Source organism: Arthrobacter sp. HS15c (genome assembly GCF_040812005.1).
Taxonomy (GTDB): Bacteria; Actinomycetota; Actinomycetes; order Actinomycetales; family Micrococcaceae; genus Arthrobacter.
Genome location: NZ_JBFOHM010000009.1, coordinates 230,090 through 286,169 on the forward strand (window position 1 = coordinate 230,090; position 56,080 = coordinate 286,169).

Here is a 56,080-nt window from a genome sequence, read left to right on the forward strand (position 1 = left end):
GCGCAAACCCAGCAGCCGTACCGCCCGGACGCGATTGCGATGCTGGCCGACGCCGCCGGGTACAGTGACGCCGAGCGCTGGTGGGAGGACGCCGTCGAGCACCGGAACACTGACCCCGTCGACCGGTTCGCGGCGCTCACCGAAGCCATTGCGGAGATCCGCGCGGCCGACGACAGGCCCGGCGGCCATCCCGACGTGATGGAGAACAACCGGCGGGAGGCCTCGATGCGGCGCCTGATCCGGGCCGCCATGCGCGAGGGGCACGCTCGGATCGCCGTGGTGTGCGGCGCCTACCACGCCCCGGCGCTGCTGCCCGCCGGTTTTCCGCCGGCGTCTGCCGACAACAAGGTGCTCGCCGGCCTGCCCAAGGCCAAGGTCGCCGTCACGTGGGTACCGTGGACCTCGAACCGGCTCAGCCGGCACAGCGGGTACGGGGCCGGCGTCACGGCGCCCGGCTGGTACCAGCATCTCTTCACCCACTGGATGGCGCAGGATCCGGGCACGGAGGTGTCCACCACCTGGCTGGTCCGGGTAGCCCACGCCCTGCGCCGGGAAAACCTCGATGCGTCAACGGCCTCCGTCGTCGAGGCAAGCCGGATGGCGAACGCCCTGGCCGCCGTCCGCGGGCGGCCCAGCCCCGGACTGGCAGAACTGGACGACGCCGCGCAGGCGGTGCTGTGCGACGGTTCACCCCTGCCGCTGGCGCTGGTGCACCGCGAACTCACGGTCGGACTCGAACTGGGGACCGTGCCGGAGTCCGCACCGACCCTCCCCCTGGCGGCCGACCTCGCCGCCACCCAGCGAAGGCTCCGCTGGAAACCAAGCGCCATGGAGGAAGTCCTCACCCTCGACCTGCGCAAGGCCAACCAACTGGCCCGCTCGGTCCTGCTCCACCGGCTGGCGCTGCTTGGCATCGAGTGGGGCGTCCAGACCGAAACAGGCCGGACCACAGGCACCTTCAAGGAGGTGTGGACACTCCAGTGGCAGCCGGAACTGGCCATAGCAGTGGTGGAAGCCAGCCGCTACGGCACCACGGTCGCCTCGGCCGCCGCAGCCTACGTCTCCGAACGCGCCCAGGACGCCCGCAGCCTGACGGAGCTCAGCAACCTGCTCGCCGGCTGCCTGCTCGCCGACCTGCCGGACGGCATTGGCGGCGTTGTGCAGGTACTTGCCGAGCGCACCGCCCTGCAGCAGGACGCCGCGCCGCTGCTGGAAACCGTTGCACCGCTTGCCCGGACCTGCCGGTACGGCAACGTGCGCGGCGTTGACGTCACCGGGGTGCGGAAGATCCTGGACACAACGGTGGTCCGCGCCTCTGTGGGACTGCCAACGGCGTGCGCCGGGCTTGACGACGAGGCCGCAGACGCCATGCGGCGCGCCGTCGACTCCGCCCAGCAAGGACTGTCCCTGCTGCCCGACCTGCCGCTGGACGACTGGCACCGCGCGCTCGCCGCCGTCGCAGGTTCGGACCGGATCCACGGAGCAGTGGCGGGGCGCGCCACCAGGTTGCTCCTGGACGCGGGCCTGGTGGACGGGAACGACGCCGCGGCCAGGCTCAGCCGCCGGCTCTCAGCCGCCACTCCGGCGCGGGAAGCCGCGGCATGGCTGGACGGACTCCTCTCCGGCGACGCAACGCTGCTCATCTACGACCGGCGCCTGCTGCAGATCGTTGACGACTGGGTCGCCGGCGTGGACGGCGAAGTCTTCGACGACGTGCTGCCGCTCCTTCGCAGGACATTTTCGGCGTTCAGCCGGCCGGAGCGGCGGGAAATCGGCGAGCAGGTGAGCCGCATGGGCGGCATCGTCCAGACAGCCGGCGAGGCAACACTGGACCTGGCGGCCGCGGGCCCCGCCGTCCGGGCCATGGCCCGGTACCTCGGATGGGAGGCGATCGCGTGACGGAAACGGACCTTGATGGCGACAACCGCCGCGGACGGCTGGGCCGCTGGCGCCTGGTGCTCGGCGGGCAGGATGCCGACGGCATCATCACGGTGGACGGCCACAGCGTGGAGCTCTCCGCCGATGACGCGCGCCGCGACCAGGCGCTGGAGGACCTGTACGGGGCGGAGAAGAACGGCCGCGGCGGCCTCGGCGCGTCCAGTCCACGGGTTGCCCGCTGGCTCGGCGACATCCGCGGCTATTTCCCGTCCACCGTGGTGCAGGTGATGCAGGCGGATGCCATGGACCGGCTCGGGCTGCGCCAGTTGCTGCTCGAGCCGGAGATGCTGCGCACTGTACAGCCCGACGTCGGCCTCGTCAGCACGCTGGTGGGCCTCGGCCGGGTGATCCCCGAACATTCACGCGAGACGGCCAGGGCTGTCATCCGCCAGGTCACCAACGAGCTGGAGGACCGCCTGCGGGCACGGACAGTCCAGGCAGTGTCGGGAGCGTTGAACCGGGCGGCCCGGACGCGAAGGCCCCGGCACCGGGACATTGACTGGAACAGGACCATTGCCGCCAACCTCAGGCACTACCAGCCCGAATACCGGACGATCGTGCCGGAGCGGCTGGTGGGCCACGCCCGGCGCAGCACCGAGATCCAGCGGGAGATCATCCTGTGCATCGACCAGTCGGGTTCCATGGCCGAATCCGTGGTGTATTCCAGCGTGTTCGGGGCGGTGCTCAGCTCGCTTCGGTCGGTGCGCACCCGCCTGGTGGTCTTCGACACCGAGGTCGTGGACCTGACCGACGAGCTGGACGATCCCGTCGACGTGCTGTTTGGCGTGCAGCTCGGCGGCGGCACGGACATCAACCGTGCCCTGGCGTATTGCCAGGACCAGATCACCCAGCCAACCGAAACCATCCTGGTTTTGATCAGCGACCTCTACGAGGGCGGGATTGCGGAGGAAATGCTGCGGCGGGCGGCCACCATCGTGGGGTCAGGAACCACCATGATCGCGCTCCTGGCGCTGAGTGACAGCGGCCATCCGTCGTTCGATTCGAACCACGCTGCGGCCCTTGCAGGGATCGGCGTCCCGGCGTTCGCCTGCACGCCGGACCTGTTTCCGGACCTGATGGCGGCGGCCATTGAACGCCGGGACGTGGGCGAATGGGCAGCTTCGCAGGACATTCCCACGAGCCACGAAGCGTAGCGGGAGACCTGTCACCCTGCCCACGGAAGGGCCGGCTGTACGGCGCTCTGGCACACGGCGCTGAACAGGACGAGAATGGCCTCGTGGTCACAACTCGCCGTGGCGGGGACGGCGAAACGATGAACGCTGCCGCCCGAAAAATCCAGCGCATCTACCTCACCTTGACGTTGGGCAATACCCTCGCGGCTTCCTTCATCTGGGGGGTCAACACGCTGTTCCTGCTGGACGCCGGCCTGAGCAACTTCGAGGCCTTCGCCGCCAACGCCTTCTTCACAGTCGGTATGGTGCTGTTCGAGGTACCCACCGGCGTGGTGGCCGACGGTTGGGGCCGCCGGGCATCGTTCCTGCTCGGGACCGTGACCCTCGCCGTTTCAACCTACTTTTACTATGTACTCTGGCAAGTTTCCGCCCCGTTCTGGGCCTGGGCAGTGGTGTCGGTCCTGCTCGGCCTGGGCTTTACGTTCTTTTCGGGTGCGGTCGAGGCCTGGCTGGTGGATGCGTTGCGGTTCTCAGGCTACGACGGCGGCCTGGAGGCAGTGTTCGGGCGCGGGCTGATGGTGTCGGGGGTGGCCATGTTCATCGGCTCGTCGGCCGGTGGTGTGATCGCCCAGGCCACCAACCTGGGCGTACCGTTCCTGCTGCGGGTGGGCGTCCTGCTTGCGATGTTCGGAGTGGCTTTTGGACTCATGCGCGATGTCGGGTTTACCCCGGAACGCTCCACGCATCCCCTCCGGGCGACCCGGGCCGTTCTTACTGCATCCATCGAAGGCGGCCTGAAGAATCCCCCCGTGCGATACGTGATGCTGGCCGCGCCGTTCAGCGCCGGCGTCGGAATCTACGTCTTTTACGCCCTCCAGCCTTACCTTTTGGAGCTATTCGGCGACCCTCATGCGTACTCCGTGGCGGGGCTGGCAGCGGCAATCGTCGCCGTCGCGCAGGTGATTGGCGGCTGGCTCGCCCCCTATGCCCGCGGGTTGTTCCGCAAGCGCACGTCGTTGCTGATCGTCAGTGGCATCGTGGGCGCCTTGATTCTCTTCGCGCTCGGGTTTACTAAGGTATTCTGGCTGGCCCTGGTCCTGCTGACGATGTGGGCCCTGATCGGCTCGGCAGCAGCACCGGTACGGCAGGCCTACGTCAACGACATGATCCCGTCGAAGCAGCGGGCCACAGTCCTAAGCTTCGATTCACTCATGGGATCAAGCGGCGGTGTGGTGGTGCAGCCGCTGCTCGGCCGGGGAGCCGATCTGTACGGCTACCCGGCGTCATTGGCCATCGGCGGCGTCATCGAGATGCTGGCCATTCCGTTCCTGCTGGCCAGCCGGAGGCAGGCAGCTGTGGCCGATGAAGCCAACGCCTCACCTAAGCCATCGGCCGGGCAAACCAGTCCCTAGCCGCCGCAGTACTTGTCGAAACGTTCGCGGCCCATGCGGCCCAGCCTCTCGACCGTGTGCCAGCTGACCACGGCAAGGACCAGCGTCAGCAGGATCGCGGACACAGCCACGAGCGGCGGCAGGTCGGCAGTCGATCCGTGGTTGAGCCAAAGAATGACCGGATAGTTCCAGAGGTACGCCGCGTAGGAAACCGTGCCCAGCAGCTGCAATGGCCGCGTCCATTGCGGCATCCTGCCTGACCGGGAGGCGGCCAGCACCACCAGGACAGCGGCCGCAGCCATGGCCAGCGGGCCGCCAATGAAGAAGAAGGCGGGAGTCTCGTTGGCTTTGGGAAAGAACATCAGCGAGGCCAGGACCGCAGCGGCACCCAACAGGGCAGCGCGCCTCATCCTGGGGCCGGAGAACCAGCTAAACATCCGGACCCGGTACAGGCGCAGGGCCGAACCAATGATCAGCGCCAGTCCCCACGTGGTCGGCAGTGCATAAACCAGCGAATGGAGGTGCGGGGCAAGGATCAGCATCGCGAGGACGCTCGCCGTCATCAGTGACACGACGACGGCGGCAGACCAGCCAACCAGCCGTCCCTGCCGGTTCTTCCGCAGGGCGAGCACCAGCAATGCTGGCCAGATCAGGTAGAACTGCTCTTCCACCGCCAGCGTCCAGAGCGGCCCGATGGCCATGCTGACATCGAACGGCAGCGGCAGGTCTTTCAGGTAGCCGAAACCGGCAAGGAGCGTATAGCCGATGATTCCCTTGGACCGGTCCCCGAGGACGTCAGCGGCCAGCTCCACGATGGCGTAGACGCCCAGGAACGCGATGAGGGCCGGCAGCAGGCGGAAGGCCCGGTGCGCGTAAAAGCGGCCGTAGCGGACTTTGCGGTGCCGCTCGATGTCCCTCATCAGCACACCTGTGATCAGGTAGCCGCTCAGCACAAAGAACACAATCACCCCGACGATGCCGGCGCCCTGGAAGACTCCGGGCCAGGAATGCCCCAGGAGAACGGCGCCAACGGCGGCCCCGCGGAGGACATCCAGGCCGTCCAGCCTTTGGCGCACGGTAGTCTGCCGGGCGGCCGTCTCCACGGTTCCACCAATGAGCAACGTCACATAACCTCCGGGGCTTTCGTCTGGACGGTTCCAGCCGCGGCTGAATCTGGGCAAGAACCGGCCCTCGTCTGTTGACATGAATCTGATGGCAGGCGCCAGGCCCGCAACTTTCCAGTCTTCCGGACTTTTCTGGACGAAACCTGAGCGCCCGACCCCGCAAGGCACTCAGGTGTGGCCGGAAAAGCGGAGGAATGGTGGAGAAACACAGAAGGGCCCGTTCACAGGAACGGGCCCTTCTGCAGTGGTAAGTCAGCCGCGTATGCTACCGGCGAGGTTGCGGGCTATGTCCCCGCAGGCTGGTCGTACTTCTGGCCTTCCGGCTTGGACGGCAGGATCGTCAGGACCAGCACAGCCAACGCGCCCAGGAAGGGCACCAGCAGGAGGAGAGCCAAAAGGCCGCTGAAGCCGGCGTCGTGCAGGCGACGAACAAGGAGCGCCAGGGACGGAACGAGAGTGGCAAGGGCCCAGAGGACGGCCAGAATGCTCCCGGCGCCCAGGGCTGGCGCGCTGTCCAGGCTCGCGGGCGTCGTCGCGGACGTGATGATGTTCAGGACAATGCTCACGGCAAAGGAAACAAGGGCCCACCACCAGAATTCACTCCGGCTGGCGCGCCCCGAGAACGTGGCGTACTTCTTGAAGAACCGCTTGACGGCTGCCGGCAACGGCGCACCGTAGTACGGTGCCCAAAGCGGCGGCTCGCCGCCCTGCAAGGTCTGCTGCGGCGTCTGTTGCTGCGGGTATTGCGGATAGCTCATGGTGATTCCCCCGAAAATTTTGAGTGATGAGACGTGCCCATCGTATGGCCCCTTGGGGGTATTTAGCCTTTCAATGGACAAAATTTACTTCGATTGACGCCCGTTCCGCTGTGAACGTTACTGCGACTCCCTCCCACCCGGGCTGATTCATGGGGTTCCTGACGCTTCGGTGGACCGGCTAAATTTGAAGCGATGATTCACATTGCCCACGATGACCCCTCGCGCCCCGATGTCGACCAACTCCTGAGCGAGCACCTGGCAGACATGTTTGCCACCTCGCCCGCCGGAAGCGTGCACGCACTGGACCACGCAGCACTGTCCGGACCGTTGATCACGTTCTGGACGGCACGGGAGGACGGCGAACTCCTGGGATGCGGGGCGCTCAAACTCCTCGATTCCCCGCACAGCACGGCCAAGCACGGTGAAATCAAGTCCATGCGCACCACGGCAAGTGCGCGCGGGCGCGGCGTCGCCACCCTCGTGCTCACACACATCCTGGACGAAGCCCGGAGCCGGAACTACGGGCGCATCTTCCTCGAGACAGGAACCGAGGAGTATTTCGCCCCCGCACGGCGGCTCTACACCCGCAACGGCTTCACCGAGTGCCCGCCATTTGCAGGCTACGCGCTGGATCCGAACAGCGTTTTTATGGAACTCCGCCTCTGAGCCAGGCCACCCTTTGTCCTACATGACCCCTCGCCGGGCACGCTTTACGGATTCACGCCCGGGCGTCAGGCGAGGAGCGGGACGCGGAAAACCTGGCCGGGAAAGATCAGGTTCGGGTTGCTGATCCTGTCCCGGTTGGCCTGGAAAATATCGTCGGCCGTGGTGTTTTGGCCCTGCTCCCGGGCGATTTTGGTCAGGTTGTCGCCGCTGACCACTTCGTGGAGCCTAAAACCCTCCAGCCCGGTGAAGACGGTGACCGGGACGACGTTCAGGTCGGGCCCCGGCGGGTGCATCCCGGAGGGATCGTCACCGAATACCTGAAGCATCAGGTGGGCGGCCCGGGCAGAAAAACCGCCGAGCGAGACCTGGTGTCCGAAGTCGCGGATCACCCCCATGCTGCCCGCACCCTGGATGTTGCCGGCCGCGACGACGTGCCCGGCGGTGTCAAGCACACGCCAGAGGACCGTCGCTTCGAACCCGGTCCCGAACCCGGCGATCGTGAACTCCCGGCCCACGACGTCGTTCGCTTTGGGCTGGCGTATTTCGATGAGTCGCGGCGCCACAGCATGCCTCCCGGTAGATGGTCGTTCCGCCTTGAACCTACGGATCAGCCGTTACCGCGGCGTTATTGGCAGCTGAGGCGCCGGAATCCGTCGCAGGTTCCGCCCGCCGTCGGCCATGGCCGGCCGGCCTGCCTTACTTCGCTGCGGGGATGACGGGCGGCACGAAGTCGAACGTCATTCCCAGCAGCCAGACCAGCAGCAGCACCACGGGCAGGTGGAACACGAACTGCAGGAAGGTGAAGCCGACGAGGTCCCGGGCCCGGAGCCGCAGCACCGCGAGCAGGGGCAGCATAAAGAACGGGTTGATCAGGTTGGGCAGCGCCTCGGCGATGTTGTAGATCTGCACGGTCCAGCCGAGGTTCATCTGCACATCGGTGGCCGACTGCATCACGTAGGGCGCCTCCACAAGCCACTTGCCGCCGCCGGACGGGACGAGCAGTCCCAGCACGGCGGTGTAGAGCGCAATCACGACCGCGAACGCGCCGTTGCCGCCGATGTCCGAGAAGAACCCGGCAAGGTGCGCCGAAATGGTCATTCCGTCGTGGCCGGTGGCCTTGGTCAGGATCGCCGCCATCGCCGCGTACAGGGGGAACTGGACCAGGATCCCGGCGGTGGCCGGCACAGCCTTGGTGACGGCCTGCAGGAAGTTCCGGGGCGTCCCGTGCAGCACCAGGCCCAGGATCAGGAAGACCAGCAGGTAGCCGTTGAGGCTGCTCACTACGGTCAGGAACGGCTTGGTCAGGAACTGGGAGACCAGCCAGCCCAGTGTCAGGATGCCGGCGAGGATCGGCAGGATCATGCTGTATTCGAGCCACTCGCCCGGGCGGGACCGGGGCGCCGGTTCGCTGGGTTCGTCGTCGAGGTCGACGCCGAGATCCTCCGCTGTGCGGATCGCACCACCCTGGGGCGCGGAGAAGTGAGCGATCACGGTGGTGAGGGCCATCAGGATAACGAGCGTGAGCAGCGACTGCAACGTGAAGATGGTTGTGCCGAAGTCCAGGATGCCGGTGATCTTCAGCAGGGCCGGCGGCAGCGAGGCCGCGGTGGCCTGCAGTTGCGCGGCGGAGGAGGACAGGCCCAGCGCCCAGACGGCCCCGAGGCCCATGAACGCGGCCGCACCGAGCGCCCGGTAGTCCACGGTGAGGTCCTTGCGGCGCGCAATGGCCCGTGCCAGCAGGCCGCCGAAGATGAGGCTGAGGCCCCAGTTGAGGAAGGACACGGACATCGACATCATCGCCACGAAGCTGACCGCCATGCGGGCGGTGGACGGGACGAGGGCCAGCCGGTTGATGAGTTTGGCTACCGGCGGGGAGGTCGCCACGACGTAACCGGTGAGTACCACCATGGCCATCTGCAGGGTAAACGCCGTCAGGTCCCAAAAGCCGTTCCCGAAGGAATCGGCAATCGACTGGGGTGTTGCACCGATGGCAAGGGCGGCAAGGGCGATGATGACCACGCCGGCGAGGGCGAAGATGTAGGCATCCGGGAACCACTTCTCGGTCCAGGCCGCCATCCGTTGGGCAATTCGGGCGAGACCTCGTTCTTCGGTTCCGCTTCTCGTCAGGACTGTGTCTGCCAAGGGACTGCCTCTCCATTGAGTACGATCTTGTACCCGACGGACTCTAGTCCTGATCTTCACCCAGCCCGGTATGTCGGGACCGGAAGCCCGTGCGCCCCGGACCTTCGGCCCTGGGGTCAGGCATCAACGAACACCTCCACGGCAACGACGTGCACTTCCGACATTCCCTGCGCCGGACCGGGCCGTTCCAGCAGCACCGGCTGGGTGTGGGTGGACGCCCATTCCCGCGCGTCGGGCCCCAGTACGTCATCGATCCACACCACCGCGTCCCAGTCCGCTTCGCCCGCGAGTTCCATTCGCCTTAGCCACCGGCGCACCGAACGGAGTTTCGGCGTCGGCTCATCGCTGTCACCGGCCCGCAGCGTCAACGTCACGCGCAATGGTGCCACGTCCAGTTCCAGCTGCGACTCCAGGCTGGCCGTCTGGTCCGCCGGCCACGTGGACACCCACGCAATCCGGCCGCACTGTGCCAGCCTTCGGACGAGGGAAACTTTGGCTTCCGGCAGCCACAACCCGGCCCGGTCCCCGGCGCCACCCGGTCGGACCACCGGGTTGAGCACGCCATCGATGTCCAGGAGGATAATCGGCCTCAGGGCAGGCACCATGGCCTATAGCCGCGCGTCAGGCCATTGGCTGGGGTCGTAGCCATGCAGGCCAGGCACGCGGCGCGGCTCGGGCGCCTTGTCAGAAGGCTCCTTTTGATCCTTCCCGCCGCTGCTTGCGGCCTTGCCCGGATCGGCCGTTGCCTTCGCTTCAGCCCTCCGGCGCGCATGCTCACTGCGTTTACTGTCAGCCATTTGATACTCCGACCACTGAAGGTGGGGGTCCATCTGCCTGAACCACTAAGCCAAACCTAGTCTCCGGAATTCCGGCTGACACGCCTTATCTGCTCAAGATCCGGGCAATTTTGGCTACGCCTGTGTGGTCCCGGTCCGGCAGCTAGCCGGCAGGCGCCACGACGTCCTCCAGCACGGACCTGTCGAAGAAACGGACCTCGCCCGTCGCCTCGAAGAACACCGGCACAACTGATGTGCTCGGGTCCTTGGACGTTTCATAGATGTCAGGCGGGCTCCCGTGCTTCCGGGCAATTGTTCCAACCAGCTCGGTACCGCGAACCCGGACGGTTCGATATTTGTAGCTCACGTTGACCCCTTCGTCGATTAGGTCAAACCCTACTCCTGGGACGGGTGCGGCCGGCCGAACCCATACTGTGCAAGGCTTGATGCATGGATCTGGAGGTTTCGACGGCGCTCACCATACCCGCGTCGGAACTTGGCTGGCGGTTTTCACGGTCGTCCGGACCGGGCGGGCAACACGTCAACACCTCGGACAGTCGCGTCGAGCTCTTCTGGGATGTCGGCGGCTCGGCGGCGCTTTCAGACGGTCAACGGCTGATGCTCCTCACGCGCCTGGAACGGCGCCTCATCGCGGGGGTTGTCACCGTGACCGCCTCCGAGCAGCGCTCGCAGCTGCGCAATCGCGAGATCGCACTGGCCAAGCTCGCCGACCTCGTGGCAGAGGGTCTTGCTCCTGAGGCTCCCCGCCGCCGGGCGACCAAACCCACCCGGGGCTCGAACCGCCGGCGCCTCGCCGCCAAGCAGCAGCGCGCCGTGACGAAACAGCAAAGAAAACGGCCTTCCGCCGAGTAGCTCGCCCGGCGGTGCCATGCTTGTGTATCAGGTCGCTTCGGACTGCAGGTTCTGGGCGACGACGGCCAGGGTGCGGGCGAGTTCCTCGGTCGGGCTGAACTCCACCAGCTCCGTGCCGGGAGCAAGCTCATCAGTATGGCCGGGAGCCGTGTAGTAGGCCTCGCCCGCTTCGACGACCTCATCTCCGGCGGGCGTGTGCATGATCAGCCGGCCCCGGACGACGTATCCCCAGTGGTGGCTCTGGCACAGGTCATCCGGCAAGCCCTGATAGAACGGGGTGAAATCGCCTCCCTCTTCGAATTTTTCGAAGGCAATGGTGTAGCCGTCTGCCTCCCGGTAGCGGCCCTCATAGCCGGTCATGCGCTCCACCCTCGCGGTTTCGTCATCTTTTGAAAGCTTTGCCATCGTCGTATTCCTTCCTTGTCTCCGCGCCGGTCATTCCGGCGCTGCATTTTCCGCCGCTGCGACAAGCCGCCGCAGACCTGCCCTGCTTGCCCGCGTCCACTCGCGCACGGCGAGCGACCGCAAAACGGGAGTTCCGAACATCACCAACAGGCCGGGCAGCGCGGTCGCGCGGACCAGGCGGCAGGTGTAGGAGATGTCGCTCTGGCTTCCGTCCGCCCGTATGTCGTAGCGGTGTACCAGGAGCCAGTCAGCCGGTGTCCCGTCCCTCTTGGATTCCAGTGCGGATTCAGTGACCCGCTCGAACGTCGAGGGCCGAACCGCTTCGGTGACCACGGAGGAATCCCGCATCCGGCAGATGGCGTCCTCGGCCGTGGACGTGAACTCCGTCCCAGCCGTGGCCTGCCCCTGCGGGGCTTCCATGGATAAAAGCGTTGACGCCTCGGCACCTCCCCAGACGGGATGGCGGGGCAAGTCAGCGAGGACATCGAAAAGCAGAGTGGCCGGGGCGGTGCTGTGTTCGCGTACCGTCACGGTAACCTCGCGCTTCAGGACATTGGCTGCTGTTCGTTGCTGCCGCATTTCGCACCTCCTGCTATGTCTTGCGGACACTCCAAGCATGCGTCGCGGGCCAAGCGAAAGGATGGGGGGCATCCCCCATTTGTGGCCCTAATCCCGGAGGGAGCTGCGCAGGGCGAAGGCGGCGGCTTCGCCACGGCTGCGCAGCTGCAACTTGGCCAGGATGCTGCTCACATGGTGTTCCGCCGTCTTGGCGCTGATGAAAAGGCGGTCAGCGATTTCGGCGTTCGTCATTGCCTCGGCAAGCAGCGCCAGGACTTCGCGTTCCCGCCGCGACAGCAGGCCCAGGGTCTTCGGTCCGGTGCCGGCGGGGCCACCCAGGGACCGGAGGAGCGCCGCGGCTTTGTCGGCGAGGCCGCCGGCGCCCGCTTCGTCGAACGCGGCCAAGGCCACCCGGGCCTCGTGGACTGCCACCTCAGGATCCGAATCACGCAAGGCGTCAGCCAGTGCGAGCCGTGCCTTAGCGGCTTCCAGCGGCATGTTGAGCCCGCCGAACATTCCAATCGCTGCGTCGAGCCGCTCCTGCGCGGATGCGGCTTGGCCGACGGCGGCTGCGACGCGACCTGCCGTCAGGTGTGATGACGCAATGGCGCGGGGCCAGCGGGTGGCGGCCGCAACGTCGTCCAGGCGCTCTGCTGTTGCCAGGGCCTGGGCTGGGACGCCTTGTTCCAGCTCGACCTCGGCAAGCAGTGCGAGCAGCGGAACCGCCAGCAGTCCGTCACCGACCTGATGGATCCTGCGGTGCAGCAGCGCCGCGGACACGGCTGTGTCGCCGGCTGCCAGGCGGACCGCGGCGGACGCCCGCAGCGCATCGGGGCGGTCTTCGAAGCCTGAAAGCAGCCGGCCAGCCTCCTCCACGCGGCCTTGGAGCAGCCGCAGCTCCGCGAGCTTTGCTGCCGGGTGCACGCAGCGGGCACGGTGGCCGCCCTGTTCCAGCTCGCGGAGCGTCTTGATCAGCCAGCCCTCAGCACTGGCGATGTCGCCGGAGGCGAGGAGGATCTCTGCGCAGCACGTGCCGCAGAATTCCAGGAGTGCCGGATGCCCCGAGCTCTGCATAAAGCGCAGGAGGATCTTGTTCCACTGGCCCAGGCGGGAGGTGTCGCAGGCCTCTTCGCTGGCTCGGGTAACCATGCAGCAAATGTCTCCGAAAACCATTTGGTCGCGTAGTTCCCCGGCGGTGACCACCACCATGGCCTCATCGACCAGAGCCATGCCTTCCGGCACGTCGCCGGCGGCTATAGTCCCCAAACCCAGGAGTGCCAAGGCGGTTGCCTCAAGATCCGGATCGCCGCAGTTGCGCGCAGCTGCCAGCGCGGTCCGGGCGTCGCCGCGTGCCGTTGCCGGGTCAGCACGCAGCAGCCCGCGCGTCACGGCCAGCCAGCCGCCGTCGACCCCGTCAGGGAAGCGGGATGCGAGGCCTTCCGCACGGGAAAGCCAGCCACGGCTGACTGACTCGTTTCCCAGCGACTCGGCGTACTCGCGCGCAAGCCACAGTGCCGAGCGGCAGGCCCGCGCTTCCTGGCTTGCCCGGCGAAAGCCTGTATAGGCTGCTGTGCGTTCCGCAATCGCCTGGTCCACGTCCCGAAGCCACCACATGGCGGTTGCCAGGCCGTCGTGGGCCATGGGATGGTCATGGATTGCGAGCACGGAATCGAACGCATCCGCCGCCGCTGCCCAGTCGGCAGCAGCAAGGAGGCGTTCCCCTTCCGCAAGGCCTGCGGAAACCGCGGCGTCGACCATGAATCCATTCTGCTCCCGCGGTCGCCGCCCTCCTAGCGAGCGTGGCAGATTCCTGGGAGGCGGCCGGTCCGTCCAATATCGGCTTCACCACCTTGTCGAAACCCCACAAAATCCCGCGTCCAACAGGGAACTACCGTCGGTTCGGAAGAAAGATCCGCAGCTACGCACCCCAAGGACTATCGATGACGATGCAGCCAGACCTCCAGGCCGGACCCGGCACCATTCTCGAAACCGCCCGCTACCAGGTCCTGGATCAGGGCATCGGCCTGTCCGAAAGCCAGCTCCTGGAAATCCTCCGGCTGCCGGTCAGCGACCTGCCCGCAGCCCTGCAGCTCGCCCACGAAGTCCGGCTCAAACACTGCGGCGAGGACGTCGAGGTGGAGGGCATCATTTCCATCAAGACCGGCGGCTGCCCCGAAGACTGCCATTTCTGCAGCCAGTCAGGCCTGTTCGACTCGCCCGTCCGCGGCGTCTGGCTGGACATCCCCGAGCTGGTCAAAGCCGCGAAGGAGACCGCCGCCACGGGAGCAACCGAGTTCTGCATCGTAGCCGCCGTCCGCGGCCCCGACATCAAACTGATGAACCAGATCAAGTTCGCGATTGACCGCATCAACGAAGCAGTGGACATCAACATCGCCTGCTCCCTGGGGATGCTGACCCAGCGCCAGGTGGACCAGCTCGCGGAGTGGGGTGTGCACCGCTACAACCACAACCTCGAAACAGCCCGCAGCTACTTCCCCGAGGTCGTCACCACGCACAGCTACGAAGAACGCCTCGACACCTGCAACATGGTCAAAGCCGCGGGCATGGAACTGTGCTGTGGCGCCCTGATCGGCATGGGCGAATCCCTGGAACAGCGCGCAGAACTGGCAGCCCAGCTCGCCGCCCTGGAACCGCACGAAGTCCCGCTGAACTTCCTCAACCCCCGCCCCGGCACGCCGCTGGAAAACCAGGGCATCATGGACGGCAAGGACGCCCTCCGCGCCATCGCCGCGTTCCGTCTCGCCATGCCACGCACCGTGCTGCGTTACGCGGGCGGCCGGGAACTGACCCTCGGCGACCTCGGCACCCGCGAAGGCCTGATGGGCGGCATTAACGCCGTCATCGTCGGCAACTACCTCACCACCCTGGGCCGGCCGGCCACCGCGGACCTGAACCTCCTGGTCGAACTGAACATGCCCATCAAGGAACTCCAGAAGACACTATGAACGGGGTTTCGACAAGCTCAAGCACCGGTGCTACAGCAGGCTCAGCCATCAGTGCTGCCGCGGGCTCAACTACCGCTCAGTTCTGCGGGCACTGCGGTGAGCCGTCCGACGGCGGCACCAGCCCGGCGTCGGACGCTCACCGCCGTTGCGCCGAGCGCCTCGCGATGGAGCCGCCGCGCTACTGCGCCGCCTGCCACCGGCGGATGAAAGTCCAGGTGACACCGCTGGGCTGGTCGGCGGAATGCTCCCGCCACGGGGTGTTGGCACCATGAGCGGCGGGGCGCAGCCTGGCCTGATTGAGCGGGACCGCGCGCGGTTGTGGCACCCGTACGCGCCGGCGTCCCCGGACCTTCCGTTGTGGGAGGTTGAGGCGGCCGATTGCGTGCGGCTGCGGCTTCTGGACGAGGACGGCACCCGCCACGAGGTGGTGGATGCGATGTCCTCGTGGTGGTCGGTGATCCACGGCTACCGCAATCCGGTGCTGGACGCCGCCGCTCATCGGCAGCTGGAAAACTTCAGCCATGTGATGTTCGGCGGGCTCACGCACGCCCCGGCGGTGGAACTTGCCGAGCGGCTGATGGACATGGCCCCATCGGCGCCCGCGCGGCCGGGTTTGGAGCGGGTGTTCCTGGCGGATTCGGGTTCGGTGGCCGTTGAGGTGGCGCTGAAGCTGGCGGTGCAGTTCCAGACCGCGTCCGGGCACCCGAGGAGACAGCAGTTCCTGAGCATCCGCGGCGGGTACCACGGCGACACGTTCGCGGCGATGGGCGTCTGCGATCCCGTGGACGGGATGCACTCAGCGTTTCCGGGCCTGCTGGCCGGCAATGTCTTTGCGCCGCGTCCCCCGGCGGCGTCGTCAGCCACGCCCGAATCCATGCAGGCATGGGCAGCCGGCCTCGAGGACATCGCGGCTGCGCATTCCGGGGAACTCGCCGCGATCATCGTCGAGCCCGTCCTGCAGGGTGCCGGCGGGATGCACGCCTACCCGGGCGAATGCCTGACAGTGATGCGGCAGGTGGCCGACCGGCACGGCCTGCTGCTCATCTTTGATGAGATCGCCACCGGGTTTGGGCGGACCGGCGAGCTGTTTGCGGCCGATCATGCCGGCGTCGTGCCCGACATCATGTGCGTGGGCAAGGCCCTGACCGGCGGATACCTGACCCTCGCCGCCATGCTCTGCACCGGTGAGATTGCGGCGACAGTTTCCGGCGGCGCGGCCGGGGCGCTGCTGCATGGCCCCACGTTCATGGGCAACCCGCTGGCATGTGCGGTAGCGAACGCCAGCCTCGGCATCATCGCCGGCGGCGGCTGGCGGACCGACGTCGCCCGGATCGGCGCCGGCCTCGATTCAGGGCTCTCGCCCGCACTGGACCTGGAAGCCGTCCGGGATGTCCGCACCATCGGCGCCGTCGGAGTCATTGAGCTGCACCACGCCGTGGATGTCACGGCCGTGACCGCCGCGGCGATCCGGCACGGTGTCTGGGTCCGGCCGTTCCGGAACCTCGTCTACACCATGCCCCCGTACATCAGCACCGCGGCGGACATTGAGCAGATCACCGCGGGCATGACCGCGGCCATCGCCGAAGTCCACGGTCGCGTCCCGGCACTGGCCGGGGGCGCCGAACGGGCCGGGGGTGCGGCATGAGCACCTCCATGACCCAGTGGCTCGAACGGCAGGCCGCCGTCCGCGACCGCCGTGGCCTGGTCCGCCGCCCGCTCCCCCGTGACGCGGACGAACGGTTCATCGACCTGGCCAGCAACGATTACCTGGGCCTCGCGGCGGACCCGCGGGTTGCCGCGGCAGCCGCGGCAGCGGCCTGGCGGTGGGGCGCAGGTGCCACGTCCTCGCGCCTGGTGGCCGGAACCACCCGGCTGCATCTGGAACTTGAGCAGGAACTTGCCGCCCTGGCCGGGATGGAAACGGCTCTCGTGTTCTCTTCCGGCTATCTGGCCAACATCGGCGTGATCACGGCGCTCGGCGGACCCGGGACCCTGATTGTCGCTGACGAACACTGCCACGCCTCGATGATCGACGGTTTCCGCCTCAGCCGGTCCCGCACCGAATCGTTCACCCACAACAGCGTGGCGGACGCCGGCCGGATGCTGGCTGACCGGGCGGAACCGCGGGCGCTGATCGCCGTCGAATCCCTCTACAGCGTGCTGGGCGACGAAGCCCCGCTCGCCGGGCTGCTGGCCCTGGCCGTGGAGCACGACGCCGTACTGCTGATCGACGAGGCGCACAGCCTGGGAGTCAACGGCACCGGGACCTGCCAAGGCCGCGGCTCGGCGGCCGGGACAGCCCTGGCCGCGCACCCGAACGTGGTCGTGACCGCGACGTTGTCCAAGGCACTGGGCAGCCAGGGCGGCGCGGTCCTGGGCTCTGGCCTCCTGCGGGAACACCTCGTCAACCGGGCGCGCGGCTTCATCTTCGACACCGGACTGGCGCCTGCCTCCGCCGCGGCCGCCCTCGCCGCGGTGCGGATCATCCGGGATGAGCCCTGGCGGGCGGAAGCCGTCCGAACCAACGCTGCGGCGCTGGCCGCCGGGCTCGCCCCGGCGTTGGGGGCCCGCGGCGCCGACGTCGACCGGGCCGCCGTCGACGGTCCCGCGGTCGAGCAAACGGCGGGGGCCGTGTTGTCCGTCGCCATGCCATCGGCCGAATCAGCCTTAGCGGCCGCCGGTGCCGCGCGCGCGGCCGGCGTCCGGGTCGGATGCTTCCGCCCACCGTCGGTTCCGGACGGGATCTCACGGCTGCGGCTCACCGCCCGCGCCACCCTGACCCCTGCGGAAATTGAGGAGAGCTGCGCAGTGCTGCGCGGCATTTTGGAGGAACGTCCATGAACTTGCCCGGCATCATCCTGGTCACCGGAACGGACACCGGCGTCGGAAAAACCATCACGACGGCGGCCCTCGCCGCCGTCCTGTGGGGTACGGGGCGCAGCGTGGCGGTGTACAAACCGTGCCAGTCGGGAGCCGCCGACGGCGACTCCGATACGGCCGAAATTATGCGGCTCGCCGGCACCGTGGCGGCAGAAAACGGAGTCGTCCTGGCGCAGCCCCTGGCACCAGTCGCCGCTGCCGCCGTCGACCGAAAGCAGCTGCCCGCGCTCGCAGCGCACGCCGGGCGGGTCCGCGAACTCGCGGCGACGCACGACCACGTCCTGGTTGAGGGCGCCGGCGGCCTGCTGGTGGAACTGGATTCCGACGGCGGCACCCTGGCGGACCTCGGATGCATCCTGGCGGCGGCCTTTGTGCTCGTCGCCCGTCCGGGGCTCGGGACCCTGAACCACACCGCACTGACCCTCGAAGCACTGGCTGCGCGGGAACTTCACGTCCTGGGGCTGGTGCTCGGCAGCTGGCCCGCTAGCCCCGAACACGTGCACCACAGCAACCGCCAGGTGCTGGGGTCGTTGCGGGTGCCTTTTCTCGGCGCCCTCCCGGAGCACGCGGCGGAACTTTCCCCAGCCGATTTCCGTGCCGGCGCAGCTGCCTGGCTGAACGGCCTGCCCGCATGAACCCGGCGATGACGGCCGCGGCCCCTCTGGCGGAAACTTCTGGACAGGCGCGGTGCCCGTACCTGGTGGTACGTGACCCGGACACGGTCCGTGACGTGCTGCACCGGCCCGCCGACTTCAGCCCGGCGAATGCCCTCGTTGCGGTGACCACGCTGGCTGGGCCCGCCCTGCGCGTACTGCAGCGGGTGGGCTTTGCGCTGCCGCCCGTGCTGGCGAGCAACGACACTGACTCGCACGCCGGGATCCGCAAGGTCGTGGCGGGGTTCTTCACCCCCGCCACAGTGGCAGCCATGGAACCTCGGATCCGGGAACTGGCACAGGAAGCGGCGCGGAACGCCGCGGACCGCCTTGATGCTTCGGGCCAGGTGGACCTGGTGCAGGCGGTCGCGGCGTTTCCGCCGGCGGTCGTGATGCTCGAGCTCCTGGGGCTGCCCGTTCGGGACCTTCCTGACCTTAAGCGGTGGGGCCTTGACTCCATGGAGCTGTTCTGGGGCTGGCCCGACGAGGACCGGCAGCTCGAACTGGCGCACAGCGCCGCCGATTTCTACGTCTGGCTGCGGAAGCTCGTAGCGGAAGCTGTGGCGGCTCCGGGGCGCAACCTGTTCAAATCCCTGGCCGGACACGGCCTCTCCACGCCGGAACTGTGTTCGCTGGGTTACTTCCTGCTGATCGCCGGCCAGGAAACCACCACCCAGCTGATCAGCACCACCCTCTTCCGTCTCCTTGAGGGTTCCGCGCCTGTCACCTGGACTGACGCTGATACTGAAGGCGGCTCCAGGGCCATGGTCCGGCACGTGCTCGCCACCGAATCATCGGTCCCCACCTGGCGGCGGGTGGCCGCCCACGAGACGAAGCTCGGTGACGGCCTGATCCCAGCCGGCACCGAAATCCTTCTGGAACTGAGCGGCAACCGCATCACCGCACCGGCCCCGGCCATGGCTGCGCAGGCTGCCCGGCCGGGCCAAACCAGAGGACCTGGCCTGGTGTTTGGGTCGGGCATCCACCGCTGCCTCGGGGCCAAGCTCGCAGAGCTGGAGGCCGCCATAGTTGTCCAGGAAGCCGCCCTTGCCCTGCCGGAAGTGCTACTGCAGAACTACCGGCCAGACTGGATCAGGCTGCTGTCATTCCAGGCGCCCCGGACCGTCACAGTAGAAAGCCGGGAGTGAGCCAAGCGGGCTGATGCCGGAGATCGGCTCCGCGGAATAGCTCAGGCAGGGCCGCTGCCGGGCGGACCGTTGAGCAGTGTGGGCACGTACTCGAGCAGCTGGAGCCGCCCGTCGAAGGTCCTGCTGTCCACCATCTCGAGTGCGACGTCCGGATAGCCGTCGTAAATCCGCTCCTTCCCGGTGCGGCCCGTGATCACAGGGAAGACCACCAGCCGGAACCTGTCCACGAGGCCAGCAGTCAGCAGTGACCGGCAGAGGCTAAGGCTGCCGAGCGTGCTCAGGGTTCCGCTCCCCGTCCGTTTCATCTCCGCCACGGCTTTCACCGCGTCACCCGTGACCAGAGTCGAGTTCGGCCATGTCAGGGGCGCCTGCAGGGTAGACGAGAAGACCACCTTTGGGACGGCGGCCAGGCCGGAAAGGCTGGCCCCCTCATTCTCCGTGAAGCCTGAGCCTTCAGCCGCGGCTTCCTCCGACATGCCGGACATCAGCCGGTAGGTGTTCGCCCCGAGAAGAAAGGTGTAGTTCTTTTCCCCCTCCTGCCCGAGCCACGCCAGGTATTCCGGGCCCTCCAGGCCCCACCAGCCAGGCCATCCCTCGGCTGAGGCATACCCGTCCAGGGAAATGATCAGGTCCACCATCAGGGTTGCTGATGAGGCCGCTGCTGTTGTATCGCCCATGACCGTCTCCTCGATGTGACTGATGACAGTGTCTGCTTTGCGCCAGTCCAGCGGCCGCTGGGCACGGGACCTCCGCGCGGGGCCATGCTAGCCCCGTGGCGCCCGGACCTTCAAGGGGGCCGTGGTTGGTCGTGGGAAAAGCGCGGCCTGGGCCTCCCCCTTTGGTGGCGGTCAATGAGACCATACAGGGATGGCACCCATACAGCGCATCCGCCCCCAGGGGCTTGTCTCGAGCCCGGCCTTCAGCCACGTCGCCATCGTTCCGCCCGGCGCGACCACCATCTATGTCGGCGGCCAGAACGCCGTCGACGGCGACGGTGCACTTATCGGAGAGGGCGACGTGGCGGTGCAGTCTGCACGCGCCCTCGAGAACGCAAGGACAGCCCTCGCCGCGGCCGGCGCCACCCTCGCCGACGTCGTGCACTGGACAGTGCTCTTCGTCGACGGCGCAGACCTCGCCGCGGGCTACGGGGCGATCGCGGTCGAACTCGCATCCGACGAACCGGCACTGGTCACCGCGGCGCGTGTGGCCGGGCTGGGAGTGCCCGGCGCGCTCGTCGAGATCAGCGCAGTAGCCGCCGTGCTGCAGTGAGAGCCGCGTAGTGCCCCGACTATCGACTGCGCTGACGCTCGACGCTGCCAGCCGGATCACGGCCAGCCCTGTTCGAGACTCCCGAGCGCCGGGGGCTATGGTGCCTTGGGTGGGATTTCCTGGATGACCCAGCGGTTGCCGTCCGGATCGCTGAGGTAAGCGAAGGCAAACCCGCCCATGTCCTGGGCTTCGCTGATGGGGGCTCCCCGGCCAAGGAGTTCGGTACGCGCCTCCGGCATGTCCGGCACCACCAATTGCAGTCCTTCGAGGCTTCCCGGAACCATGGACGTCATGCCGGTCCCGATCACAATGGAGCAGGATGAGCCCGGCGGGGTCAGCTGGACGACGCGCATGCCGGGGATGTGTTCGACGTCGTGATCGAGCACGAAGCCGAGTTTGTCGGTGTAGAAGGCTTTGGCCCGGTCCACGTCGGAGACGGGCACCTGGACAACCTCGAGGCGTAGTTTCATGCCGCCACCCTAATGCATCTCAGAAGGTTTTGGATCCGGAACCCACTGGCGGCGCCGAGGGATTCCGGGGCCTTCGCCTAGGCATGGGTCGGCGGCTGAGCTGTACTGCCGTCACGTTCCTCGGCTTCTTCCCAAGGGGTCCGGTTCAGCCCTTACCTACCGCCCGGTATGCGCTGGGGCTCACCCCATGCATCCGGCGGAACTGGCGGGAGAAATAGAACTGATCATCCAGTCCGATCTCGCGTCCTACCTGGGCTATCGTCAGATCGGTCGTATCGAGCAGGAGTCTCGCCCGCGCCATCTTCAGGGCAGTGTGGTGGGCCAGCACTCCCCCGCCGGTGGCTTCCCGGAAGAGCTTGCTCAGCTGCGACGATGAGACGCCGACGACGGCAGCCAGGTCAGGCAACCGGACGGCACCATCCACCCGGTCCTCAAGGAACTTCATGGCCTGCTGCACGGGCGTTCCCTGTTCAGGGAGGCGGCGGTCGACGGCCAGCGTGGTGAGCAGCTTCCAGGCCATCCCTGCCGTGGCTACCAGGCGCGCGGGCGACTGGTCCTGTTCCAGGGCAGTAATGATCTCGTCCAGCATGGCCGTCAGCCGGTCCACCGCCACCAGCGGAATGATGGGCCGGTCCGGGCGCACTCCCGATTCTTCGACGAGTTCGGCGGCATCGGAACCGAGGACATGGCACCACCAGATCGTCCATGGGTCAGCAGCGGAGGCACCGTAGGAATGGGGTTCCCCCGTGCCGCCGGGGAGTACGACGGCGGTGGCCTTCCCGACGTCGAACCGGGAACCGCCGGTTTCAACCCACCCCTTCCCCGCGACGCAGAGGATGATGATGGTTTCCTTCGCGCCCTGGGGGCGGTGCCGACCGTGCGCCTCAGCGACGGGAAAGAAGCCTGCGTCGGTGACCACCAGGTGCCGCGTGATCGGACGGAGAAGCGCCTCCCTGACCAGCGGGCGCGGCACTACCACCAAGCGCTGGTTCTGGAATCCCGTTGCCCGCTCCAAGTGCGCTCCCTCCGACACGAAATGTCCATACTATGGCACCGGGAGCGTACGTCAGGAGGGCATTTCGTCCCAACTGGTCCACTGCAGCACTTCCACCGTGTCCAAGGAGGACAGGTCGCCCGCAACAGCGTCGCGCCGGCGCTGGGCCTCGGCGGGCATTCCAACTTCTGCTGACTTCGGGAGGGGAAGGATCTGGAGCCGGATGTCCGAGCAAGGGTGCATCCCGGCGTCGTTGGTTGAAATCACCCAGGAAGAACCGTCCCAGAACCGGTCAGCAACCACTTTGCCGTCGATGATCAGCCTGGCGACGTCTCCGGCCCAGGTGACCTCCAGTTCCGTGTGTTCTTCTCCGGTCAGGGATGCCGCCGTCAGGTCCAGCCGGTAGACCTCTGCCAGTTCGTTGATGACAGCGTCAGTGGGCGCTGCTGCCCGGCCGGCCAGCGAGCCGAAGGAAGCCGGGACCGCCTGGGCGGAACGGATCCGTTCCGCAGGGACGTGCTGCCGGCGCATCGGGGGTTCCGTGGTTTCTGTGGTCACGTCCTGGAACTGGTTTGAATGCGTGGAATAGCGGCGGGCGTGCGGCGACCCCTGCGACCTGCCGGCCAGGCCTCCAGTGGCGCCAACCCAGAGCGGATCGGCAGACAGGACCAGTTCCCGTCCCTGCGGCGTTTCCAGGACCCACGCCTGATCCGCCACAGGGCAGGGCAAAACAAGGATGGCCAACGAGCCGTGTTGGGACGTGGCCAACAGTGTGACTGGCGGCGCGGTGTTGGTTACTGTGTCGACGGCGTAGACGTTTCCACCCAATGCGGCGGCAGGCCCGTCCAGCGTGGTTCCTTCCGGCAGGCAAAGCTGCGTTTGAATCCCGGCTTCAGCGGCGAGGACCAGGGTGGGTGTGGATTCGGGGCCCAGGATGGTCAGGGGTGATGCCGTAGCCCACTGCAGGCGTACGCCGGCAATCTCGAGGTTGAAGGGCCAGCGTGCGATCGTCCCGGCGGGAATGGCGAGCGGTGTCGGGGGAAAGCTCACTGACCGTTCGCCGAGGGACAGCCTGAACCGGGCTGCGGCGTAGTCCGGCAGAGGGACGTGGGGCTGGTGCCAGGTGACGAACAGGAATCCGGAGTGGCCATCGGACCGCATGGCCCAGCGTAGCGTCTGTGCATCGTCGACTCCGGTGGGGAGGTTGTCCGGAAGGGTCGAAGGCATGGGGGCGAGGCGTTCCCCGAAAGCGGCGAGGAAGGCGTGCTGTTTGCGCAGTTCGCCGAAGCTCGGTGCCAGCCTGCCTGAGGCGCCGATGGGGGCATGGAAGTCGTAGTCGAAAACCGGGAGGTCGTTCGGGTAACCCGTAGCCTGGGATTCCTGCAGTCCGCCCGGAGGATTCGTTCCACCGGCGAACATGTAATAGCCCTGCCACCCGGAGCCGCTGCCGATCTTGTTGTTGGCAACGGCGGCAACGTCTTTGCCCTTCGGCCAGGGCCGCCTCTGATACGCCGTTGCCATGCCTCCGGTCAGCTCACAGGTGGCCGGAGGGTAGAGGGTGGACGCGGACCGGGGCGGTGCGGCTTCGCTTCCGGCCAGGTGTTCGCGGAGGTCCGCGCCGATGCCGGGGTCATCCCACTGGTGGCTGAAGAAGTAGTGCTGCCGGAAGGTCGGGTCCCAAGGGTCCGCTGCGTCCACCCAGAAGCCGTCTCCGTAGCCGCCGAAGACTGGCATCACGTCGTCCTCGGGGATGTCGGCGCCGCCCCAGGCCGTTGCGGTCCAGATGGGAGCGATTAGTCCTGCTGCCCGGGCAATCCTCTTGAGTTCCGTAATATGTCCGGGCTGGTCGTAGAGTTCATTTTCCAGCTGGATGCCAATGACATTGCTGTCCGGACCGGTCAGGCCCCTCAGTTCCGCGCCGATGTGGCTGAACCAGCGTTCCACCAATGCCAGGTAAGCCGGGTCGTTGGTCCGGTGTTCGACGGCAGCAGCCTGCACCCAGTCGGGGAAGCCGCCGTTGCGGACCTCGCCGTGGGCCCAGGGCCCGATCCGCAGGACCACGTCCAGGCCGATGGAAGCGCAGAGCCTGACAAAGGCGGCCACGTCCAGGTTGCCGTCGAAGCGGGCCTCACCCTCGGTTTGTTCGTGGTGGATCCAGAACACGTAGCAGGCAACGACGGTGATCCCGCCGGCCTTCATCAGCCGCAGCCTCTCGTCCCAGCGGGTCCGCGGCAGGCGGCTGTAATGGATTTCCCCTGAGACCGGCAACGCGGGCAGGCCGGCGCATTCGATGTAGTGGTTGGTCAGCCGCCATATGTTGTGAGGGTCCAGGCCGTTGCTCATCGCCGGGGACTGCAGGCCCAGCTCGTGGGGCCGGTGCATGGCGGAGAGCAGCTCAAGGGTCTTTTGTTCAGAAGGCATGCGGATTTCTTTCAGCTGGTGGGGGCAGTGAGGATGCGGCTGTTCATGCGGCGTTGCCACACTTCGTCGGCCCACATGGGGTGATGGGGAGCTGCGTTCGAACACAGAACCATGCCCCAGACACCGTGGTCCAGAGCGGTCCGGATGCCGCGTTCGGCGAGGTCGCGCCCGATCGGGCCTTCCTCGAATGTGCCGTTGAGCGGGGTGTAGCCGATCCACCCTTCGCCCACGACTGCCGGGACATTCTTCCACCGGGCCCACGCCGCAATGGCGATGACGCGCGAGTCGATTTCCCGCCGCATGACTTCGCGGTACGGCCCGTACTCGTTGCAGAGCCAGGTGTCCCAGGCATCCGTGTCGATCAAGTCGTAGCCGTAGAACATCTGGTCGGTCACCACGGTGGCACGGTACTTCCAGTCCGCCAGGCGCCCGTAGTCGGCGACGGACGGGGCGCCGGGCCGCAGCAGGGCCCGAAGTGCCGGGTTGGGGAAGTCGTCGGTACCCTCGGACCGGATGTCGATCCGTTTCTGCAGCGCGTCAAGCACGCCGTAGCTGTAGGCGTGGAACTGTGCCGCACCCAGTCCGTCCGGAAGGGTGTGCATGGCCAGGTGCGGGGGTTTGCCGTAGCTGGCCGTGACCAGCAGGTCCGGGTGGAGTCCCCGCAGGCGGTGAAGTTGTTCGCTGCCGCCGTCCGCGAGCGCCGGCAGGATGGAAAAGTCCACCTCGTTGTGCAGTTCAACGAGGGCAATCCGTTCACGGTGTCCGGCAGCTGTGAGCGCTCCGATGAGGCGGTCCCAGGAATCTGCCAGGAGCCGGAACCGCTCATGGAGCGGGACGGCGTCGATGGCGTCGAACCATCGCGGCGAACCGGCGAAGACCGTCGATTGCTGGTATTCCCAGCTGGCCAGGATGACGACGAGCCCGTGCCGGGCCGCGGAGTCGAAGAGTTCCAGGAGGCGCTCATGCAGGTTGAGCCGGTAACCGCCGGGAGCGTTGTACCAGCGGGTGCCCCTGCCGTAGATACCGCCGTCCGCGGCTTTCCCCAGCCCTTCGATGTCCAGGTCCGTGGACAGGCCATCCAGGCCGAGGTTGCCGAAAAGGAGCAACGGGGCGGCGCAGATCCGGATCGTGTTGTAACCCAGTTCAGCGGCTTTGGCACAGGCAGCGTCCAGATCGGCATACGGGCCGCCGTTCTCGGCCCGGGTATACCAGGAGAAGTCCCAGAGCGTGATGGTCAGCCGGGCCGGCAGATGCGACGGCGGCGTGCCCGTCAGGGAGACGGTGTCGGCGTCGATGGTCCCGGAACCGAGGTATCTCGCTGGTTCTGTCACCGGGTTGCCTCATCTTTCTGGTGTGCGCGGCCCTGTAACGCTCGGCCCTGCGCGGCCAGTGCGCGCAGGGCCTTCGCCGTTTCGATGCGGGCCGCGGCAGTATCAGTGTCGAAAAGCAGCAGCGCAGGCAGGGACGTTGCAAAGTAGTCCGGAGCTGAAGGACCGGACACCAGGGCATCAGCCCGGGCTTCCAGGCTTCCCCAGATGCGTTCAGCTTCCGACTTCCTGCCGAGGCGTGTGTAGGCGATGCCTTTCCAGTACGCGGCTGGCCCGGCTGGCGGAGTGTGGACCGCCAGTGCGTTCCCTTCCCGGCACGCCAGGTGCCAAGCCTCCGCAGCCCCTGCTGCGTCCCCTGCCAGTTCGAGGGCATCTCCGAGGGCGACCAACCGTTCGGCCATGCTGTGGGCCGGGTGGCGCCCCTCGCCCAGGTTTGCGGGAGCTTCAATGCCGTCGCGCAACAAGGCGGCTGCCGCCGTCGGGTCCTGCTCCATGACTGTGCGCGCGCAGAGGACGGCCGCCCGGTCATAGGCCTCCAGCGCCAGTCCTTCGCCGCCTTCGAAGGGCTGGAAGTTGCGTGTGGACATCATCTGAACAGCCTCCTCGGGCCGCCCGGCGTCGGTGAGCAGGTTGACGTAGAGCAGCGCCAGGTCATCGCGGTCCAGGACGGAGCCGTCGTGGCGCTCAATCGCAGCCATCCGCTCCTGGACCGGCAGTCCGCGGAGACCGGCCAGGATGGCGCGTTCGAAAACCAGCCGGGCGTCATCCGGGCTGAACTCGAGGGCACGCTGGAAGTAGGAGTCCGCCGTCGAAGCATCGCCTCCGGTGTTGACCGTGGCGATGGCAGCGTTCCGCCACACCACGGGATCCTCTGAACCATGCGCGATGGAGGTTTCCAGATGGACGAGGGCGTCCCCGGTTCGGCCCGCGCCAAGCAGCCAGCACCCCAGCAGCCCATGCGCCACCTTGTCCTTGGGGTCTGCCTCAAGGACGCGGCGGAGGGCGTCGTAGTCGTCCAGCCCGTAGGGGAACGCATAGGTGGGGTCGCTGCGCCGCGCTGCGGACCTTTCCCGGGACGCAGCCGCAGGTTCCAGCAGTTCCTCCAGCCAGCTGGCACGCAGGTAGTGGCGTAGGGGCTCTGGATTGCCGAATACCTTGTGGGCTGACTCGGCTGAATGTTCCGTGAGGTCCAGCGCGAGCTGCCACTGGCCGGAGCTGGCAATCCAGCAGGCCACCGTGAGTGAGGTCTTCGGGTCCGCCGCGATCAACGAACCGTCAAGAGCCAACGCCACGGGATCCAGCGGATCAAGAGAGAGGATGCTCCGCAGAAGCGCGGCGGCTTCGTCCTGGCGCCCCAGCCTGCCGAGGGCCAGGACGAGCAGGTGCTTCGCGGCGGGGCTGGCCGGGTCCTGCCGCAGGGCAGCTTCGGCGTGCCGGCGAGCGTCGGCATGCTGTCCTGACCTGAGGGCCAGGCGTGCCAGCGCCAGGTACGCGGGGTGAGCCCACGCCTTGTCCCAGGCTGCCTTGCCGAAGCGTTCCTCTGCCGCCTCAAACTGCCCGGTGCGCTCCAGGAGAAGGCCCAGCCGGTAGCTCGCCTCACCGCTGGGCGGGTTCAGGTTGCGGCGGGTCAGCCGGGCAAGTGCGTTCTCCAGCAGCTCACGCGCCTGCTCGTAGCGACCGGCGCCGTACTCTGCCGATCCGAGCGCGATCGAGGCGCGTGAGTCGAGCGGATCCCGGCGGAGCATCTCTTCAAAATAGGGCATGGGTGACCTGGTGGGGTGCCGGTTCTGCATGAGATGGGTAGCGGTGACGTAGAGCTCGTCCTGGCTGTTGATGTCAGCCGGGAGCCCAGGTTCCGTGGCTACCCAGGGCTCCTCGGCGCGGTCTGCTGTTTGACGCGGGGACCACACCATCAGTTCGTCGCCGTCGTGCAGCACCTGCAGGGTGAGGTCAGCCCCGTCCGCCGGGACGGCGAGTTCAACGACTTCGGTGAAAGGGTGGGCAGGCGAGATCCGTTCGGTCCATGAGCCGATGGTTGCGCCCCGGAGCTTAAGGACGATGGTTGCCTGTTCGCGGTTGGCAGTGCTGGATACACCCACCCTGACCGTCCGGCCGGCCTCGCCCAGCTGAAGGGCGACGGCGACATTCAGGTTGGCCTGGTGGGCGGGACCGATGTTGCGGATCGGGTACCAGAACTCGCTGAACGTGCGGGTCTCGCCCGGGGCGAGGTAGCTGAAGTCGGGCTGGTTGTCGGTGAAGACACCGGACATCAACTCGACGTAGGGACCATCGGTGTCGGTCAGGTGGGCGTCCCAGGCGCGTCCCACGGGTCCGTTCCCCCAGGTCCATTGCTTCTTCCCCGGGGAAATGGACCGGTCCGCCCAATGCACGAACCCGGCATTGGCGTCGTGGTCGTAGCCGCCAAAGAAACTGTCCGTGGTATCAGTGATCATGTAGGACGTGGGGACGGGAATGTTGGAGTAGAAGTCAATGCGGTCGGCATTCGCGTGGCCCTGCCCGGCCAACGCCGGGTAATCGACTCCGTAGTAGGGGCGGTCGGCCCGCGGGAAGGACGTGATGGCGCCCCTGGCATGATCCGCAACAAAGCGCACGTCTGTGGGAAAGAACGACTGGTACGCCTCATGAGTTCGGGCCGCAACGTTCGCCCACCAGAGGAATGTCTGCGGCTCATCGGTGCGGTTGTACAGCCGCGCCTCGACCTCAAGCAGGGAACTCCCGGGCCTGAGCCGCACGCCGTGCGTTCCGCGCATCCGCTGCAGCGGATCCAGGTCGCTGTGCCACACTGTGACCTGTCCTTCGTCGCCGTGCTCTATGGAGGTTTCCACGGGCAGGAAGGTCGCCGGCCGGTGGTGCTGCGGCCAGTTGAATTCCACGCCGCCGGAGATCCAGGGTCCGGCAAGGCCCACCAGGCCCGGTTTGATCACGTTGTTCCGGTAGAAGAAGTCGTAGCCTGCCGTTTTGTCGTATCCGATGTGGATGCGGCCCCCGAGTTCCGGAAGCAGCATGAGGCGGACGTATTCGTTTTCCAGGTGGATCGCCTGCCATAGCCGCGGTTCCTTACGGGCGGAGATGCTGTCAATGAACGGCATGGGATACACCTTGCCGCTCGAGCCTTGGTAGACCCTTCGGTCGAGGAACAGCGGATACCGGTCAGGCTCGCCCGGTGCATACGTGTCAATGGAGACAGGCTCACTCCAGCAGGCAACACCACCGGCGTCCAGGACGGCCTGCTGCTCCGGCGGCGCGTCCGGCAGGGAAATACTGCTCTTGGGTTCATCGGTATTCGTCACGGATGCAAGCTTATGAACATTGGCGGGCGGGTCCCATGGCAGAAATGCGCCAAAATATGGACGATCGTGCATCTCCAGCATGACGTTGCCTGGGAACTGGAGGAGCCGTGTTGTCTTGCTGCCACCTCAGTGGGAACCAGTGATGAACCGCTAAAGGTCAGATGGGGTTGGCTGTTATGGCGCCATCATCAATAGTGGCGGTAGCTTTGGATTACTTTTCCTTGGAAGCACCGAGGTATCGGAGGTGCCGCTGATGCAAGGCTTGTCCACGTCGTTGGTGCTGATTGCCCTACTGGCTATCGCAGCGCCCCTCGCGGCCCGCTTCCTCGATCGCGTTGTCAAGGTGCCGATCGTAGTCTTCGAAATTGTTCTCGGAATCATGCTCGGCCCCAGCCTGCTTGGGTGGATCCAACCCGCCGAGTTTACGGATACGCTGGCCCAATTCGGGCTGGCCATGCTCTTCTTCGTTGCCGGCAACGAGATTGATTTCGCAGTAATCCGAGGCCGGCCCGCCAACCGTGCATCTGCCGGCTGGGTCGTCTCTCTGGCGGCCGGCATAGGCGCCGGCCTGCTCCTGGCCCCCACACCGGAGGCTACTGTGATCATCGGCGTGGCCTTGTGCTCCACGGCCCTGGGCGCGCTGCTGCCAATCCTCCGCGACGCCGGGGAATCAAAGTCCCCGGTCGGTATCGCGGTCACGGCACTGGGTGCGGCTGGGGAGTTTGGTCCGCTCGTCGCGATCTCGCTGTTCTTCAGTGGCAGGCAGTTGGGACCGGCCACAGCAGTTCTTCTCGGGTTTGTTCTGCTGACCGGCCTGGCGATTTATCTCGCCTCGCGCGCACGGCATACACTGCTCCACTCCCACGTCACCAGGACCCTCCACACCAGCGGCCAGTTCGCCGTCCGGTCCATCATGTTCATTCTCACCGCGCTCGTGGTGCTGAGCATGGTGCTTGGACTGGACATGCTGCTGGGGGCTTTCGCCGCCGGAGTCCTCTGGAAAGTTGCCATCGCGCGGGCTCCCGAAAAGGACCGGGCGGTCATCGAGACGAAAATCGACGCCATCGCGTTCGGGTTCCTGGTGCCGATCTTCTTTATCGACACCGGCGTGGACTTCGACCTGCGCGCGCTTACCGCAAGCCCGGCCACTCTGGCAATGATCCCCCTGTTCCTGCTGCTCCTGCTCATTATCCGCGGGCTGCCTTCGTTGCTCGCCGCGCCTCCCAACTCCACACGCGCCGACAAACGGGCCATCATACTGTTTGGGGCAACCGGATTGCCGATCATCGTAGCGGTGACAGCCATTGGCCAGGACGAGGGGCTCATCTCAAGCGGAACCGCTTCCGCACTCGTTGGAGCAGGGATGCTCTCGGTACTGCTCTTTCCACTGCTCGCGCTCCGTCAACGTCAACGTCAACGTCAACGCAAACCATCGGGGATCCCTGCGCGGCACCAGGAACTCCCCTAGAAGATGCGCGGATCGAGTGGCGAAGCTCCGGCCAAATAGCCATTGGCCGGAGCTTCGATTCATTATGGCTGGCTGAACCTTGGGATTTGCTGGGAAGCCCGTTCACGGGGACATCATCTGCATCCGGGAAGAACACATCCAGATCGCCGACGCCGTCACCAACCGCCGCGCGTCGGCGTATGCCCCTTTCGGGCGTCGTCGGGCATTGCCATTTCGGCCCGCAGGCCCAGGAGCCGGATTGGACGGCCCGCTTCGATTCCGGCTGCGAGGTCCAAGGCCTGCGCCAGGATTTCGTTCCGGTCGAATGTCTCGGGAATCTTCCTCGCGTGCGTCTTGGTGATGAACGGCGCATACCGGACCTTCAGGGTCAGCCCGACCACGGGCCGTCCTTCCGCCACAACATCCTCAAGGACACGCGCTGCCAGTTCCCGCACGGCGTCGTCCACCTGGGCGGGCTCGGTCAGGTCCCGCTGGAAGGTGGTCTCCCTGCTATGCCCGCGGGCAACCCACGGAGTGTCGTCAACAACGCTGGCGCCATCCCCTCGTCCGAGCTCCGCGTACCAGGGACCCATCCTGGGGCCGAACTCGGGGACCAGGTCCTGTGGGTCGGACGCGGCGAGCTCGGCGACGGTGTTGATGCCGAGTTTGGCCAGCCGGCCGGAGACTTTGGTTCCGACGCCCCACAGGTCCTTGGTGGGCCGGCTGCCCATGACTTCGAGCCAGTTCCCGGCGGTGAGACGGAAGACGCCGGCCGGCTTGCCGAACCCGGTGGCGACCTTGGCCCGGACCAGGGTGTCGCCGATGCCCACGCTGCAATGCAGCTGCGTCCGTTCCAGGACATCGGCCTGCACCTGCCGGGCGTAGGCTTCCGGGTTCCCTGTCTCAGTGCCTATGAAGGCTTCATCCCAACCCAACACCTGGACGGTGGCGCCGGGCTGCGCGCGCAGGGTAGCCATCACCGTGTCAGACGCCGCGAGGTAGGCCTCCTGGTCGACCGGCAGGATCACGGCGTCGGGCACTTTCCGGGCCGCAATGCGCAAGGGCATTCCGGAACCCACACCGAACGCCCTGGCCTCGTAGGAGGCCGTGGACACCACGGCCCGTTCCGTGGGGTCGCCCCGGCCGCCGATAATGATCGGCTTGCCCGCAAGCTCGGGCCGCCGGAGCACTTCGACCGCCGCGATGAACTGGTCGAGGTCGACGTGCAGCACCCACCGGATTCCGTTCACGCCACCAGTCTGCCCTATGCATCCATGGCAGGCACCGGTTCTCCGCCCAGCCGGTTAGAGTGCGCGCTTTCGCCGGTGAGGGCATTCCGGACCGAGGTCCAGGACTTAAGGACTTCCAGCACTGCGGGGTCGTGCTCGGCAAGGATGGCCTGCCGGTAGGAGTCCTCGAGGAGTGCGTCCACGGACACACGGGATCCGGTGGCCGCGCTCTGGATGGCAGCTTCCACCATGGCCAGGCTCATGATGTTTTGGTGGACCCTTCCCATCGGCGTGCTCCCCGTGCGGACAGCCGCCACGAAGTCCCGCAACGACCCCGCGATTTCCTGGCCCGGGTCTTCGCTGTAGCCCGCGTCGGAGGCAACCGAGGATAGAGGGCCGTTGTCGCCGTCCCACAGGACCGTTCCGTGCTCGCCGCTGATCCGCCATGCAGCGTTCCAAGAGGTTTCCTGGCCCGGACTGCACCAGCTGCCGTTGAACACGAAGCGTTCGCCACCGGTCATCTCGAAGATGGCTGTGGACCCCGCATCCCCGCGGTACCAGCTCCAGGCGGGGTTGTACTCCTCACAGAAGACGGAGACGGGATCCGCATCGAGCAGGAACCGGGCCATGTCGAACTGATGGATTGCCATGTCCAGCAGCAGGGGGTGGTCCATGGCGTCCCGGAAACCGCCGAAGTGCGGGGCCTTGAAGAACTCGGCGGAGACGATGCCCACCCTGCCCAGGGAAGAGGACAGGCGCTTCGCTTCGAACAGGTGCCTGTTGTAGCGGCGGGACTGGCTGACCATGAACAGTTGGCCGTGGAGTTCTGCGGCGGCCGCGAGCGACAGTCCCTGGGCCACTGTGGACGCCACTGGCTTTTCGCCGAGGACGGGCAGCCCGGCGGCGAGCGCTTCGGTGGTGACCGGATGGTGAGCGGCTGGGACGGTGACGTTGATGACTGCCTGGGCGCCGACGTCGGACGCCAACGCGGCTGTACCGGCGCCCACCGGGAGGTCGGGACGCCCCAGCGCTGCGGCAGCCGCCCGGGCAGCGTCCACGTCCAGGTCGACGATGCCCGCGAGCTCCACCGAGGCGGACTCTTCGACGGTCCTGAGCCAGGCGCGGCCCATGCCGCCGGCGCCGACGACGACGACGCGCAGTGGAGTGCCGTCGTCGGGGATGGTGGCGAAGGGGGTGCTCACGCGTTGGCTCCCTGGTAGCTCTTGCCGTTGAAGAAGTCACCGGTCTCGTAGCGCAGCAGCTCGGGGACGGCCCGTTCCGGCCGGTCGGTGACGGCCCATTCCACTGCGTTGGCGATGACGCGGCGGATGTCCTTGTGGTGGTAGACGGGGTAGTCCTGGTCGCCGGGGCTGAAGAAGAAGATCTTGCCGTGTCCGCGACGGAAGGTGCAGCCGGAACGGAAGACTTCGCCGCCGCTGAATGAGCTGATGAACACGAGTTCTTCGGGTGTGGGGATGTCGAAGAATTCGCCGTACATCTCCTGCTCAGGGATTTCGATGGGGTGCGGCACCCCTTTGGCGATGGGGTGGGTGGGGTCCACGGTCCAGACGAGTTCGCGGTCCTGTTCGGACCGCCAGCGAAGGGTGCAGGACGTACCCATAAGCTTGGTGAAGATCTTGGACCAGTGCCCGGAGTGCAGCACGATCAGGCCCATGCCAGCGAGGACGTGGCGGTGAACGCGCTCCACGATCGCGTCGTCGACGTCCGAGTGGGACATGTGCCCCCACCAGGTCAGGACGTCGGTGTTGGCGAGGACTTCCTCCGTGAGGCCGTGTTCCGGCTCGTCCAGGGTTGCGGTCCGGACCACGACGGCGGAGCCCAGGTTCTCCTCGATGCCCGCCTTGACCGCACCGTGCATTCCCTCCGGGTACAGGCGGGCCACCAGTTCGTCCCGCTTCTCGTGCCGGTTCTCGCTCCAGACGGTAACGCGGATGGGCTTGCTGTCAGTCATGATTTTCTCCTTGTAGGTGCGGCGGTCTATTTGACCGCGCCGCCGGTGGTACCGGCAGCGATGTATTTCTGGGCTGCGACCAGCAGGACAATGGCCGGGATGGAGGCGAGTACCGCCGTCGCCATCACTGAACTCCAGTCGTTCACGTAGGCGCCGATGTACTGGAAGATGCCCAGCGTCACGGGCCGGACGGCTTCAGTAGTGGTCAGGGTCAGTGCGAACAGGAAGTCGCTCCAGGCAAACAGGAAGGTGAACAAGCCCGCGGTGATCAGGGAGTTTCGGCTCAGCGGCAGCACGATGGACCAGAACGCCCGGACGTGGCCAGCGCCGTCCACCCGCGCAGCCTCGATGACGGAGGCCGGCATGCCATTCATAAACGCCCGGATGATGAGGATGGCGAACGGGATTCCGTGCGCCGAGTCCGCAAGGATCAGGCCTGGAATGGAGTTGAGCAGGCCAAGATCGTTGTACGCGGTGTACAGGGCGTTGGCCACAACGATGCCCGGGATCATCTGGCTGATGAGGATGGCGAACAGGACCACGCCCGCGCCGCGGACCTTGAAGTACGCCAGGGCATAGGCCGCGGGGGCTGCGATGGCCAGGCTCAACGCCACACTTCCGAGTGAGATGACCAGGCTCGTGCCCAGATTGCCGGCCTGCTCGTTAATGGCTGTGGCGTAGCCGGTGAAGTCGGGCTTCAGCGGCAGCCACGAGGTTTCCAAGGTGGCGCCGTTGGGTTGCAGGGATGCATTGACCATCCAGTAGACCGGGAAAAGCATGACGGCCAGGAAGAAGATGGCCAATGCTGTGTACGCCCAGTTCTTCCGGTCGGGGGCGGCCACGGCGCTTCGGCTTGGGAGTGACTTCAGTTGGATTGTCATGGTTTCCTCACTCGTCCACTGCGCGTCGGCTGGCCCGCAGGTAGAGGACCGCGAATACCAGGGAAATGATCACCAGCACGTTGCCCAGGGCCGCGCCTTCGCCGAATTTGAACTCGTTGAAGGACAGGGCGTAGGACTGGGTGGCGATGGTCTGGGTTGAATTCGCGGGGCCGCCGTTGGTGAGGCCAAGGATGATGTCCAGCACCTTGAGCGTGTAGACGACGCCGAGCACCAGCACCACGCTGACCACCGGCCGCAGCATGGGCCACGTGATATGCCGGAACGCCCGCCACCCGGTGGCCCCGTCCAGGGACCCTGCCTCATATAGCTCGTCCGGGATTTCCTGGAGACCGCCGTAGAGGATGGTCAGGTTGAAGGGAATGCCAATCCAGATATTCACCCCCACCACGGCAATCAGCGCCAGGGAAGTGCTGGTCAGCCACGGGATGCCGGTGTCGATGATGCCCAGGTCACCGAGGAAGCGGTTCAGGGCGCCGCTGTCCTTGTCCAGGATCCAGCGCCACACGGCACTCGAAACGATCAGCGGCAGAAGCCACGGCAGCAGAAGCAGCGACCGCAGGATTCCGTTGAGCGGGAACCTGCGCTGGAAGAAGATCGCCAGCGCAAGCCCGATCACGAACTGGCCCAGGATTGACCCCAGCGTAAACAGCGCGGTGTTCAGCAGCGAGGTGGAAAACAACGACGACGACAATACAGTCGTGTAGTTCGCCAATCCCACCCAGGGGGCTTCTCCGGTGAAGAACGTGGACGTGGTGTAGTCCTGGAAACTCATCACGACGTTCTTGACCACCGGGTAGCCAAAGAACAGGGCCATGTAGACCACGGCCGGAACCAGGAAGAGCCACTGGAAGATGCGCTCGCGGCGTTGGCGGCTGCGCCGCCTCGGACGTTGCGCTTCCGTCCCTGAATCGTTGGCGCGTCCGTGCTTCCGGGAGGACTTTCCGGTGGACGGCCCCGCCGCCGTGTGCGATACGTCGGTTGTTAGTGACATGGCTGGCTGCCTACTGGCCCTGGGCTTGCTTGAGTGCGTCGGCCGGCGAGGCGTTGCCGGTCAGCGCCGTCTGGATGGCGGTGTAGATCTTGGTGGCCTGGGCAGGCCATTCCTCGCCGAGCTGGCCGGTGCGTGCACGGGCGGTCTTGATCAGTTCTGTGAAGGTGGCGAGCTTGGGGTTCTCGGATGCGAACGTTTCCGCAAGCGTGCTCTTGGACGGAATGGTGTTGCGGACCTTGGCCATCGCCAGCTGGTTTTCGTCGCTGTTCAGGCAGGCAACCACTTCGGCCGCCTTGGCCTGGCGGGCCTTGTTCCCGGTCTGCGGGACGGTCCAGACTTCCCCACCGAGCGGGGCCACGGACGTCTGGCCGGCTTCACGGACCGGGATCTTCACTACGCCGTACTGAAGGGCCGGCTGCTTGTCCAGGGAAGGAATCTGCCACGGGCCGTTGACCATCATGGCTGCCTTGCCGGCCATGAACTGGTCCTTCACGTCGGCCTGGGTCCAGTTCAGGGCGGAGGACGAGACTGAACCGTTCTTGACCAAATCCGTCCACAGCTGCAGGGCCTGTTCGGTCTCTTTGGTGTCAATCTTCTTTTCGTCACCGCCGTTTGACCACATGACCGGGAGGAACTGCCACGTCCCCTCGTAGGTGGGGTTGGCGTTGAAAGCCAGTCCGTACTGGTCCCCGGACGTGAGCTTGGCGGCTGCTGACTTCAGCTCATCCCAGGTGGTCGGCGGCGTGACACCGGCTTTAGCCAGGATGTCCTTGTTGTAGAACAGGGCGATGGTGTTGACGGTGGGTGCCAGTCCGTAGACCTTGTCCTTGTAGGTGCCGGCGCTGAGCACGCCGGGAGCAAAGTCGTCGGTGCTGATTTTGAAATCGGCCAACGGGGCCAGTGCCCCCGTGGCAGCAATCTGCTGCAGGTCGGGGTTGTCCAGCATGAGTACGTCTGGCAGCGTTTTGGAGGAGGACTGCTGGAGCACCTTGGAGATCAGCGATTTGCCCGGAACAGTCTCGCGCTTGATGGTGACGCCCGCTTTGGTGCCGCATGCGGTGAGGGCGTCGCCGATGAAGGACTTGTCCGGCTCGTTGTTGTAGTAGTCAACCACCGAGATCTCTTTGACGGGCTCAGTGGAGGAAGCCGAATTGCCGGCCGCTCCGCAGCCTGAGATGAACAGCGGCATGCCGACGAGGGCGGCAACGGCCAGGGAGAGCGGACGCGCGGTCCTGTGTGCTGACTTCATTGTCTGTTCCTTTGTTGTGGGAATCGATTTTGTCGATGCGTATCGACGATGCGGATCGATGACTGGAATCGGGTGTGGATCAGGGGCGCTGGGGGATTCAGCTGCCGCGGGGTGGGCGGAGCGTGCTGGAACGGTGCGTGATGACCGTGGGCACCAACTCCAGGGATTCGGTTGGTCCCTGCGGGTCGGCTTCGAGGAGGTCGCAAATAATCTTTACCGCGCGGCGCGAGACTTCTGCCGGGCGGAGGTCGATGGTGGAAAGCGGAATGGGCTGGAGCTCGGCAAGCGTGGGAGAGGCGCTCCCAATCACCGACACGTCTTTGCCCGGAGTCAGGCCGCGGCTGGAAAGTACCCGCCGCAGAACGTCCTGAACGGTGCCGTCAGGGGCAATGAACGCCGGCGTTCCGGTGGTTTCAGCCAAGGCCTTGTCCACGGAATCGGCAATGACGTCGCGGTCCGTGCCGCCCGGCAGGTGAAGCATCTTGACGCCCATGCTCTCCGCGGCCTGGTCGGTACCGGACATAAAGCGTTCCACGTAGTTAACGTGCCGGTCCACTACCTCGCGCTGCCAATCGAGCACGCAGATCACGTCATGCCCTGCTGCGGCGAGGTCCTGGACACACTGTTTTCCGGCCATTTCAAAGTCGGCATCAATGCAGACAAGGCCGGAAGGATCGTGCGGGATGCCGATCAGGACCACCGGGACCTTGAGGCTCCGGACCACGGGGAGCCGCTCGTCGTCGCCCTCCACCTGCATGAGGATCAGTCCGTCGCAGATCTGCTGGCCGACCACGCGCCGCAGGCCAGCTGCCCCCTCGTCCTCGGTGACCAGCAGGATGTCGTGGTCGTAGCGGCGGGCGGTATTGGCGATCACGGAAACGAATTCCATGATCGAGGCCATGTGAAGCTCGGGTATGAACGGAATGACCAGCCCGATGACACGGGTCCTGCGGCTGGCCAGCGCGCGAGCCCCGGCGTTGGGCTGATAGGTCAGGTGCTCGATAGCGTCCTCGACCTTCTTCCGGGTCTTTTCAGAAATCGGCCGCTTGCCACTCAGGACATAGGAAACCGTGCTTTGGGCAACACCGGCGGCCTGGGCAACGTCCTTGCTGGTGGGCATTGCTTGGCCTCCTTGTACCCTCTGCTGGGTGGTTTCTGCGAATCATCGATACGCATCGTCGATGCGCATCGAGAAACAGTATGACATAGGTCACCAGGGGCCACAAGGCCGAGTTATCGCATTAATAGGTGCTGAGAAGGCCGGTCAGTACTCGCCCTTGATCACGAAGTAGGAGCCGCGGATCACGCCTGCCAACTTTGATTTCTGGCGGGCGAACTTGAAACGGGACGCCAGTTCCTCTGGAATCTCCATGCCTTCTGCCAGCTTGAATCCGACCGCCCGCTTCCCGCCGTTTTCGATGCTGTACATAACGTTGACCGACAGCCCCGACTCGAAGAACACATAGTCCATCCGCAAGCCGTCGACTTCAAAGGCGGTTGCCTCGAGCGGGCGGGAGCCGATGACAATCTCGCGCTCCTCTTTGAGGATGCGGTTCACCCGGTCGACCACGTCCGGAGCCTCGCTTGCTGGGCTAACGGTGAAGACGTGGTCGTACTTGTTGCGGTAGTAGCGGCCCTCGTTGGCGCGCAACCCGGCAAGCGCCTCGGCGACCGGCGACGGTTCCAGGCCGACAGTGGAAACGTCCTTGAAGTCAACAACGTACGGCATACGTCCTCCTGATCAGGTGTGTTGGTCCAACGATAACGTGAGGCCATGCGACGGAGTTTGGACGCCATTCGGTGGGTGAAAAGTCTCTCGCTCGTTCAGGGAATCCGTGAAAAACTCTAAGTGTGAAAATGGGCCCTGACCGTATGGCCGAGCACCTTCAAGGATGGCTGAAGGCGCTGGCCGATGTCGGTGCGGCAGTCAACCGCGGCGTTTCGCTGGGCGAGCTGTTGGACCTGATCGCCAGGACCGCCGGCAAATTGATGTCCTATGACTTCTGCGCGATCACCATGCCGGATGCGGCATCGCAAGTCCTGATGATCGAAGGCTCCTACGGCCTCTCAGCCGACTACATCCGGGAAATAAACGCAACACATCCGATCCGGCTTCATGGCGTTCATACGCCCACCCCGTCGATCCAGGCATTCACCATGGGCGTTCCCGTACAGATCGAGGACTTTGGAAGCCACCCGGCGATGCTCGTTTGGAGAGCCGCGGCAAAAGACCAAGGTTTTAACTCCATGATCGCCGTGCCTTTGAACTCCGCCGATGAAACACTCGGAACCCTCAACTGCTACACCCGCTCGACTCACCACTTCACCAAGGAAGAAGAATCGCGCCTTTTGATGTTGGCAGACCAAGCCGCCTTAGCTATCACCACCAGCCGCCTGCGCTCCCAACAGGCAGAGCGGATCGCGGTCCTCAACGGCCTGAACGAGTCGCTTGAGGCGCAGTATGAACTGCAAAGGCAAGCCGAAGCGATCCACGATCGGTTGACAGCCCTGACGCTCGAAGGAGGCGGAGTCAGGGCCCTTGGCGGAGCCCTGACAGAGATCCTGGATCGTCCCGTCGCGGTGTGCGAGACCAACGGGACCATCCTCTACAACACCGAAGGTGATGGCGCATCGCTCCCGGCTGCCCTCCTCGCAAACGCCGCTGACCTCCCCCTGCCCGATGTCATGTCCGCGGGCAGTGCCGGGTTGCTGGCCGAGGTGAACCTTCCGGATACAACAGGGACCCGGACCTTTGTCCGCGTCCCGGTAATGATCAAGGACAAGGTCATCGCGTGGATCTGGACGAGCGGGACAATCTCCGAGCTCAGACCGCTGGACCGCCAGGCGCTGGAAAGGGCCGCGGCGCCACTGGCTTTGGAACTCCTCCGGACCCGGACAGCAACCCAGACAGAGTGGCGGGACACTGGCGAGATTCTCTCCGCGCTCCTGTCGGGCAGAGGGCACGAAGCCACAGCGCTCCTGGCCGAAGCCGCACGGCTCGGCCACGACCTGTCACTGCCCCACGCAGTCATCGCAGTCCAGTTTGACCCCCGGAACGAACGTACCCTGCCGCACTGGCTTACCGCCAAGTTCGCACAAATGGCATGGCAAATTTCACCAAGGCCGCTGCTTGGACCATACGGTGGGTTCGTTGTTGCTCTCTGGCCGATGGTGCCAACCAGGCGGATCGACCAAATGCGTGGCATCGCCGACAAAGTCAGGCAGATCCCTTCAGGACACGGCCAAAGCACGGATCCCGCGTACGTTGCCATGACGGGACCGGTCACAAACATCGCCGACTATCCGGCAGCTTTTGCAACTGCCCGCGGAGCTGTTGAGCTGGCAGCCCTTCGCCTGAATCCCCCCGGGACCATTGTGTTGAGCGACCTGGGCTTGACGGGGCTCCTGCTTCAGCTCCCGGATGTGTCCGCCCTGAACCACTATGCGGACGACGTGCTTGGCCCGTTGCGAGGCAACGACCCGGCTCAAGGTGCTTCGCTTCTGCCGACCTTGTCAGCGCTCATTCGCAATAACCTCAGCGCGGGCAAGACCGCTGAGCAGCTGCATATCCAGGAAGACACGGTCGTCGAAGCCCGCCGACAGATCGAGGCTCTTCTCGCACTGGACCTTTCACGCGTTGCCGACCTCACACGCATCTCGACGGCCCTCGAAGTCCACGACGTCATCGAAACCAGGCACAGTCAGAGCAATATCGACGCCTGATTCCCACTGGGCGGAACCAACCGAAGGCACTCCCCCAAAGCCTGCCGCCACCTGAAGAACGGCATAGCGAAAGGGTGCACCTCCCCGGGGTGCACCCTTTTCGCGTCAGCCAATGAAAGTTACTTCACGAACTGGTACAGCAGCGCCGCCATTCCGAAGCCCACAACCGAGAGCACGGTTTCCAGGACCGTCCACGTCTTCAGGGTGTCCTTGACGGACATGTTGAAGTACTTGGAAATGATCCAGAAGCCGCCATCGTTGACGTGGCTGGCGATGATGGAACCGGAGGAAATGGCCACCACGATCAGGGCAAGCTGCGGCTGGGAGAACCCGGAGGCCAGGCTGGGTGCCAGGATGCCGCCGGTAGTCACGATCGCCACGGTCGCCGAGCCCTGGGCGATGCGCATTCCCGCACTGATGACGAAGGCGGACAGGATGATCGGCAGGCCGGCCTGGGCCAGTGAATCCGCCACAGCCTTGCCAACGCCGGTGGCGGAAAGGACCGCGCCGAAGAAAGCGCCTGCGCCCACCACCAGCAGGATCATGCCCACCGGACGCAGGGAGGAGCCGGTGATTTCGCTGAGTTCGTCCGGCGTCATGCCGCGGCGGATGCCCAGCAGCCACATGGCCAGCAGCACAGCCATCGTCAGTGCGATCGCCGGGTTGCCGAAGAACGTCAGGACATCACGGAACGGGCCGGCGGGGGCGAAAATATTGCCGAACGTGCCGCCGAGGATGAGGATCATGGGCAGGCCGATGGCCAGCAAAACGAGGCCAATGGACGGTTCGTGGCCCTTGGCTTCCTCGGATTCGGGAACAATCCGGTCCTCCGGAACATTGACCATAACGCGCTTGCCGATCCACGTGCCCCACAGGATGCCGGAGGCGAACCAGGCCGGGATGCCGCAGATGAGGCCCATCAGGATGATCCAGCCGAGGTCCACGTGGAACAGGCCGGCGGCGGCAACAGGTCCGGGGTGCGGCGGCAGGAAGGCGTGGGTGACGGAGAGGCCTGCCAGCAGCGGCAGGGCGTACAGTGCGAGGGATTTGCCGCCGCGGATGGCCGCGACGTAGACCAGCGGGGCCAGGACGAAGATGCCGATGTCGAAGAACACCGGGATGCCCAGCACGAAGCCGGTGATGCCCATGGCGAGCGGGGTGCCCTTTTCGCCGAAGATCTTCACGAGCCGTCCGAGCAGCACCTCCGCACCGCCGGACCGTTCCAGGATGGCGCCCAGTACTGTGCCGAGGCCGATGATGACCGTGATGTGGCCCAGGATGCCGGCGAAGCCCTTCTCAATGAGGGCGTCGCTGCTCTTGGTGGCTGAGCCGACCAGGGCCTCCACTGAGATCCCACCCACCAGCGCCACGATCACGCCGGTTCCCACCAGGGCGATGAACGGCTCGAGCTTGACTTTGATGATCAGGAAAAGCAGGAGGGCGATGCCCGCGCCTGCCAGGAGGAGCAGGCCGGCGGTGTCGTGCCGCAGCCATTCAAGAAATTCATTCATGGACGTTTCTTTCTGGGTAAGTCCTACTTGAGGGTGCCGGTGAAGGCGGTGGCACGTGCCGCGATGTCTGCCCAGTCGCCGGCAGCCACAGCTGCCGGCGGGACCACGCTGGTGCCGCAGCAAACTGCAGCAGCACCGGCGTCGAGGTAGCTCTTGGCGTTGGAGGCGTCAATGCCTCCTGAAGGCAGCAGCCGGATGCCCGGGTACGGGCCCTGCAGGTCCTTCAGATACACCGGGCCGAGCTGCCGGGCGGGAAAAATCTTGACGGCGGCGGACCCCAGATCCAGGGCCTGGGCCACCTCGGTGGGCGTCATGGCGCCGAGGCTGAACGGGATGCCGGCGGCTACGGCGACGGCGGCAACCTCCGGCCGCAGGCCCGGCGTCACTAGGAACTGCGCGCCGGCGTCGATCGCTGCCCGTGCCTGGTCCGCCGTCATCACCGTTCCGATCCCGACGGCGGCACCGTGCTCGGCTACAGTCTCCGCCGCGCGCCTGACGTGCTTGAGCACATCCGGGGTGGTGAAGGTCAGTTCGACGCTGTGGATGCCGCCGTCGGCCAGTGCCCGGCAGAGATCCGCGGCGTCCGTGATGGACGGAGCCCGGACAACGGCCAGGGTGCGGTCGGCTTCAAGCTGCCGGACGAATTGTTCAGGAGTCATGCTGTCCTTCTCTAGTGACGCTGTCTTCTCGGGTGAGTCCGTCGCTGCTGCGACGGAGGGCGCGGCCGGCGCGGGCGCCGGTGGGTTTGCCGCCGTCGATCGCCGCCGTGCCGTTGACGAAGACGTAATGGATGCCGCTGGCGGCTTGCCGCGGTTTCTCAAAGGTGGCTTCGTCGCGGATGGTTTCCGGATCGAAAAGTACGACGTCGGCCGCGTAGCCTTCGCGTACCAGTCCCCTGTGGTGGAGCTTGAGTCGTGCGGCGGGGCGGCCACTGAGGTGGTGGACGGTCTCTTCGAGGCTGAGCAGACCGAGGTCCCGGGAGTAATGGCCGAGGTAGCGCGGGAACGTGCCCCAGGCCCGCGGGTGCGGCTTGGCGCCGACCAGGAGCCCGTCGCTGCCGCCGGTGTGAGTGCGGTGCTGCATGATGGCCCGGACGTTTTCCTCGTGGCCGACGTGCTGGAGGATGCCGGTGCCGAGGCGGTCGTCCGTGAGGATCTGCGCGAAGACCTCGAACGGTTCCCGGTTTGATTCTGCAGCGATGTCCTTGATGGACTTCCCCACGTAGCCTGCTAGGGCCGGGTTCTGCACCCCGCTGATTTCCAGGGTGTCCCACTCGGCAACCACGCCGTGGCAACCGTCGGAGCCGTAGATCTCCACGCTTTCACGGATCTTCGCCCGGGTTTCGGGAGCGGCGAGACGGGCGAGCGTGGCTTCGGTTCCGCCCGATGATGCCCAGCTGGGGAGGATCGCCGAGAGCGTGGTGGCTCCGGGGAGGTACGGGTAGGTGTCGAGCGTGATGTCCACGCCGTGGCCCAGTGCTTCGTCGATCAGGTCCAGCAGTTCGCCGGCGCGGCCCTTGTTCTCGGCGAAATTCATGGTGGCGTGGGAGAGATGCAGTGCGCAGCCGGTGTCCCGGCTCAGCCCGATCATCTCGGCGTAGGCACCCAGCGCGCCCTTGCCGTAGGAGCGGTGGTGCGGTGCGTAGAAGCCACCCAGTTCGCCCACGGTCCGGCAGAGACCGGCGAGTTCCTCGGTCTGCGCGTACATGCCCGGGGTGTAGGTGAGGCCCGAGGACATTCCGACGGCGCCTTCCTCCATTGCCGCGCGGATGACGTCCTGCATCTGTTGCTGTTGCCCGGGCGTCGGGTCCCCTTCGGCGAAGCCCATCACCATGGCGCGGACGGTTCCCTGCGGGACGAGGTACGCGGCGTTGGTGGCGATGCGGCCTGTGTTGCCGTCTTCATCGGCGACTTCGGCGTCGAGGCGGTCGAGGTACTCCCCCACGGTCCGCCAGTTCCAGTCGAAGTCCGCCGGGTTGTCGTTCCAACCGGCGATCTTCTCCCGCACGCCGGCGAGCGTGGCCTCGTCCACGGGCGCATAGGACAGTCCGTCCTGGCCCAGCAGCTCGGTGGTGACGCCCTGGCTCAGCTTGGCGTAGTGGTCCCTGTTGACCAGCAGCTGGAGATCCGAGTGCGCGTGCATGTCTATGAAGCCGGGGCACAGGACCAGGCCGGTGGCGTCGATCGTTCGGTCCGCGCCGGTTTCCGCTGCGGTGAGGGTTCCGGCGCCGGCGACGGCGGCAATCACCGTGCCGTCCAGCAGGACGTCCGCGGGGCGGCGGTCCGCTCCGGTTCCGTCCACCAGGGTGGCGTTACTGATGAGTGTCTTCATGGGTTGTCCTAGAAGAAGGTATGGATGAGGTCGACGACGGTCCGGTCGCCATCTGGGCCGCTGTCCGCCAGCACCGGGATGACGGTCCATTTGTCGAAGGCTGTGCATGGGTGGGACAAGCCCAGCCGGACGACGTCGCCGGGGCGCACGGTGGTGGTGCCGGCGTCGAAGGTCATAAAGCAGTGCTGATCGTTGACCGAAGTGATTTTGGCTCCAACCAGGGGTTCCATGGGACCGCCGAGTTCTGCGCCGATGAGCTGGGGCTCCGGCAGGCCTTCATCGAACGGAAGGTCCCGCTTGCCGGCGTCGAGGATGGCCAGGCCTGGTTCCGGCTGCGAGACAACCCGGGCCCAGCCGTGCATCCCGGCTTTGAAGGGGCTGCCGCCGTCCCGGGAAAACGGCGAGATTCCTCGGTAGAAGCCGTCGTCGTGGATGATGTAGGCACCGCTGCGGATCATCAGGTCCACGCTCTTTGAGCCTGTTGCCGTGCCATCGCTGATGCACGGCGACAGGACCGAGACGACGTCGTCGAAGTACGCACTGCCGCCCGCAGTGAGGATCACGGAGTCTGTGCCGTAGAGGCGGTCGGCGAGCAGCTGCTCGTGAAGCAGCCGCATCTGGGCGAGGTAGCCGCGGACGGCGGCCAGTCCGGCGTCGTCCGCTGTGTGCGCAAGCGACCCTTCGTATCCGCTGACGCCGACCAGACTCAGGTTCGGCGAAGCGGAGATCGCGCGGGCCACGTCCATGGCGGCCTCGACGCCGCGGGCACCGGTCCTGCCACCCTTCGCACCGAGCTCCACCAGGACATCCAGCACGGCATCGCTACCGGCCAAGGTCCGGTTGATGACGTCCACGGTTCCCACCGAGTCCACCCACGAGAGAATCGGCGCGTCGTCGGTGGCGGTGCCGGCGACCCATTCGATGGCGTGCGGATCGGTGAGGCTGTTGGCCAGCTGCAGGTTCCGGACACCGAACCCGCGGGCCACGCGGAGTTGCGCGAAATTGGCCAGCGTGATGCCCCATGCCCCGCGATGGAGCTGCTCGGACCAGAGCTGCGGCGACATGGTGGTTTTGCCGTGCGGCGCCAGCAGCACGCCATGTTCTTTGCACCAGGCGGCCAGGCGATCGGCGTTCGAACGCAGGGCGTCGGCGTCGAGGGTCAGCAGCGGCGTCTGGAGGTCGGCCAGCGTGTGCTTGGCGGCGACGAACTCAGCGTGGGTGGTGCCGTTGGCGGTGGACGGAATGGCTTTGTGCCGCCAATCGAGCCGACGGTCTGCGAGACCGGCCACGGCGGTTGCCGAAATGGCTTCGGAAGTGTTCACGCGTTGATTCCCTTCGCGGTGCTGCGTTTTTGAAGCTGCGTTGTGGGGTGGTGTTCGGTGAGGCTTTCGTTAGCGTTGCGTATTTTGCAACGCTGGTTGCAAACCTGCTGGTGATATGTCTAACATGGTGGCGGATGGTCAGTCAAGGCCGCGGCAGGACCGCAGAGCCGTCCCATCCGCCGCGGAACGCTTTGTATCGCGGCGTCCGAGTGCCGCTGAAAAGCGCAAAAGTGAGTGTGGGAGATACATGCTTTCAGCTGTATGTGTTGGCGAGACGATGGCCATGCTTACCCCTGCCCAGGCCGTCCCCCTGCATCTGGCTACCGAGCTCCATTGCGGGATCGGGGGCGCCGAGTCCAACGTCGCCATGGGCCTGGCAGCCATGGGCCTGGACACGCATTGGGTGGGCCGGGTAGGCCGCGACGGATTCGGAACGCGGATCGTCAACGAGCTCAGGGACCACGGCGTGGGTGTCTCCGGCGTCGAGGTGGACGGGTCCCTGCCCACGGGCGTTTACGTGAAGGTCCCGGCGCAGGAAACAGACCCCGACGGCGGCAGTTCAGTTTTGTACTACCGGCAAGGATCTGCGGCCTCGGCCATGGGGCGCGGCACGCTGGCCAATCCCGCTGTGGCATCCCTGCTGGAAGACGCGGCACTCATCCACCTGAGCGGCATCACCGCGGCACTCTCCCCGGAATGCCTCGGGCTGCTTGAGGCCATCCTGACCGCACCACGGAACGGCCGTATCATCAGCTTCGACGTCAACTGGCGGGCCGCCCTGTGGGCCGGCCGGGACCGTACGGTCCTGCAGCGCCTTGCGAACCTTGCCGACGTGGTGCTTGTTGGAAAAGACGAGGCCGAACACGCCTTCGGCACCACGGACGAGGCCGAACTCCGCCGGATGATGCCGGACCCGGAGGTGCTGGTCATCAAGAACGAGGCGATCAGCGCGATCGCACTGGCGCGCGGCGGCAGTGCCGGCGGCGCGGCTGACACGGCTGGCACCCGGGAGGAAGTTCCCGCACTGTCCGTCGACGTCGTCGAGCCCGTAGGCGCCGGCGACTCCTTCGCCGCCGGTTACCTCAGCGGCATGCTGTTCGGCCTGGGCCAGAAGGCGAGCCTCCGCAGGGGGCATGTTGCAGCCGCCTGCACCCTGTCCGTCCATGGCGACCGGGGTCCGCTGCCTCCCGCTGAGCAACTGGCCGCCATCCTCGATTCTTCCGATGACGGCTGGGCTGCTATCCATGTTGTAGGCGGACATTTCAACACCAGAACCGGAGCGTGACACCTTGAGCCAGAGCCTCATGCGGGCCATCGACCTGCTCGCCGAACTCGCCGCGAAGCCGGCCACGCTGGACGAGCTTTCATCCAGGGCCTCCGTGCACAAAACCACCGTGATGCGGCTCCTGCACGCCATGGAGGAGAAGCGCTTTGTAGTGCGCGACGAAGGCCAGCGGTTTATGCTCGGCTCCAAGCTGTTCGAGCTGTCCTCCCTCGCGCTGGAACAGCGGGACATCCGCAAGGTGGCCCACCCGCACCTGGCCGAACTGAACGGCCGCACCGGGCACACCGTGCACCTCGCGGCCTTCGAAGTCAACGAGGTGGTGTACATCGACAAGTTCGAGTCGCACCACCCCGTCCGCATGTACTCGCGCATCGGCCTGACTGCATCGTTGCATTCGGCCGCCGTGTCCAAGGTCCTCCTCGCCGACATGCCGCGCAGCCGGCAGGAAAAGATCGCGGCGGGGCTGGACTACATCAAAGTTACCGAAAACACCCTGACCTCACCGGAGGCCCTGCTGGCCGAACTGGAGCAGGTCAGGATCCAGGGCTGGGCCCACGACAACGCCGAGCACGAAGCGTTTGTGCACTGCATCGCGGCCCCCATCCGCGACGCCAGCGGCGCCGTTGTTGCCGCAGCCTCCTGTTCGGTACCGGTAGTGATGCTCAGCTATGAAGGATTGCTTGAGCTGCTGCCCGACCTCAAAGCCAGCACCGAGGCCATCTCCAACGACCTCGGCTGGATCAGCCACGAAAGGAACTCAGCATGAGCGAAAAGACAGTAGTACTGACCGAAAACGCCCCCGCCCCGGCGCACGTTTTCTCCCAGGGCATCCAGAAGGGCGGATTCTTCCAGGTTTCCGGCCAGGGCCCCATGGACCCTGCCACCAACCAGTACATCGGCGAAGGCGACGTCCGCGTCCAGACCCGCCGCACGCTGGAAAACGTGAAAGCCATCCTCGAGGCCGGCGGATCCTCCGTGGAGGACGTCCTGATGTTCCGCGTGTACCTCACCACCCGCGACGACTTCGCCGCCATGAACGAGGTCTACGGCGAGTTCATCAAGGAGAACGTCCCCAGCGGCGCGCTTCCGAGCCGCACCACCGTTTTTGTGGATCTCCCCCACGAGGTCATGCTCGTCGAGATCGACGCGCTGGCGGTTACCGGCTAGCCTGCTGCACTCATAACGGCGGCGGCGGCGCCGGGAACGACGGCTGATGGGCAGTAACCAGCCAGTCGGCTTCCCTGGCGCTGTCGCCGTCCGTCGTCCGGACCGGAAGGCCGTTCCGCGCCCCAATACTCGATGCCGCCGATCATTTCCCGGACCGGGTAGCCCAGGGTGGCCAGCGCCAGCGCTGCGAAAGTGCTGCCATTGCAGCCCGGTCCCCAGGAGTAAACCACCACCGGGGTGCCTGCCGGGATGAGCTCCGGGGCTCGGGACGGGATGTCCGCGGTGGGAATATGTACGGCTCCAGGGATATGGCCGTGCTCCCAGGAGGCCAGCCGCCGGGTGTCCACCAGCATGAATCCGCCTGACGGAAGGCAGTCGGCCACGTCCATCACGTCTATCTCGAACTGCAACTTGGACTGGAAGTGGGCGGCTGCGTCCGTATGGTCTGTGTTCATCCCTGTCCTGTCTTGCGGCGACCGCCGGTTCGGCGTCGTGATCCCTTATCCAGCTGTTCACGATAGTCGGCGGAAAGATTTTCCGTGATTCGTCTTGCGCACGGTGCCGCTGATCCTTCAGACTGACTACAGATCCGCAGGAATTCTTCCGCCGATCCGGACCGCCGGCATTCTCCGGCCACCGCCCCATCAAAGCATGCAGGGCACCCCTCTCGAACCACAGCCTTCAGCCTCCCTGGGATTTTTCCCGGCCAGGAGGCGCGCCTGCCCAGCCCTCAGGCAATTACTCTCCCCGAGAAAGAGACTTCGATGATCAAGCGCCAGTCTGACCTCGTCCTGGAAATCACCGCCTATGACCCCCACACGGTTGAAAACGACCTCAACACCGCCGTGGACATGGCCCGCGAACACGCCATGCAGGAACGCCGCCACGGGATCCTCGTCACCCAGCACGGCTACACCAGCTATACGGTGGCCGTCAGCCGCGACGTCCCTTTCGGCCAGACCCGCGAACGCCGCGAATAGCCCGGTCTCCTGCACAATCTGCGGCAAATTTCACGCTTTGACCCTGTTTCGTGAGGGCATGCCGGCGGCTTGCCGGTGCCGGGCGACTGCGTCCGTGTTTCCGCAGCGGGCGCTGCAGTAGCGCTGCCTGCCGGCCTTGGAGTTGTCGATGAACGCCCTGACGCAGGCCGGCCGGGCGCAGGTGCCGATCCAGGCGATGAACAGTGCGAGGCCGCCGGCCGTGACTGCCTTAACCCGGGACAGGATGTCGTCACCCTCGGGGAAGAGATGCAGGTGGGGACGGGAATCGTCATGTGTCGTCAACGAAATCCTCCCCGCGGAGCGATCGAGGAGCGCGTTGATGGAGCGGCATCGCTCATCAACGGTTTGGGCGGCGAATGCCGACGCCAGTTCGACTGCCCAGCCGTACAGGCCCTGCTCCGCGGCAGCATCCAGCCGTGGTTCCCGAATGCTGAACTCCCGCAGGACAGCCTCCAGGTCGTCTCCTGCCTGGGCGTTTACCAGGGCAGCGGCCAGTTGGGCTCCGACCTGGTTTTCATGGCTGTATCCCATACCCAAAACTGTAATGGTTGAATGACATCAACCCATTACCGGATGCTGGTTTTATGCATGAACATAACTGGCAAACCCTCTCCCGGCACACCACATCAACCGGAACCGTCACATACTCCCGCTGCCCCTGCGGCGTCCACACCATCTTGCTCGAGGACGGCAGCGAGAACCTCCTCGCCGCCGTCGTGGAACGATGAAAGCGTCATCCGTTGCCGTCCTGTCTGGGCTTCCGGCAACCACTGGCCAGAACTGGTCTGGCCTTGTCGCCCGGTCCACGGACCAGGCGTCTCGCGCGGTTGGAGGAATACGGCTAGCGTGACGCACATGGCTCAGGCAGCCCCGCATGTACGCGCGTGGATCGGGACGATCGTCTTCCTCTTCCTCGCGCCCGGCGTCGTCGCAGGCCTCATCCCGTGGCTCATCTCAGGCTGGCGCTGGCACAGCTGGGGCGGCTCGGCCTGGGTCGTCGTGCCGATCGGCTGGGCCGGCATCGCTACCGGGGTGGCATTCCTCCTTCACACTTTCGCCCTGTTCGCCATGCACCACGGCACGCCTGCTCCGGTCGCTCCTACCCAGACTCTCGTCGTAACGGGGGCCTACCGATACGTGCGCAACCCGATGTACCTCGCCGTGCTCACCATCATCCTCAGCCAGGCACTGCTGTTCGGCAGCTGGTTGCTCGTGCTCTACGCCGCTGTTACGTTCACCGCGGTCCTCGCGTTCGTAAAAGGCTACGAGGAACCAACCCTCACCAGCACGTACGCCGAGCAGTACCTTAACTACCGGCGCAACGTCCCGGGCTGGTGGCCCCGACGCACGCCGTGGCGGCCGTGACGGCAACAGCCGGGCTGAACAGGATGGGCATCAGACGCGGGTGGGAGGCAGGGGCAGCTTGTCTCTGCCACCGCGGCCGGAGGCTCCTCGGCTGGGACGTCGGCTAGTTCGCCCTTCACTGCGCTGGAGCGTCATGCAACGGCCGTTCCCGCCGCCGGCAACGTGCGGCACGCACTCCAGAAAACCTCAAAGCTCCCGCTGAGCAGGTAACAGTCCGATAACCCGGCGGTTCATATTGTGGAGTCACCGCCTCCACTCAGGCCCACCGGCTATCACAAGCCGTACCTCACCACATCAGATATGGGAGAAGAAACACCATGAAAAAGATCAAGACTGAAATCGACAAAGTCCTCGAACAGCTCGTGGCCGACCGGCGCGAAGAGGTCATCCGTTTGCAGACCAGCCAGGCCAGCCGGCTGCGGGAACTTGAAAGCAGGGGACAAACCCGGCTGTCCCAACTGCAGGACACCTTGCCAGGTGAATTGGGAGAGGCCTTCAAAGCCCAAGAGCGTTCGCACGAGGAACAAGCCGAGCAGACCCTCCAACTGACCACCTCACTGAGCAAGGAACTGTCCGCCGCGTCTTCCTCGATTGAACAGACCACGTTGCACCCGGGCGTTGGTGCCGCATTGAACGCCAGTGCGGCTGCCGTCGGCTGGCTTACCCCCTACTACGGGACGCTGCACGGTTCGAATGGGACCGTGTACTGGCAGGGCTACAACCCCGGCACCATAGATGCCTCGGTATATGCCAACGGTTCAGGATCGGGACTGTTCGGTACCGGCGCGGGATCCTTCACTGTCTACATGGACTGGTGGTTCACCTACAGGGCGCCGGAGAATCGCAACTACTCCCATTCGGTGTCGGTTCCCTTTAACGGTTTCTACATCGTCCGGGCCGACGACGGGTTCTGGGACTCGAAGGAAGCCCATGCACGAATCGACCTCTCAGCCGTCGGCTACCAATACAACTACAAAGCTACCGGCACCGCCAACGTCCTTGACGTCCGCGATGACAACATCAACGTCAACGATCGGTTCGATGGATGGCGGAACATTTACTATTCGGACCTATTGGGAGCCGACCAGGCTTACTTGCGCGTTACTGCCTCCCTGTACGTCTACGCCCGGGGCGGCGGCTCCACCGCCCAGCTGAACTTCAGCGACGGTTCCGCGAACTACCTCGGTGTTCCCTGGGTGTACGTGAACTGATATGTAGGTGTTCCTTGTCAAGAGGGCAAGGGTGAGTGGTCCAAGGCTGGTTTGTCTTGGACCACTCTTTTGTGTCCGTTCCCTGCTTGGTCCGGTTGGCTGGCGCGTCGTGATCGACGGGGGGCGCTGTCAGACTGATATGCGCGGGTTGGTTACCGCAGGACGAGGTGTTCGGCTGGAGGGGTGCCGCTGGTCTAGGAATGTCGGGCGTCACCGGCGTTTGCCGGTTGTCCATAGTTCAGTCGCGGGTCTCCTCCACGCTGCCGAGCGGTCCGGGTCGGGCCGGGAACGGCGCACGTCTATTCATTCGTCCATGGCTGTTCCTGTTGTACCGGGGCGGCGAGGGACCAGCACCAGCCGGCCAGTTCGCGGGCGACGGCGACGTTGACGATGACCCGGCGTTTGTGCCGGGCTCGAACTGCTCCCACTTGTGGTGGAGTCGGTGGTTGCCTTGGTGGCCGCGGACCCGGGACGCTTCGTCGGCTGCGTCCCAGCGGGAGCGCATGTCACGGCTGGCATTGGTGTAGGGGCGGCGGTGGTGCCAGGCGGCCTCGACCAGCAGACGGCGGGCGTGGGTGTTCCCGTCTTGGTGATGGCCCCCTGGGACCGGGAGGCGCCCGAGGAGTGCTCCGAGGGGACCAGGCCCAGGTATGCACCGATGGTGCTGCCCGTGAAGCGGGTCCAGTCGCCGATTTCCACCGCCAGGCCGAACGCGGTCAGCACCGAGATTCCGCGCAGACACATCAGGGAGTGGACCACCGGGGCATACCGGTCAGTTGCCGCCAGAGAGGTTATCTTCGCGTCCAGCCGGTTTCTGCGGTCCAGCGTCAACTCCGCTGTCTCGAGCCCGGCTTCGTAGGCGGCCTGCAGTGCAGGGTCGTCAAAGTGTTGCCGGTGCAGCCAGGTGTGGTGGGCGTCGGTCCAGGCATGGCCGCCGGAGTAGACCAGGCCGTGGCGCAGCAGGAGCTTTGAGACGCGGTGCCTGGCCCGCATGAGATCCGCGCGGACGTCCTCGCGGGCACGGACCAGATCACGGGCAGCCTCATCCGCGCGGCCCGGAACCCGTACCGGAGATATCTGCCCGAGCAGGGCCAACCGAGCCAGATGCTCGGCATCGCGGGCATCAGTCTTGACCCGGTCTCCGGAGGGCCTTTGCAGCTTGGACGGTGCGGCGACCAAGCACTCGATACCGGCGGCAGCCAGGAGCCTGGCCAACCCGAATCCCGTCGGGCCTGCCTCATAGACAACCAGGACCGGGCCTGGCAATCCTGACACCCACTCGGCTACCCCGGCATCGCTGGCCGCCAGGCTCTGGCGCAGGATCTCGCCTGTCTCGCGGTCGATCGCGCAGCCCTTCACACTGCGGGCATGGACATCCAAACCGACGTAAGTACGCTTATTCATGGCTGGAACCTCCAGACGTTCAAATGTGGCTCTACCAGTCCACACCCCGCACCTTCGTGCGGAAAGACGGACCGGCAACCCACGAAACTCTTTGAACCCGAGGTTCCAGTCCTATCTCAGGGCCAGCCCACCACAGTCATATCGTCTAGGTGTGCGGCAGCCACCACCCTGCCCACAGGAACGGCGGAGGAACAACAAGTTCCTCCGCCGTTCCTGTCCGCTGTCATAGGCGGGACGGGAATGAAGGGCCGCCCTGGGCATGGAGGCCCGTGCGTTAGCCATTAAGTGATAGCACGGAAGCGCGGTTCCAGGGTCGCCAGCAGACTGAAAGGACACTTTCACCACCGAAGTTACAAAGGATCCGGCAATGACAGACAATACGTGGACTTTGAATCTTTTGGGCTGCTGGCAGTTACGGCACCTCGGCCAACCGGTGCGGGTTGCGAGCCGGCAACGCCGACTGATCACCGCGCTGGCCCTTGTTGGGCCACGACCGCGAACGGCCATCGCGGGGCTGCTCTGGCCAGACAGCAACGACCAACAGGCCGCTGCCAGCCTACGGGTGGCACTGTGGCACGTGGCCCACGAACTTCCGGGCCTGCTGCGGGACGCCCAAGGCCAGCTGGCCTTGGACCCAACAGTGGCCGTTGACTTCCACGGCCTGCAGCACTCGCTCACGCACGCATACGCCGAGCACGTTTCGATCGAGGACTTGCGGACCGGAGAACTGCTGCCGGGATGGTACGAGGACTGGGTCATCGGCGAACAGGAGCGTTTCCGGCACCTGCGGGTCATGGCCTTGGACGCAGCAGCAGAGCGGGCCCTCGCCGAGGGCGACGCAGACACGGCCGAAACAGCGGCGCTGGCCGCAGCCAACCTCGAACCCCTGCGCGAGCGCTCGGCGATTCTCTTGGTTCGGGCTGAACTCGCCGCCGGTAACATCAACGGGGCCCAACGTTCATATCGCCATTTCCGCAGTCTCTGCCGGGACACGTTCGGCCTGGAGCCCGGTTTCCAGTTAGGCCAGTTGATGCGCTCGGAGCTGCAGGCGCGCGTTTCGGCCCTCGTTGGATCCTGATGATGGCGTCCAGCTGCGCCGATCCGCCCTCAGTGCCAGGGATCGTGTCCGGCGCGCAGGTAAGTCAGGACCGCGAGCACCCTCCGGTGGTCCTCTGGTTCAGGGTGTAGTCCGAACTTGAGGAAGATGCTGCGGACATGTGCCTCCACGGTACGCTCGCCCATGAACAGCGCCGAGGCTATTCCCGTGTTGGTGCGACCCTCGGCCATCAACGCCAGTACGTCCTTTTCCCGGCTGGAGAGTTCCTGGCTGTAGCGGTCCGTGGCCCGTGGCCGGGAGACCATGCGACTGACCAGGTCCGGGTCGATGGCGGTTCCTCCGACGGCAACCCGCTGCAGTGCGTCCAGGAACTCGTCCACGTCCGACACGCGCTCTTTCAGGAGGTACCCCAGACTGCGGGCGCCGTTGCTCAAAAGGGCCATGGCATTGTCAGTTTCGACGTACTGGGAAAGCAGCAAGACACCGGTTTCCGGGTGGTCCCGGCGGATCTGTTCCGCCGCCCGGATGCCCTCAAGGGTGTAGGACGGCGGCATCCGGATGTCGACCACCGCCACGTCAGGTCGGTGGGTTACCACCAGATCAAGCAGGCCCTGAGCTTCCGAGGCTTCCCCGACGACATCGAGGCCTTCGGAGGCCAGCAGCACCGCCAGGCCCCGCCGCAGCAGGGCCGAATCGTCGGCGATCACCACACGCAGCGTCACGGCAGGGACCGCTCGGCGTCATTGACGAAGGGCAGGACTGCGGTAATCGTGGTTCCCCGCCCGGGCGGGCTGGTAACAGTCAGGACCCCGCCCAAAGCTTCCGCACGGTCTGTCAAGCCGAGAAGGCCACCGTCAGGTCCAAACCCGGCCCCGCCGCGCCCGTCGTCGGAAATGGTCAAGAAGAGATCCTTTGTAGTGCTGGTCAGGGAAATGGCCACGGAGGTGGCCGCCGCATGCTTGAGGGCGTTGGTGACCGCTTCGGCGCAGATGAAATAGGCGGCCAGCTCCACCGTGGGTGGTGGCCGCTGGGAAAGGTCGGCCTTGACTTGGATGGGCAAGGCCGCGCGTTCAGCAACTGCAGTCACGGCTGCGAGGAGGCCACGTTCGCGCAATGACGGCGGGTACACGCCATGTGCCAGCTCGCGGAGCTCGGTCAGCGCCTCATTAAGGTCCTGGCACGCCTGCTCCACGAGGATGCGCATGTCTTTCTGGTCCTGCACCCGCCGTGCCCTAGCCAGCGCCATGGCGACGGCCACCAGCCGCTGCTGGGCGCCGTCGTGCAGGTCCCTCTCCAGCTGGCGCCTGCGGTCGTCCCCGGCCGTGACAATGCGTTTCCGCGAGCGCCTGACCTCGATCAGCTGTTTGCGCAGCTGCTCCTCCATATGCTGGTTTTCGAGGGTGAGCGCGGTTGCGCTGCTGAGGGCGGCGAGGAGTTCCGGTTGATCTTTGAGCGTCTCGTCAAAGACCAGCGCGCCGAAGGGCCTGCCACTGCGTTCGAGGACAATCGCAGCCCTGCCTGAGGTGCCAATGGGCAGGACCTGCGGGCGCCCGTCGTCGTCCAAGAATTGTTCGGCTTCGGCGGACCAACGCCACAGCTGCAGCGTGGGGTCGTGAACGGAGCGGCGCAGGACGCGGATCAGCCTGTCGCTGACCGGTGCCGCGCCGATTTCGACCATGACCTCGCCGAGGGCGCCCCGGGCAAAGCGG

General features: G+C 65.8%; 53 protein-coding genes (2 of these 53 cut by a window edge). 21 read left to right on the plus strand and 32 right to left on the minus strand.

Annotated features, from left to right (window positions below):
• The 3 genes from ABV518_RS16530 to ABV518_RS16540 all read left to right on the plus strand — a co-directional run.
• Positions 1 to 1,899: the 3' portion of a DUF5682 family protein gene (locus tag ABV518_RS16530; protein WP_367768811.1), read on the plus strand. Its footprint begins 432 nt before the window's first position; 1,899 of the gene's 2,331 nt are visible here — the last part of the coding sequence; its start codon lies off the left edge, out of view; it ends in the stop codon at positions 1,897 to 1,899.
• Positions 1,896 to 3,092, plus strand: coding sequence for a VWA domain-containing protein (locus ABV518_RS16535; protein WP_367768814.1), 1,197 nt, complete (start codon positions 1,896 to 1,898; stop codon positions 3,090 to 3,092). Before ABV518_RS16530 ends, ABV518_RS16535 begins: the two co-directional genes overlap by 4 nt.
• A 119-nt stretch (positions 3,093 to 3,211) precedes the next feature.
• Positions 3,212 to 4,483, plus strand: a complete 1,272-nt coding sequence (locus ABV518_RS16540; protein WP_367769007.1) for an MFS transporter — start codon at positions 3,212 to 3,214, stop codon at positions 4,481 to 4,483.
• On the opposite strand, the gene ABV518_RS16545 is transcribed toward ABV518_RS16540, so the two are convergent.
• Together ABV518_RS16545 and ABV518_RS16550 are read right to left on the minus strand one after the other, a co-directional pair.
• Positions 4,480 to 5,589, minus strand: coding sequence for an acyltransferase family protein (locus ABV518_RS16545; RefSeq protein WP_367768817.1), 1,110 nt, complete (start codon positions 5,587 to 5,589; stop codon positions 4,480 to 4,482). The two genes, ABV518_RS16540 and ABV518_RS16545, sit on opposite strands and share 4 nt — an antisense overlap.
• Positions 5,590 to 5,870: 281 nt before the next feature.
• A complete protein-coding gene (locus tag ABV518_RS16550; RefSeq protein WP_367768820.1) occupies positions 5,871 to 6,344 on the minus strand; it encodes a DUF805 domain-containing protein in 474 nt (157 codons plus the stop codon).
• Between the two features lie 192 nt (positions 6,345 to 6,536).
• Here ABV518_RS16550 and ABV518_RS16555 point away from each other — a divergent pair, with 192 nt between their 5' ends.
• A complete protein-coding gene (locus ABV518_RS16555) occupies positions 6,537 to 7,010 on the plus strand; it encodes a GNAT family N-acetyltransferase (protein ID WP_367768823.1) in 474 nt (157 codons plus the stop codon).
• Positions 7,011 to 7,075: 65 nt separating this feature from the next.
• Here ABV518_RS16555 and ABV518_RS16560 read toward each other — a convergent pair whose 3' ends face one another.
• The 4 genes from ABV518_RS16560 to ABV518_RS16575 all read right to left on the minus strand — a co-directional run bounded on the left by ABV518_RS16560 (position 7,076) and on the right by ABV518_RS16575 (position 10,295).
• On the minus strand, positions 7,076 to 7,573 hold the full coding sequence (locus ABV518_RS16560; protein ID WP_367768826.1) for a Gmad2 immunoglobulin-like domain-containing protein: 498 nt from the start codon (positions 7,571 to 7,573) through the stop codon (positions 7,076 to 7,078).
• 133 nt (positions 7,574 to 7,706) lie between these two features.
• The gene (locus ABV518_RS16565) at positions 7,707 to 9,152 is read right to left on the minus strand and encodes a short-chain fatty acid transporter (protein WP_367768828.1); all 1,446 of its coding nucleotides are present in this window, start codon (positions 9,150 to 9,152) and stop codon (positions 7,707 to 7,709) included.
• Between the two features lie 116 nt (positions 9,153 to 9,268).
• Positions 9,269 to 9,757: an HAD domain-containing protein gene (locus ABV518_RS16570; RefSeq protein WP_367768831.1), complete on the minus strand. Its 489-nt coding sequence runs from the start codon at positions 9,755 to 9,757 to the stop codon at positions 9,269 to 9,271.
• 334 nt (positions 9,758 to 10,091) lie between these two features.
• Positions 10,092 to 10,295, minus strand: a complete 204-nt coding sequence (locus tag ABV518_RS16575) for a hypothetical protein (RefSeq protein ID WP_367768834.1) — start codon at positions 10,293 to 10,295, stop codon at positions 10,092 to 10,094.
• 83 nt (positions 10,296 to 10,378) lie between these two features.
• On the opposite strand from ABV518_RS16575, the gene arfB reads away from it, so the two are divergent.
• On the plus strand, positions 10,379 to 10,801 hold the full coding sequence (gene arfB / locus ABV518_RS16580; RefSeq protein ID WP_367768836.1) for an alternative ribosome rescue aminoacyl-tRNA hydrolase ArfB: 423 nt from the start codon (positions 10,379 to 10,381) through the stop codon (positions 10,799 to 10,801).
• Positions 10,802 to 10,828: 27 nt separating this feature from the next.
• Here the strand turns inward: arfB and ABV518_RS16585 are convergent, their stop codons facing one another.
• The 3 genes from ABV518_RS16585 to ABV518_RS16595 form a co-directional block, all read right to left on the minus strand.
• On the minus strand, positions 10,829 to 11,206 hold the full coding sequence (locus ABV518_RS16585) for a hypothetical protein (protein ID WP_367768839.1): 378 nt from the start codon (positions 11,204 to 11,206) through the stop codon (positions 10,829 to 10,831).
• Positions 11,207 to 11,236: 30 nt separating this feature from the next.
• Entirely contained in the window at positions 11,237 to 11,785 is a 549-nt protein-coding gene (locus ABV518_RS16590) for a hypothetical protein (protein ID WP_367768841.1), read from the minus strand.
• Positions 11,786 to 11,872: 87 nt separating this feature from the next.
• Positions 11,873 to 13,522, minus strand: coding sequence for a LuxR C-terminal-related transcriptional regulator (locus ABV518_RS16595; RefSeq protein WP_367768843.1), 1,650 nt, complete (start codon positions 13,520 to 13,522; stop codon positions 11,873 to 11,875).
• A 182-nt stretch (positions 13,523 to 13,704) separates the two neighbouring features.
• Here ABV518_RS16595 and bioB point away from each other — a divergent pair, with 182 nt between their 5' ends.
• The 5 genes from bioB (at position 13,705) to ABV518_RS16620 (ending at position 19,411) form a co-directional block, all read left to right on the plus strand.
• On the plus strand, positions 13,705 to 14,730 hold the full coding sequence (gene bioB, locus ABV518_RS16600; protein WP_367768847.1) for a biotin synthase BioB: 1,026 nt from the start codon (positions 13,705 to 13,707) through the stop codon (positions 14,728 to 14,730).
• A 268-nt stretch (positions 14,731 to 14,998) separates the two neighbouring features.
• On the plus strand, positions 14,999 to 16,375 hold the full coding sequence (locus tag ABV518_RS16605) for an adenosylmethionine--8-amino-7-oxononanoate transaminase (RefSeq protein WP_367768850.1): 1,377 nt from the start codon (positions 14,999 to 15,001) through the stop codon (positions 16,373 to 16,375).
• On the plus strand, positions 16,372 to 17,571 hold the full coding sequence (locus ABV518_RS16610; protein ID WP_367768852.1) for an aminotransferase class I/II-fold pyridoxal phosphate-dependent enzyme: 1,200 nt from the start codon (positions 16,372 to 16,374) through the stop codon (positions 17,569 to 17,571). Before ABV518_RS16605 ends, ABV518_RS16610 begins: the two co-directional genes overlap by 4 nt.
• Positions 17,568 to 18,245 carry a dethiobiotin synthase gene (bioD, locus tag ABV518_RS16615; RefSeq protein ID WP_367768855.1) on the plus strand — a complete coding sequence of 226 codons (678 nt, stop codon included), beginning with the start codon at positions 17,568 to 17,570 and terminating at the stop codon, positions 18,243 to 18,245. Before ABV518_RS16610 ends, bioD begins: the two co-directional genes overlap by 4 nt.
• Positions 18,242 to 19,411, plus strand: coding sequence for a cytochrome P450 (locus ABV518_RS16620; RefSeq protein WP_367768858.1), 1,170 nt, complete (start codon positions 18,242 to 18,244; stop codon positions 19,409 to 19,411). The genes bioD and ABV518_RS16620 overlap by 4 nt, the downstream gene beginning before the upstream one ends.
• Positions 19,412 to 19,452: 41 nt before the next feature.
• Here ABV518_RS16620 and ABV518_RS16625 read toward each other — a convergent pair whose 3' ends face one another.
• Entirely contained in the window at positions 19,453 to 20,088 is a 636-nt protein-coding gene (locus ABV518_RS16625) for a dihydrofolate reductase family protein (protein ID WP_367768861.1), read from the minus strand.
• Between the two features lie 190 nt (positions 20,089 to 20,278).
• Between ABV518_RS16625 and ABV518_RS16630 the strand changes: the two genes are divergently transcribed.
• On the plus strand, positions 20,279 to 20,680 hold the full coding sequence (locus ABV518_RS16630; RefSeq protein ID WP_367768865.1) for a RidA family protein: 402 nt from the start codon (positions 20,279 to 20,281) through the stop codon (positions 20,678 to 20,680).
• Between the two features lie 95 nt (positions 20,681 to 20,775).
• Here ABV518_RS16630 and ABV518_RS16635 read toward each other — a convergent pair whose 3' ends face one another.
• The 5 genes from ABV518_RS16635 to ABV518_RS16655 form a co-directional block, all read right to left on the minus strand.
• Complete coding sequence (locus ABV518_RS16635; RefSeq protein ID WP_367768868.1) at positions 20,776 to 21,150, minus strand: VOC family protein; 375 nt, start codon at positions 21,148 to 21,150, stop codon at positions 20,776 to 20,778.
• A gap of 145 nt (positions 21,151 to 21,295) precedes the next feature.
• On the minus strand, positions 21,296 to 22,165 hold the full coding sequence (locus tag ABV518_RS16640; RefSeq protein ID WP_367768871.1) for a helix-turn-helix domain-containing protein: 870 nt from the start codon (positions 22,163 to 22,165) through the stop codon (positions 21,296 to 21,298).
• A 51-nt stretch (positions 22,166 to 22,216) separates the two neighbouring features.
• A complete protein-coding gene (locus ABV518_RS16645; RefSeq protein WP_367768874.1) occupies positions 22,217 to 24,565 on the minus strand; it encodes a beta-galactosidase in 2,349 nt (782 codons plus the stop codon).
• An 11-nt stretch (positions 24,566 to 24,576) separates the two neighbouring features.
• Positions 24,577 to 25,896, minus strand: coding sequence for a cellulase-like family protein (locus ABV518_RS16650; protein ID WP_367768877.1), 1,320 nt, complete (start codon positions 25,894 to 25,896; stop codon positions 24,577 to 24,579).
• Positions 25,893 to 29,204, minus strand: a complete 3,312-nt coding sequence (locus tag ABV518_RS16655) for a DUF5107 domain-containing protein (RefSeq protein WP_367768880.1) — start codon at positions 29,202 to 29,204, stop codon at positions 25,893 to 25,895. The genes ABV518_RS16650 and ABV518_RS16655 overlap by 4 nt, the downstream gene beginning before the upstream one ends.
• A gap of 253 nt (positions 29,205 to 29,457) precedes the next feature.
• Here ABV518_RS16655 and ABV518_RS16660 point away from each other — a divergent pair, with 253 nt between their 5' ends.
• Positions 29,458 to 30,672, plus strand: a complete 1,215-nt coding sequence (locus tag ABV518_RS16660) for a cation:proton antiporter (protein ID WP_367768883.1) — start codon at positions 29,458 to 29,460, stop codon at positions 30,670 to 30,672.
• 155 nt (positions 30,673 to 30,827) lie between these two features.
• On the opposite strand, the gene ABV518_RS16665 is transcribed toward ABV518_RS16660, so the two are convergent.
• The 8 genes from ABV518_RS16665 to ABV518_RS16700 all read right to left on the minus strand — a co-directional run bounded on the left by ABV518_RS16665 (position 30,828) and on the right by ABV518_RS16700 (position 38,723).
• Positions 30,828 to 31,883 (minus strand): DNA polymerase IV, encoded by a 1,056-nt coding sequence (locus ABV518_RS16665; RefSeq protein ID WP_367769010.1) that lies wholly within the window; start codon positions 31,881 to 31,883, stop codon positions 30,828 to 30,830.
• 32 nt (positions 31,884 to 31,915) lie between these two features.
• The gene (locus ABV518_RS16670; RefSeq protein ID WP_367768886.1) at positions 31,916 to 33,082 is read right to left on the minus strand and encodes a Gfo/Idh/MocA family protein; all 1,167 of its coding nucleotides are present in this window, start codon (positions 33,080 to 33,082) and stop codon (positions 31,916 to 31,918) included.
• Positions 33,079 to 33,852 (minus strand): ThuA domain-containing protein, encoded by a 774-nt coding sequence (locus tag ABV518_RS16675; RefSeq protein WP_367768889.1) that lies wholly within the window; start codon positions 33,850 to 33,852, stop codon positions 33,079 to 33,081. Before ABV518_RS16675 ends, ABV518_RS16670 begins: the two co-directional genes overlap by 4 nt.
• Positions 33,853 to 33,878: 26 nt before the next feature.
• Positions 33,879 to 34,733, minus strand: coding sequence for a carbohydrate ABC transporter permease (locus ABV518_RS16680; RefSeq protein ID WP_367768892.1), 855 nt, complete (start codon positions 34,731 to 34,733; stop codon positions 33,879 to 33,881).
• 7 nt (positions 34,734 to 34,740) lie between these two features.
• Positions 34,741 to 35,745, minus strand: coding sequence for a carbohydrate ABC transporter permease (locus ABV518_RS16685; protein ID WP_367768895.1), 1,005 nt, complete (start codon positions 35,743 to 35,745; stop codon positions 34,741 to 34,743).
• A 10-nt stretch (positions 35,746 to 35,755) separates the two neighbouring features.
• A complete protein-coding gene (locus ABV518_RS16690; protein ID WP_367768897.1) occupies positions 35,756 to 36,994 on the minus strand; it encodes an extracellular solute-binding protein in 1,239 nt (412 codons plus the stop codon).
• Between the two features lie 97 nt (positions 36,995 to 37,091).
• Positions 37,092 to 38,114, minus strand: coding sequence for a LacI family DNA-binding transcriptional regulator (locus ABV518_RS16695; protein WP_367768900.1), 1,023 nt, complete (start codon positions 38,112 to 38,114; stop codon positions 37,092 to 37,094).
• 144 nt (positions 38,115 to 38,258) lie between these two features.
• On the minus strand, positions 38,259 to 38,723 hold the full coding sequence (locus ABV518_RS16700; protein ID WP_367768903.1) for a phage tail protein: 465 nt from the start codon (positions 38,721 to 38,723) through the stop codon (positions 38,259 to 38,261).
• A gap of 143 nt (positions 38,724 to 38,866) precedes the next feature.
• Between ABV518_RS16700 and ABV518_RS16705 the strand changes: the two genes are divergently transcribed.
• The gene (locus ABV518_RS16705; RefSeq protein ID WP_367769013.1) at positions 38,867 to 40,717 is read left to right on the plus strand and encodes a helix-turn-helix domain-containing protein; all 1,851 of its coding nucleotides are present in this window, start codon (positions 38,867 to 38,869) and stop codon (positions 40,715 to 40,717) included.
• 119 nt (positions 40,718 to 40,836) lie between these two features.
• Here ABV518_RS16705 and ABV518_RS16710 read toward each other — a convergent pair whose 3' ends face one another.
• From ABV518_RS16710 to ABV518_RS16725, 4 genes are read right to left on the minus strand one after another with little or no spacing between them, the layout of a single operon-like run.
• Complete coding sequence (locus tag ABV518_RS16710) at positions 40,837 to 42,228, minus strand: GntP family permease (RefSeq protein ID WP_367768906.1); 1,392 nt, start codon at positions 42,226 to 42,228, stop codon at positions 40,837 to 40,839.
• Positions 42,229 to 42,251: 23 nt separating this feature from the next.
• The gene (locus tag ABV518_RS16715; protein WP_367768909.1) at positions 42,252 to 42,887 is read right to left on the minus strand and encodes a bifunctional 4-hydroxy-2-oxoglutarate aldolase/2-dehydro-3-deoxy-phosphogluconate aldolase; all 636 of its coding nucleotides are present in this window, start codon (positions 42,885 to 42,887) and stop codon (positions 42,252 to 42,254) included.
• The gene (locus ABV518_RS16720) at positions 42,877 to 44,559 is read right to left on the minus strand and encodes an amidohydrolase family protein (protein WP_367768912.1); all 1,683 of its coding nucleotides are present in this window, start codon (positions 44,557 to 44,559) and stop codon (positions 42,877 to 42,879) included. The genes ABV518_RS16715 and ABV518_RS16720 overlap by 11 nt, the downstream gene beginning before the upstream one ends.
• Positions 44,560 to 44,567: 8 nt before the next feature.
• Positions 44,568 to 45,881, minus strand: coding sequence for an alanine racemase (locus ABV518_RS16725; RefSeq protein WP_367768915.1), 1,314 nt, complete (start codon positions 45,879 to 45,881; stop codon positions 44,568 to 44,570).
• Positions 45,882 to 46,128: 247 nt separating this feature from the next.
• On the opposite strand from ABV518_RS16725, the gene ABV518_RS16730 reads away from it, so the two are divergent.
• From ABV518_RS16730 to ABV518_RS16740, 3 genes are read left to right on the plus strand one after another with little or no spacing between them, the layout of a single operon-like run.
• Positions 46,129 to 47,166 (plus strand): sugar kinase, encoded by a 1,038-nt coding sequence (locus ABV518_RS16730; protein ID WP_367768918.1) that lies wholly within the window; start codon positions 46,129 to 46,131, stop codon positions 47,164 to 47,166.
• Positions 47,167 to 47,170: 4 nt separating this feature from the next.
• Positions 47,171 to 47,932 carry an IclR family transcriptional regulator gene (locus ABV518_RS16735; RefSeq protein ID WP_367768921.1) on the plus strand — a complete coding sequence of 254 codons (762 nt, stop codon included), beginning with the start codon at positions 47,171 to 47,173 and terminating at the stop codon, positions 47,930 to 47,932.
• Positions 47,929 to 48,333, plus strand: coding sequence for a RidA family protein (locus tag ABV518_RS16740; protein ID WP_367768924.1), 405 nt, complete (start codon positions 47,929 to 47,931; stop codon positions 48,331 to 48,333). The genes ABV518_RS16735 and ABV518_RS16740 overlap by 4 nt, the downstream gene beginning before the upstream one ends.
• On the opposite strand, the gene ABV518_RS16745 is transcribed toward ABV518_RS16740, so the two are convergent.
• Positions 48,330 to 48,788: a rhodanese-like domain-containing protein gene (locus ABV518_RS16745; protein WP_367768927.1), complete on the minus strand. Its 459-nt coding sequence runs from the start codon at positions 48,786 to 48,788 to the stop codon at positions 48,330 to 48,332. The genes ABV518_RS16740 and ABV518_RS16745 overlap by 4 nt on opposite strands.
• Before the next feature lie 309 nt (positions 48,789 to 49,097).
• On the opposite strand from ABV518_RS16745, the gene ABV518_RS16750 reads away from it, so the two are divergent.
• Positions 49,098 to 49,313: a hypothetical protein gene (locus tag ABV518_RS16750; protein WP_367768930.1), complete on the plus strand. Its 216-nt coding sequence runs from the start codon at positions 49,098 to 49,100 to the stop codon at positions 49,311 to 49,313.
• 30 nt (positions 49,314 to 49,343) lie between these two features.
• Here the strand turns inward: ABV518_RS16750 and ABV518_RS16755 are convergent, their stop codons facing one another.
• Positions 49,344 to 49,865 (minus strand): CGNR zinc finger domain-containing protein, encoded by a 522-nt coding sequence (locus tag ABV518_RS16755; RefSeq protein ID WP_367768933.1) that lies wholly within the window; start codon positions 49,863 to 49,865, stop codon positions 49,344 to 49,346.
• A gap of 53 nt (positions 49,866 to 49,918) precedes the next feature.
• On the opposite strand from ABV518_RS16755, the gene ABV518_RS16760 reads away from it, so the two are divergent.
• The 3 genes from ABV518_RS16760 (at position 49,919) to ABV518_RS16770 (ending at position 51,910) form a co-directional block, all read left to right on the plus strand.
• Positions 49,919 to 50,062, plus strand: coding sequence for a hypothetical protein (locus ABV518_RS16760; protein WP_367768935.1), 144 nt, complete (start codon positions 49,919 to 49,921; stop codon positions 50,060 to 50,062).
• Between the two features lie 127 nt (positions 50,063 to 50,189).
• Positions 50,190 to 50,699 (plus strand): isoprenylcysteine carboxylmethyltransferase family protein, encoded by a 510-nt coding sequence (locus tag ABV518_RS16765; RefSeq protein ID WP_367768938.1) that lies wholly within the window; start codon positions 50,190 to 50,192, stop codon positions 50,697 to 50,699.
• A gap of 317 nt (positions 50,700 to 51,016) precedes the next feature.
• Positions 51,017 to 51,910, plus strand: a complete 894-nt coding sequence (locus tag ABV518_RS16770) for a hypothetical protein (RefSeq protein WP_367768940.1) — start codon at positions 51,017 to 51,019, stop codon at positions 51,908 to 51,910.
• A 303-nt stretch (positions 51,911 to 52,213) separates the two neighbouring features.
• Here ABV518_RS16770 and ABV518_RS16775 read toward each other — a convergent pair whose 3' ends face one another.
• On the minus strand, positions 52,214 to 53,314 hold the full coding sequence (locus ABV518_RS16775; RefSeq protein ID WP_367768942.1) for an IS110 family transposase: 1,101 nt from the start codon (positions 53,312 to 53,314) through the stop codon (positions 52,214 to 52,216).
• A 562-nt stretch (positions 53,315 to 53,876) separates the two neighbouring features.
• Between ABV518_RS16775 and ABV518_RS16780 the strand changes: the two genes are divergently transcribed.
• A complete protein-coding gene (locus ABV518_RS16780) occupies positions 53,877 to 54,392 on the plus strand; it encodes a BTAD domain-containing putative transcriptional regulator (RefSeq protein ID WP_367768945.1) in 516 nt (171 codons plus the stop codon).
• Positions 54,393 to 54,421: 29 nt separating this feature from the next.
• On the opposite strand, the gene ABV518_RS16785 is transcribed toward ABV518_RS16780, so the two are convergent.
• Complete coding sequence (locus ABV518_RS16785; protein ID WP_367768948.1) at positions 54,422 to 55,093, minus strand: response regulator; 672 nt, start codon at positions 55,091 to 55,093, stop codon at positions 54,422 to 54,424.
• Positions 55,090 to 56,080, minus strand: the 3' portion of a protein-coding gene (locus ABV518_RS16790) for a sensor histidine kinase (RefSeq protein WP_367768951.1). It continues 824 nt past the right edge of the window; the window shows 991 of its 1,815 coding nt (coding positions 825-1,815); its start codon lies off the right edge, out of view; its stop codon occupies positions 55,090 to 55,092. The genes ABV518_RS16785 and ABV518_RS16790 overlap by 4 nt, the downstream gene beginning before the upstream one ends.

Excerpts from the sequence above, each read along its gene's own strand:
- ABV518_RS16540 (WP_367769007.1), top strand. The coding sequence starts at position 3,212 with ATGAACGCTGCCGCCCGAAAAATCCAGCGCATCTACCTCACCTTGACG.
- ABV518_RS16550 (WP_367768820.1), bottom strand. The coding sequence starts at position 6,344 with ATGAGCTATCCGCAATACCCGCAGCAACAGACGCCGCAGCAGACCTTG.
- ABV518_RS16555 (WP_367768823.1), top strand. The coding sequence starts at position 6,537 with ATGATTCACATTGCCCACGATGACCCCTCGCGCCCCGATGTCGACCAA.
- ABV518_RS16570 (WP_367768831.1), bottom strand. The coding sequence starts at position 9,757 with ATGGTGCCTGCCCTGAGGCCGATTATCCTCCTGGACATCGATGGCGTG.
- arfB (WP_367768836.1), top strand. The coding sequence starts at position 10,379 with ATGGATCTGGAGGTTTCGACGGCGCTCACCATACCCGCGTCGGAACTT.
- ABV518_RS16585 (WP_367768839.1), bottom strand. The coding sequence starts at position 11,206 with ATGGCAAAGCTTTCAAAAGATGACGAAACCGCGAGGGTGGAGCGCATG.
- ABV518_RS16590 (WP_367768841.1), bottom strand. The coding sequence starts at position 11,785 with ATGCGGCAGCAACGAACAGCAGCCAATGTCCTGAAGCGCGAGGTTACC.
- ABV518_RS16595 (WP_367768843.1), bottom strand. The coding sequence starts at position 13,522 with ATGGTCGACGCCGCGGTTTCCGCAGGCCTTGCGGAAGGGGAACGCCTC.
- bioB (WP_367768847.1), top strand. The coding sequence starts at position 13,705 with ATGACGATGCAGCCAGACCTCCAGGCCGGACCCGGCACCATTCTCGAA.
- ABV518_RS16605 (WP_367768850.1), top strand. The coding sequence starts at position 14,999 with ATGAGCGGCGGGGCGCAGCCTGGCCTGATTGAGCGGGACCGCGCGCGG.
- ABV518_RS16610 (WP_367768852.1), top strand. The coding sequence starts at position 16,372 with ATGAGCACCTCCATGACCCAGTGGCTCGAACGGCAGGCCGCCGTCCGC.
- bioD (WP_367768855.1), top strand. The coding sequence starts at position 17,568 with ATGAACTTGCCCGGCATCATCCTGGTCACCGGAACGGACACCGGCGTC.
- ABV518_RS16620 (WP_367768858.1), top strand. The coding sequence starts at position 18,242 with ATGAACCCGGCGATGACGGCCGCGGCCCCTCTGGCGGAAACTTCTGGA.
- ABV518_RS16625 (WP_367768861.1), bottom strand. The coding sequence starts at position 20,088 with ATGGGCGATACAACAGCAGCGGCCTCATCAGCAACCCTGATGGTGGAC.
- ABV518_RS16630 (WP_367768865.1), top strand. The coding sequence starts at position 20,279 with ATGGCACCCATACAGCGCATCCGCCCCCAGGGGCTTGTCTCGAGCCCG.
- ABV518_RS16635 (WP_367768868.1), bottom strand. The coding sequence starts at position 21,150 with ATGAAACTACGCCTCGAGGTTGTCCAGGTGCCCGTCTCCGACGTGGAC.
- ABV518_RS16645 (WP_367768874.1), bottom strand. The coding sequence starts at position 24,565 with ATGCCTTCTGAACAAAAGACCCTTGAGCTGCTCTCCGCCATGCACCGG.
- ABV518_RS16660 (WP_367768883.1), top strand. The coding sequence starts at position 29,458 with ATGCAAGGCTTGTCCACGTCGTTGGTGCTGATTGCCCTACTGGCTATC.
- ABV518_RS16675 (WP_367768889.1), bottom strand. The coding sequence starts at position 33,852 with ATGACTGACAGCAAGCCCATCCGCGTTACCGTCTGGAGCGAGAACCGG.
- ABV518_RS16680 (WP_367768892.1), bottom strand. The coding sequence starts at position 34,733 with ATGACAATCCAACTGAAGTCACTCCCAAGCCGAAGCGCCGTGGCCGCC.
- ABV518_RS16685 (WP_367768895.1), bottom strand. The coding sequence starts at position 35,745 with ATGTCACTAACAACCGACGTATCGCACACGGCGGCGGGGCCGTCCACC.
- ABV518_RS16690 (WP_367768897.1), bottom strand. The coding sequence starts at position 36,994 with ATGAAGTCAGCACACAGGACCGCGCGTCCGCTCTCCCTGGCCGTTGCC.
- ABV518_RS16695 (WP_367768900.1), bottom strand. The coding sequence starts at position 38,114 with ATGCCCACCAGCAAGGACGTTGCCCAGGCCGCCGGTGTTGCCCAAAGC.
- ABV518_RS16700 (WP_367768903.1), bottom strand. The coding sequence starts at position 38,723 with ATGCCGTACGTTGTTGACTTCAAGGACGTTTCCACTGTCGGCCTGGAA.
- ABV518_RS16705 (WP_367769013.1), top strand. The coding sequence starts at position 38,867 with ATGGCCGAGCACCTTCAAGGATGGCTGAAGGCGCTGGCCGATGTCGGT.
- ABV518_RS16710 (WP_367768906.1), bottom strand. The coding sequence starts at position 42,228 with ATGAATGAATTTCTTGAATGGCTGCGGCACGACACCGCCGGCCTGCTC.
- ABV518_RS16715 (WP_367768909.1), bottom strand. The coding sequence starts at position 42,887 with ATGACTCCTGAACAATTCGTCCGGCAGCTTGAAGCCGACCGCACCCTG.
- ABV518_RS16720 (WP_367768912.1), bottom strand. The coding sequence starts at position 44,559 with ATGAAGACACTCATCAGTAACGCCACCCTGGTGGACGGAACCGGAGCG.
- ABV518_RS16730 (WP_367768918.1), top strand. The coding sequence starts at position 46,129 with ATGCTTTCAGCTGTATGTGTTGGCGAGACGATGGCCATGCTTACCCCT.
- ABV518_RS16740 (WP_367768924.1), top strand. The coding sequence starts at position 47,929 with ATGAGCGAAAAGACAGTAGTACTGACCGAAAACGCCCCCGCCCCGGCG.
- ABV518_RS16745 (WP_367768927.1), bottom strand. The coding sequence starts at position 48,788 with ATGAACACAGACCATACGGACGCAGCCGCCCACTTCCAGTCCAAGTTG.
- ABV518_RS16750 (WP_367768930.1), top strand. The coding sequence starts at position 49,098 with ATGATCAAGCGCCAGTCTGACCTCGTCCTGGAAATCACCGCCTATGAC.
- ABV518_RS16755 (WP_367768933.1), bottom strand. The coding sequence starts at position 49,865 with ATGGGATACAGCCATGAAAACCAGGTCGGAGCCCAACTGGCCGCTGCC.
- ABV518_RS16760 (WP_367768935.1), top strand. The coding sequence starts at position 49,919 with ATGCATGAACATAACTGGCAAACCCTCTCCCGGCACACCACATCAACC.
- ABV518_RS16765 (WP_367768938.1), top strand. The coding sequence starts at position 50,190 with ATGGCTCAGGCAGCCCCGCATGTACGCGCGTGGATCGGGACGATCGTC.
- ABV518_RS16770 (WP_367768940.1), top strand. The coding sequence starts at position 51,017 with ATGAAAAAGATCAAGACTGAAATCGACAAAGTCCTCGAACAGCTCGTG.
- ABV518_RS16775 (WP_367768942.1), bottom strand. The coding sequence starts at position 53,314 with ATGAATAAGCGTACTTACGTCGGTTTGGATGTCCATGCCCGCAGTGTG.